Source organism: Halobacterium sp. KA-4 (assembly GCF_021028995.1).
In the GTDB taxonomy this organism is placed as follows: Archaea; Halobacteriota; Halobacteria; order Halobacteriales; family Halobacteriaceae; genus Halobacterium.
Genome location: NZ_JAJJZG010000009.1, coordinates 55,492 through 107,706, shown reverse-complemented (window position 1 = coordinate 107,706; position 52,215 = coordinate 55,492). Strand labels below are relative to the sequence as shown.

68 protein-coding genes and 3 tRNA genes (2 of these 71 cut by a window edge) are annotated in these 52,215 nt (G+C 66.5%); 29 read left to right on the top strand and 42 right to left on the bottom strand.

Translation table 11 applies throughout. The features are described 5' to 3' along the window. From LPA44_RS10805 to LPA44_RS10785, 5 genes are all read left to right on the top strand, one after another. Positions 1-316, top strand: the 3' portion of a protein-coding gene (locus tag LPA44_RS10805) for an FxsA family protein (RefSeq protein WP_230889591.1). 278 nt of this gene lie to the left of the window's left edge; the window shows 316 of its 594 coding nt (coding positions 279-594); its start codon lies off the left edge, out of view; the stop codon is at positions 314-316. A 65-nt stretch (positions 317-381) separates the two neighbouring features. Continuing rightward, positions 382-455, top strand: a tRNA-Ile gene (locus tag LPA44_RS10800). Between the two features lie 110 nt (positions 456-565). Continuing rightward, positions 566-868, top strand: a complete 303-nt coding sequence (locus LPA44_RS10795) for a hypothetical protein (protein WP_230889590.1) — start codon at positions 566-568, stop codon at positions 866-868. Positions 869-1,183: 315 nt separating this feature from the next. Beyond that, the gene (locus LPA44_RS10790; protein WP_230889589.1) at positions 1,184-1,390 is read left to right on the top strand and encodes a hypothetical protein; all 207 of its coding nucleotides are present in this window, start codon (positions 1,184-1,186) and stop codon (positions 1,388-1,390) included. A 30-nt stretch (positions 1,391-1,420) separates the two neighbouring features. Next, positions 1,421-1,687, top strand: a complete 267-nt coding sequence (locus tag LPA44_RS10785) for a hypothetical protein (protein WP_230889588.1) — start codon at positions 1,421-1,423, stop codon at positions 1,685-1,687. A 94-nt stretch (positions 1,688-1,781) separates the two neighbouring features. On the opposite strand, the gene ahbB is transcribed toward LPA44_RS10785, so the two are convergent. Further along, positions 1,782-2,813: a siroheme decarboxylase subunit beta gene (ahbB, locus tag LPA44_RS10780; protein WP_269069939.1), complete on the bottom strand. Its 1,032-nt coding sequence runs from the start codon at positions 2,811-2,813 to the stop codon at positions 1,782-1,784. Between the two features lie 115 nt (positions 2,814-2,928). On the opposite strand from ahbB, the gene LPA44_RS10775 reads away from it, so the two are divergent. The 4 genes from LPA44_RS10775 to LPA44_RS10760 all read left to right on the top strand — a co-directional run bounded on the left by LPA44_RS10775 (position 2,929) and on the right by LPA44_RS10760 (position 5,094). Then, positions 2,929-3,987, top strand: a complete 1,059-nt coding sequence (locus LPA44_RS10775) for an anthranilate phosphoribosyltransferase (RefSeq protein WP_230889586.1) — start codon at positions 2,929-2,931, stop codon at positions 3,985-3,987. Positions 3,988-4,035: 48 nt separating this feature from the next. Then, entirely contained in the window at positions 4,036-4,578 is a 543-nt protein-coding gene (locus LPA44_RS10770) for a peptidylprolyl isomerase (RefSeq protein ID WP_230889585.1), read from the top strand. A 51-nt stretch (positions 4,579-4,629) separates the two neighbouring features. Then, positions 4,630-4,971, top strand: coding sequence for a ferredoxin (locus LPA44_RS10765; RefSeq protein ID WP_230889584.1), 342 nt, complete (start codon positions 4,630-4,632; stop codon positions 4,969-4,971). Between the two features lie 40 nt (positions 4,972-5,011). Then, positions 5,012-5,094 (top strand) — tRNA-Leu (locus LPA44_RS10760). Positions 5,095-5,589: 495 nt separating this feature from the next. On the opposite strand, the gene crcB is transcribed toward LPA44_RS10760, so the two are convergent. Beyond that, entirely contained in the window at positions 5,590-5,922 is a 333-nt protein-coding gene (gene crcB, locus LPA44_RS10755; RefSeq protein ID WP_269069954.1) for a fluoride efflux transporter CrcB, read from the bottom strand. 23 nt (positions 5,923-5,945) lie between these two features. Then, positions 5,946-6,326: a CrcB family protein gene (locus LPA44_RS10750; RefSeq protein ID WP_230889582.1), complete on the bottom strand. Its 381-nt coding sequence runs from the start codon at positions 6,324-6,326 to the stop codon at positions 5,946-5,948. A 100-nt stretch (positions 6,327-6,426) separates the two neighbouring features. Here LPA44_RS10750 and LPA44_RS10745 point away from each other — a divergent pair, with 100 nt between their 5' ends. Further along, entirely contained in the window at positions 6,427-6,900 is a 474-nt protein-coding gene (locus LPA44_RS10745) for a DUF5813 family protein (protein WP_230889581.1), read from the top strand. Between the two features lie 182 nt (positions 6,901-7,082). Here the strand turns inward: LPA44_RS10745 and LPA44_RS10740 are convergent, their stop codons facing one another. After that, positions 7,083-7,952 carry a DUF106 domain-containing protein gene (locus LPA44_RS10740; RefSeq protein WP_230889580.1) on the bottom strand — a complete coding sequence of 290 codons (870 nt, stop codon included), beginning with the start codon at positions 7,950-7,952 and terminating at the stop codon, positions 7,083-7,085. Between the two features lie 93 nt (positions 7,953-8,045). Beyond that, positions 8,046-8,696 (bottom strand): adenylate kinase, encoded by a 651-nt coding sequence (locus tag LPA44_RS10735; protein ID WP_230889579.1) that lies wholly within the window; start codon positions 8,694-8,696, stop codon positions 8,046-8,048. Between the two features lie 98 nt (positions 8,697-8,794). Here LPA44_RS10735 and LPA44_RS10730 point away from each other — a divergent pair, with 98 nt between their 5' ends. From LPA44_RS10730 to LPA44_RS10720, 3 genes are all read left to right on the top strand, one after another. Further along, positions 8,795-9,205: a hypothetical protein gene (locus LPA44_RS10730; RefSeq protein WP_230889578.1), complete on the top strand. Its 411-nt coding sequence runs from the start codon at positions 8,795-8,797 to the stop codon at positions 9,203-9,205. 129 nt (positions 9,206-9,334) lie between these two features. Beyond that, positions 9,335-9,772 (top strand): universal stress protein, encoded by a 438-nt coding sequence (locus tag LPA44_RS10725; RefSeq protein WP_230889577.1) that lies wholly within the window; start codon positions 9,335-9,337, stop codon positions 9,770-9,772. After that, positions 9,765-11,999: an amino acid permease gene (locus tag LPA44_RS10720; RefSeq protein WP_230889576.1), complete on the top strand. Its 2,235-nt coding sequence runs from the start codon at positions 9,765-9,767 to the stop codon at positions 11,997-11,999. Before LPA44_RS10725 ends, LPA44_RS10720 begins: the two co-directional genes overlap by 8 nt. 71 nt (positions 12,000-12,070) lie before the next feature. On the opposite strand, the gene LPA44_RS10715 is transcribed toward LPA44_RS10720, so the two are convergent. From LPA44_RS10715 to trkA, 3 genes are all read right to left on the bottom strand, one after another. Further along, a complete protein-coding gene (locus tag LPA44_RS10715; protein WP_230889575.1) occupies positions 12,071-12,280 on the bottom strand; it encodes a hypothetical protein in 210 nt (69 codons plus the stop codon). Positions 12,281-12,366: 86 nt separating this feature from the next. Next, positions 12,367-13,935: a TrkH family potassium uptake protein gene (locus LPA44_RS10710; protein ID WP_230889574.1), complete on the bottom strand. Its 1,569-nt coding sequence runs from the start codon at positions 13,933-13,935 to the stop codon at positions 12,367-12,369. Positions 13,936-13,954: 19 nt separating this feature from the next. Next, complete coding sequence (trkA, locus tag LPA44_RS10705) at positions 13,955-15,298, bottom strand: Trk system potassium transporter TrkA (RefSeq protein ID WP_230889573.1); 1,344 nt, start codon at positions 15,296-15,298, stop codon at positions 13,955-13,957. A gap of 149 nt (positions 15,299-15,447) precedes the next feature. On the opposite strand from trkA, the gene LPA44_RS10700 reads away from it, so the two are divergent. Then, a complete protein-coding gene (locus LPA44_RS10700) occupies positions 15,448-16,374 on the top strand; it encodes a M48 family metallopeptidase (RefSeq protein WP_230889572.1) in 927 nt (308 codons plus the stop codon). Here the strand turns inward: LPA44_RS10700 and LPA44_RS10695 are convergent. Next, on the bottom strand, positions 16,358-17,554 hold the full coding sequence (locus LPA44_RS10695) for an ABC transporter substrate-binding protein (RefSeq protein WP_230889571.1): 1,197 nt from the start codon (positions 17,552-17,554) through the stop codon (positions 16,358-16,360). The genes LPA44_RS10700 and LPA44_RS10695 overlap by 17 nt on opposite strands. Before the next feature lie 163 nt (positions 17,555-17,717). Between LPA44_RS10695 and LPA44_RS10690 the strand changes: the two genes are divergently transcribed. From LPA44_RS10690 to phoU, 5 genes are read left to right on the top strand one after another with little or no spacing between them, the layout of a single operon-like run. Beyond that, positions 17,718-18,869 carry a PstS family phosphate ABC transporter substrate-binding protein gene (locus LPA44_RS10690; protein ID WP_230889600.1) on the top strand — a complete coding sequence of 384 codons (1,152 nt, stop codon included), beginning with the start codon at positions 17,718-17,720 and terminating at the stop codon, positions 18,867-18,869. A 51-nt stretch (positions 18,870-18,920) separates the two neighbouring features. Then, positions 18,921-20,054 (top strand): phosphate ABC transporter permease subunit PstC, encoded by a 1,134-nt coding sequence (gene pstC / locus LPA44_RS10685; protein ID WP_230889570.1) that lies wholly within the window; start codon positions 18,921-18,923, stop codon positions 20,052-20,054. Then, complete coding sequence (pstA, locus tag LPA44_RS10680; RefSeq protein ID WP_230889569.1) at positions 20,054-21,658, top strand: phosphate ABC transporter permease PstA; 1,605 nt, start codon at positions 20,054-20,056, stop codon at positions 21,656-21,658. Before pstC ends, pstA begins: the two co-directional genes overlap by 1 nt. Beyond that, positions 21,651-22,556 (top strand): phosphate ABC transporter ATP-binding protein PstB, encoded by a 906-nt coding sequence (pstB, locus tag LPA44_RS10675; protein ID WP_230889568.1) that lies wholly within the window; start codon positions 21,651-21,653, stop codon positions 22,554-22,556. The genes pstA and pstB overlap by 8 nt, the downstream gene beginning before the upstream one ends. A gap of 5 nt (positions 22,557-22,561) precedes the next feature. After that, positions 22,562-23,236, top strand: a complete 675-nt coding sequence (phoU, locus tag LPA44_RS10670) for a phosphate signaling complex protein PhoU (protein WP_230889567.1) — start codon at positions 22,562-22,564, stop codon at positions 23,234-23,236. Positions 23,237-23,359: 123 nt separating this feature from the next. Here the strand turns inward: phoU and secY are convergent, their stop codons facing one another. Genes secY through LPA44_RS10545 form a run of 25 tightly spaced genes read right to left on the bottom strand, consistent with a single transcriptional unit; the run spans position 23,360 to position 37,640 of the window. Further along, positions 23,360-24,835: a preprotein translocase subunit SecY gene (gene secY / locus LPA44_RS10665; RefSeq protein WP_230889566.1), complete on the bottom strand. Its 1,476-nt coding sequence runs from the start codon at positions 24,833-24,835 to the stop codon at positions 23,360-23,362. 3 nt (positions 24,836-24,838) lie between these two features. Further along, the gene (locus LPA44_RS10660) at positions 24,839-25,300 is read right to left on the bottom strand and encodes an uL15m family ribosomal protein (RefSeq protein WP_230889565.1); all 462 of its coding nucleotides are present in this window, start codon (positions 25,298-25,300) and stop codon (positions 24,839-24,841) included. A 2-nt stretch (positions 25,301-25,302) separates the two neighbouring features. Beyond that, the gene (gene rpmD, locus LPA44_RS10655; RefSeq protein WP_230889564.1) at positions 25,303-25,767 is read right to left on the bottom strand and encodes a 50S ribosomal protein L30; all 465 of its coding nucleotides are present in this window, start codon (positions 25,765-25,767) and stop codon (positions 25,303-25,305) included. Beyond that, on the bottom strand, positions 25,767-26,405 hold the full coding sequence (locus LPA44_RS10650; protein ID WP_230889563.1) for a 30S ribosomal protein S5: 639 nt from the start codon (positions 26,403-26,405) through the stop codon (positions 25,767-25,769). Before LPA44_RS10650 ends, rpmD begins: the two co-directional genes overlap by 1 nt. Then, entirely contained in the window at positions 26,402-26,959 is a 558-nt protein-coding gene (locus LPA44_RS10645; RefSeq protein WP_230889562.1) for a 50S ribosomal protein L18, read from the bottom strand. The genes LPA44_RS10650 and LPA44_RS10645 overlap by 4 nt, the downstream gene beginning before the upstream one ends. Continuing rightward, positions 26,959-27,408, bottom strand: coding sequence for a 50S ribosomal protein L19e (locus LPA44_RS10640; protein WP_230889561.1), 450 nt, complete (start codon positions 27,406-27,408; stop codon positions 26,959-26,961). The genes LPA44_RS10645 and LPA44_RS10640 overlap by 1 nt, the downstream gene beginning before the upstream one ends. Next, a complete protein-coding gene (locus LPA44_RS10635; RefSeq protein WP_230889560.1) occupies positions 27,405-28,121 on the bottom strand; it encodes a 50S ribosomal protein L32e in 717 nt (238 codons plus the stop codon). Before LPA44_RS10635 ends, LPA44_RS10640 begins: the two co-directional genes overlap by 4 nt. A 3-nt stretch (positions 28,122-28,124) precedes the next feature. After that, positions 28,125-28,661, bottom strand: coding sequence for a 50S ribosomal protein L6 (locus LPA44_RS10630; protein WP_230889559.1), 537 nt, complete (start codon positions 28,659-28,661; stop codon positions 28,125-28,127). A gap of 2 nt (positions 28,662-28,663) precedes the next feature. After that, a complete protein-coding gene (locus LPA44_RS10625) occupies positions 28,664-29,056 on the bottom strand; it encodes a 30S ribosomal protein S8 (RefSeq protein WP_230889558.1) in 393 nt (130 codons plus the stop codon). A 2-nt stretch (positions 29,057-29,058) separates the two neighbouring features. Then, the gene (locus LPA44_RS10620) at positions 29,059-29,214 is read right to left on the bottom strand and encodes a 30S ribosomal protein S14 (protein ID WP_230889557.1); all 156 of its coding nucleotides are present in this window, start codon (positions 29,212-29,214) and stop codon (positions 29,059-29,061) included. Further along, a complete protein-coding gene (locus LPA44_RS10615) occupies positions 29,211-29,735 on the bottom strand; it encodes a 50S ribosomal protein L5 (protein WP_230889556.1) in 525 nt (174 codons plus the stop codon). Before LPA44_RS10615 ends, LPA44_RS10620 begins: the two co-directional genes overlap by 4 nt. Next, positions 29,732-30,451, bottom strand: coding sequence for a 30S ribosomal protein S4e (locus LPA44_RS10610; RefSeq protein WP_230889555.1), 720 nt, complete (start codon positions 30,449-30,451; stop codon positions 29,732-29,734). The genes LPA44_RS10615 and LPA44_RS10610 overlap by 4 nt, the downstream gene beginning before the upstream one ends. Next, entirely contained in the window at positions 30,448-30,804 is a 357-nt protein-coding gene (rplX, locus tag LPA44_RS10605; RefSeq protein WP_230889554.1) for a 50S ribosomal protein L24, read from the bottom strand. The genes LPA44_RS10610 and rplX overlap by 4 nt, the downstream gene beginning before the upstream one ends. 2 nt (positions 30,805-30,806) lie before the next feature. Next, entirely contained in the window at positions 30,807-31,205 is a 399-nt protein-coding gene (locus LPA44_RS10600; RefSeq protein WP_230889553.1) for a 50S ribosomal protein L14, read from the bottom strand. Continuing rightward, on the bottom strand, positions 31,205-31,534 hold the full coding sequence (locus tag LPA44_RS10595) for a 30S ribosomal protein S17 (protein WP_230889552.1): 330 nt from the start codon (positions 31,532-31,534) through the stop codon (positions 31,205-31,207). Before LPA44_RS10595 ends, LPA44_RS10600 begins: the two co-directional genes overlap by 1 nt. Further along, entirely contained in the window at positions 31,525-31,890 is a 366-nt protein-coding gene (locus tag LPA44_RS10590) for a ribonuclease P protein component 1 (RefSeq protein ID WP_230889551.1), read from the bottom strand. The genes LPA44_RS10595 and LPA44_RS10590 overlap by 10 nt, the downstream gene beginning before the upstream one ends. 1 nt (position 31,891) lies before the next feature. Further along, positions 31,892-32,122, bottom strand: coding sequence for a 50S ribosomal protein L29 (gene rpmC / locus LPA44_RS10585; RefSeq protein WP_230889550.1), 231 nt, complete (start codon positions 32,120-32,122; stop codon positions 31,892-31,894). After that, complete coding sequence (locus tag LPA44_RS10580) at positions 32,122-33,135, bottom strand: 30S ribosomal protein S3 (RefSeq protein WP_230889549.1); 1,014 nt, start codon at positions 33,133-33,135, stop codon at positions 32,122-32,124. The genes rpmC and LPA44_RS10580 overlap by 1 nt, the downstream gene beginning before the upstream one ends. Next, positions 33,135-33,611 (bottom strand): 50S ribosomal protein L22, encoded by a 477-nt coding sequence (locus LPA44_RS10575; RefSeq protein WP_230889548.1) that lies wholly within the window; start codon positions 33,609-33,611, stop codon positions 33,135-33,137. Before LPA44_RS10575 ends, LPA44_RS10580 begins: the two co-directional genes overlap by 1 nt. A gap of 3 nt (positions 33,612-33,614) precedes the next feature. Continuing rightward, positions 33,615-34,037 carry a 30S ribosomal protein S19 gene (locus LPA44_RS10570; RefSeq protein ID WP_230889547.1) on the bottom strand — a complete coding sequence of 141 codons (423 nt, stop codon included), beginning with the start codon at positions 34,035-34,037 and terminating at the stop codon, positions 33,615-33,617. Positions 34,038-34,039: 2 nt separating this feature from the next. Beyond that, positions 34,040-34,762, bottom strand: a complete 723-nt coding sequence (locus LPA44_RS10565; RefSeq protein WP_230889546.1) for a 50S ribosomal protein L2 — start codon at positions 34,760-34,762, stop codon at positions 34,040-34,042. A gap of 2 nt (positions 34,763-34,764) precedes the next feature. Beyond that, a complete protein-coding gene (locus LPA44_RS10560; protein WP_230889545.1) occupies positions 34,765-35,019 on the bottom strand; it encodes a 50S ribosomal protein L23 in 255 nt (84 codons plus the stop codon). Then, on the bottom strand, positions 35,016-35,768 hold the full coding sequence (gene rpl4p / locus LPA44_RS10555; RefSeq protein WP_230889544.1) for a 50S ribosomal protein L4: 753 nt from the start codon (positions 35,766-35,768) through the stop codon (positions 35,016-35,018). The genes LPA44_RS10560 and rpl4p overlap by 4 nt, the downstream gene beginning before the upstream one ends. Positions 35,769-35,770: 2 nt before the next feature. Beyond that, a complete protein-coding gene (locus LPA44_RS10550) occupies positions 35,771-36,784 on the bottom strand; it encodes a 50S ribosomal protein L3 (protein WP_230889543.1) in 1,014 nt (337 codons plus the stop codon). Positions 36,785-36,788: 4 nt separating this feature from the next. Next, entirely contained in the window at positions 36,789-37,640 is an 852-nt protein-coding gene (locus LPA44_RS10545) for a putative RNA uridine N3 methyltransferase (protein ID WP_230889542.1), read from the bottom strand. 295 nt (positions 37,641-37,935) lie between these two features. On the opposite strand from LPA44_RS10545, the gene LPA44_RS10540 reads away from it, so the two are divergent. Beyond that, positions 37,936-38,006: transfer RNA gene (locus tag LPA44_RS10540), tRNA-Gly, on the top strand. Positions 38,007-38,121: 115 nt separating this feature from the next. Here the strand turns inward: LPA44_RS10540 and LPA44_RS10535 are convergent. From LPA44_RS10535 to LPA44_RS10525, 3 genes are all read right to left on the bottom strand, one after another. Then, positions 38,122-39,120, bottom strand: coding sequence for a type I restriction enzyme HsdR N-terminal domain-containing protein (locus tag LPA44_RS10535; RefSeq protein ID WP_230889541.1), 999 nt, complete (start codon positions 39,118-39,120; stop codon positions 38,122-38,124). A gap of 198 nt (positions 39,121-39,318) precedes the next feature. After that, the gene (locus LPA44_RS10530) at positions 39,319-39,489 is read right to left on the bottom strand and encodes a DUF1059 domain-containing protein (RefSeq protein ID WP_230889540.1); all 171 of its coding nucleotides are present in this window, start codon (positions 39,487-39,489) and stop codon (positions 39,319-39,321) included. 42 nt (positions 39,490-39,531) lie between these two features. Continuing rightward, on the bottom strand, positions 39,532-39,711 hold the full coding sequence (locus tag LPA44_RS10525; protein ID WP_230889539.1) for a hypothetical protein: 180 nt from the start codon (positions 39,709-39,711) through the stop codon (positions 39,532-39,534). Between the two features lie 228 nt (positions 39,712-39,939). Between LPA44_RS10525 and LPA44_RS10520 the strand changes: the two genes are divergently transcribed. The 7 genes from LPA44_RS10520 to cruF all read left to right on the top strand — a co-directional run bounded on the left by LPA44_RS10520 (position 39,940) and on the right by cruF (position 46,148). Then, positions 39,940-41,217 carry an MFS transporter gene (locus LPA44_RS10520; RefSeq protein WP_230889538.1) on the top strand — a complete coding sequence of 426 codons (1,278 nt, stop codon included), beginning with the start codon at positions 39,940-39,942 and terminating at the stop codon, positions 41,215-41,217. A gap of 43 nt (positions 41,218-41,260) precedes the next feature. Further along, the gene (locus tag LPA44_RS10515; protein ID WP_230889537.1) at positions 41,261-41,575 is read left to right on the top strand and encodes an MTH1187 family thiamine-binding protein; all 315 of its coding nucleotides are present in this window, start codon (positions 41,261-41,263) and stop codon (positions 41,573-41,575) included. Positions 41,576-41,617: 42 nt separating this feature from the next. Beyond that, the gene (locus LPA44_RS10510; RefSeq protein ID WP_230889536.1) at positions 41,618-41,866 is read left to right on the top strand and encodes a hypothetical protein; all 249 of its coding nucleotides are present in this window, start codon (positions 41,618-41,620) and stop codon (positions 41,864-41,866) included. 84 nt (positions 41,867-41,950) lie between these two features. Further along, the gene (gene mch, locus LPA44_RS10505) at positions 41,951-42,886 is read left to right on the top strand and encodes a methenyltetrahydromethanopterin cyclohydrolase (RefSeq protein WP_230889535.1); all 936 of its coding nucleotides are present in this window, start codon (positions 41,951-41,953) and stop codon (positions 42,884-42,886) included. Between the two features lie 67 nt (positions 42,887-42,953). After that, the gene (locus LPA44_RS10500) at positions 42,954-44,489 is read left to right on the top strand and encodes a phytoene desaturase family protein (protein ID WP_230889534.1); all 1,536 of its coding nucleotides are present in this window, start codon (positions 42,954-42,956) and stop codon (positions 44,487-44,489) included. Next, positions 44,489-45,316, top strand: coding sequence for a prenyltransferase (locus tag LPA44_RS10495; protein WP_230889533.1), 828 nt, complete (start codon positions 44,489-44,491; stop codon positions 45,314-45,316). The genes LPA44_RS10500 and LPA44_RS10495 overlap by 1 nt, the downstream gene beginning before the upstream one ends. After that, positions 45,309-46,148 carry a bisanhydrobacterioruberin hydratase gene (gene cruF / locus LPA44_RS10490; RefSeq protein WP_230889532.1) on the top strand — a complete coding sequence of 280 codons (840 nt, stop codon included), beginning with the start codon at positions 45,309-45,311 and terminating at the stop codon, positions 46,146-46,148. Before LPA44_RS10495 ends, cruF begins: the two co-directional genes overlap by 8 nt. Before the next feature lie 55 nt (positions 46,149-46,203). On the opposite strand, the gene LPA44_RS10485 is transcribed toward cruF, so the two are convergent. Together LPA44_RS10485 and LPA44_RS10480 are read right to left on the bottom strand one after the other, a co-directional pair. Next, complete coding sequence (locus tag LPA44_RS10485; protein WP_230889531.1) at positions 46,204-47,622, bottom strand: transposase; 1,419 nt, start codon at positions 47,620-47,622, stop codon at positions 46,204-46,206. Positions 47,623-47,753: 131 nt separating this feature from the next. Continuing rightward, positions 47,754-48,722, bottom strand: coding sequence for a phytoene/squalene synthase family protein (locus LPA44_RS10480; protein WP_230889530.1), 969 nt, complete (start codon positions 48,720-48,722; stop codon positions 47,754-47,756). A gap of 161 nt (positions 48,723-48,883) precedes the next feature. Here LPA44_RS10480 and LPA44_RS10475 point away from each other — a divergent pair, with 161 nt between their 5' ends. After that, positions 48,884-49,363, top strand: a complete 480-nt coding sequence (locus tag LPA44_RS10475) for a hypothetical protein (RefSeq protein ID WP_230889529.1) — start codon at positions 48,884-48,886, stop codon at positions 49,361-49,363. On the opposite strand, the gene LPA44_RS10470 is transcribed toward LPA44_RS10475, so the two are convergent. From LPA44_RS10470 to LPA44_RS10460, 3 genes are all read right to left on the bottom strand, one after another. Beyond that, positions 49,364-49,732 (bottom strand): hypothetical protein, encoded by a 369-nt coding sequence (locus tag LPA44_RS10470; RefSeq protein ID WP_230889528.1) that lies wholly within the window; start codon positions 49,730-49,732, stop codon positions 49,364-49,366. 36 nt (positions 49,733-49,768) lie between these two features. Beyond that, on the bottom strand, positions 49,769-51,394 hold the full coding sequence (locus LPA44_RS10465; protein WP_230889527.1) for a GTPBP1 family GTP-binding protein: 1,626 nt from the start codon (positions 51,392-51,394) through the stop codon (positions 49,769-49,771). 71 nt (positions 51,395-51,465) lie between these two features. Continuing rightward, a complete protein-coding gene (locus LPA44_RS10460; protein ID WP_230889526.1) occupies positions 51,466-51,978 on the bottom strand; it encodes a J domain-containing protein in 513 nt (170 codons plus the stop codon). Positions 51,979-52,055: 77 nt separating this feature from the next. Between LPA44_RS10460 and LPA44_RS10455 the strand changes: the two genes are divergently transcribed. Beyond that, positions 52,056-52,215, top strand: partial view of a hypothetical protein gene (locus LPA44_RS10455; RefSeq protein WP_230889525.1) — the 5' portion only. It continues 11 nt past the right edge of the window; the window shows 160 of its 171 coding nt (coding positions 1-160); it begins with the start codon at positions 52,056-52,058; the stop codon falls past the right edge of the window.

Below are 52,215 nucleotides of genomic sequence, written 5' to 3'. Positions count from 1 at the left end.
GACGGACGCGCTGGGCTTCCTGCTGGTCTTCCCGCTCACGCGCTACCCATTCCGCTACGCCGTCAAGGAGTGGGTCATCAAGCCCAAACTCGACCAGAAGACGGGCGGGTTCGCCACCGGGAACGTCTACACGTTCGGCTTCCCCGACGACGACAGCGGCGGCCCGTTCGCCGGCGCGGGCGGCGACGGTGGCCCCGGCGGTAGCGGGCCGTTCGGCCCGGGCGCAGCGGGCGGTAGCGACGACGACACTATCGACCTCGACGAGGATTCCTACGACGTGGAATTCGAGGACGGCGACGATACCGACGCCCGGTAACGCACGACGGCGCGCTGTAGAAAGGAAACCCTTAATTGTACCAGCGGCAAACGTCGGGATGCGTTGGGCCAGTAGCTCAATTAGGTAGAGCGCCACTCTGATAAGGTGGAAGCTTCCGGTTCAAATCCGGACTGGCCCACTCTGTTTCCTCCCACTTACTGACAGCGTAGCGGTGCTTCTGTGATTCGGAAATCGCTCGGAGCGCAACCCTCCCGAACCGTTTTCCTCTCTCGCCGCTACTGCCCACCCATGACTGACGACGTAACCGAGCTCGTGGACGACCTCCACGAGCGGGCGGCGGCGTTGAGCGGCGACGACGCGGCGCTCGGCGAACTGTTCACGCCGGGGTTCATGGAGCGACACACGGACGCGGCGACGTTCCGGGGGTTCCTCGACGACAGCGACTGGGAGGTGGCGACGCGGTCGGACTTCGCGGCTATCGACGAAGCGGCGTTCGACGAGTACGTCGCGGCGCGCACGTCGTTCCCGAATTGGGAGGCGATGCTCGGGCAGGCCAGCGAGGAGTGGATGGCGCGCCAACTCGTCGACTGACGGGGTTTTTGCACGCGCTGCGACTGCGCGCCGCTTTGAGTAGGGATGGGCGGGTACGGGGACGTGGGCATCGAGACCCAACCCGGTGCCCGTTGGTCCCCTCCCCCGCTGACCGTCGAGGCCGACTGCCCCCACGCCCCACTCGATTCGGCCTCGACGTCGCGGGATTCAGTGTCCCCGCTGGCGCGTCGCCACACGTCGCGGTCAGCACTTTCCTGCATCGAACGACGAACAGAGCGACGGCACCGCGAGCGCGTTCGTCGGGGCGAGCGCGGAATCGGGGCTTTGACGCGGGCGGAGCGCGAACGCTCTGGTATGGATTCACGCGTGGCGCTCGGACTCGTCATCGCCGCCGGGGTCGTGGTCCCCGGGGTCGCGAACTACTTCCTGCACCAGGCCGGCTTCTCGACGGTTGGCGCGGCGGTGTGGGCCGTCGGCTACGCGTCGATGGTGCTGGTCGTGTGGTACGGGTGGATTCGTCCCCTCGACCTCACCGGACCGGACGGCGGAACGGAACCTTAAAGGGGATTTCGCGGCGAAATCCAGCCAGCAATGGCGTTCACACCGCTGCCCCTCGTCGACGACTTCCTCGTGAATTACCACGTCGGGCACGCGCTCCTCGTTCTGTTCGCGTTGTCCATCGTCGGCAGTATCCCACTCGGCTCCCGGAAGGTCGTGGCTCTGAACGCGTCGCTGTTCGGCGTCGTCTTCTTTGTGACGCCTGCCTCACAGCTCGGCAGCGACCCGTTCACGTACCGGTTCCTCGGCGTCGCGTTGCTCGTCATCGCGCCGATTCTGTACACCACCGCGCGCGAGTAGCGAGCGAAGTCGCCGACCGCATCGGCGTCGGACGCCACTTGAATTCTCCCCTCGACCGCCTCGAAAACAGTAGCGACGCCCGACCGAACGAGAGTTACTCGCCGACCAGGTCGTCGTAGCGCGCGCCCGTCTGCTTCAGGGTCTCTTCGGAGTAGAGGCGCTCGTGGTCGAACGGCAGGTAGTCGTCGGCAAGTTCGTCGATTTTCTCGTCGACGGCGTCGCTCTCACGGCCGTGAATCATCGTGAAGAGGTTGTACGGCCAGTCCTGGTCGGGGCGGCGCGGGCGGTGATAACAGAGCGTCACGTAGGGGAGTTCGCCGACGCTGACGCCGCGCTCGTCGAGTTCGTCGTCGGGGACGTCCCAGACGACCATGCAGTTGGCGTCGAAGCCTGTGACGACGTGGTTGACGACGCAGCCCACGCGCTTGATACAGCCGTCCGCGAGCAGGCGCTCGGTGGCGTCGAGAACGTCCTCGACGGGCGCACCGATGGCGTCCGCGATGTCCCGGTACGGCGTCGCCGACAGCGGGAAGCCGTCCTGAATCGCAAGCAGGAGGTCGGCGTCCAGCGTCGAGAGGTCGCCCGCCGCGCTCTCGCTGATGCGGGTCGCGGAGACCTCGGTGCTGTCGAGACTCTCCCGCGCAAATCTGTCGCCGTTCACCACCGGGAACTCGAGATCGATGTAGTAGTCCGTGAGCATCGGGAGGTTCAGCACCTCGCAGCCCGTCCGCTCCTCGATTTCCGCGAGAATCTCGTCGCGCTTCTCGCGGCTGCCCGCGGTGACGACGAACCACTGGTTGTACTCGTGGTCCCGGCGGTAGTTGTGGTTGACCTGCTGGTAGCCGTTGATGACGTCGGCGACCTCTTCGTCGCGGTCGGCGGGCGCGCGCACGGCGGCGAGCGTCGACGACCCGATGACGGGCGGGTTGAGGACGGCGCCGAACCGCCGGAAGACGCCCTCCTCGTGGAGGCGTTCGACGCGTTCGAGCGCCTCCGATTTGGTGACGCCGAGGTCGTCGGCGACGACTTCGAACGGGCGCTCCCGAATCGGGAACCCGCTCTGGTACTCGTCGATGAGGCGTGCGTCCACGTCGTCGATGCGTTCGCGCCAGTCGGCGGCGGCCATTACCACGCGGTTGGGACTGCGTCGGCTACTGTTTACCGGTTCGTCGACGGGCCGATTTCGGGTGCGCTCGCCGAAACCGGGTGGATTTACGCCGGTGGAAATCCAATGCGTCGACATGAGTGATTCGCACGGCGAGTGGCCGCTACAGCGCCTGATGACGGAGGTCGTCGGATCCGGGCCGAAATCTGCCGAAGACATGTCCCGTGAGCAGGCGATGGAGGCGTTCGAGCGCATCCTCGACCTGACGCCCGACCAGACGACGCTGGGCGCGTTCTGGCTGGCGAACCGCTGGAAGCGCAACAACGGCGAGGAACTGGGCGCGTACGTCGACGCGATGCGCCGGGAGAGCGTCGTCGACGCCGAACCCGACGCCGACCCCGTGGACTGCGGCGCGAACTACGACGGGAAAGGCGACTCCGCGATTCTGGGCGTCGCCGCCGGCGTCGTCGCGGCTGCCGCCGGGACGCCGGTCGTCGTCCACTCCGGCGACCGCGTGCCGACACAGAAGCAGGACGCCTACAAGCACGTTCTCGACGAACTCGGCGTGCGCACTGACCTCGAACCCGAGGAGTCCGCCGAGATGGTCGACGAGCACGGCTTCGGCTTCTACTACCAGCCGAACTTCAACCCCGTCGTGGACGCGCTCTGGGACCGCCGCGACAACATGGGCGTGCGGACGTTCGTGAACACCGTCGAGACGCTCGCGAACCCCGCGAACGCCGACACCCACCTCGGCTCGTTCTACCACCTCGCGTTCGCCAAGAAAGTCGTCGAGACCGCCCGCGAGAGCGAGGACGTCGGCTTTGACCGCGTGCTCATGTTCCAGGGGATGGAGGGCTACGACGACATCCGCCCCGGCTCGACGACGGTCGCCGAGTGGTCCGAGGGCTCGGACCTGGAGGACTTCACCATCGAGACGGAGGACTACGGCATGGACATCGAGAGCGCGGACCTCGTCGTTGACGACGTTGCCGCCGACTCCGCCGAGATTACGGCGGACGTGCTCGCGGGCGACCACCGCGACCAATTCGCGGACGCCGTCAAACTCAACGCCGCGCTCCGCATGTACGCCGGCGAGGACGTCGACTCCATCGACGAGGGCATCGAAGCCGCCACGGACGTCATCGCCAGCGGGCGCGCGGAGAGCCTCCTCGCGGACCTCTGCTCGTTCTAGTCGGTCCGAGTAGGTAGCGTTATCCGAGTTCGTCGCCTCCTCTAGGGTATGACCAAGAAGGCGACCCTCCACACGAGCGAGGGCGACATTACGGTCGAGCTGTACGACGAGAAAGCACCGACGACGGTCGAGAACTTCGTCAAGCTCGCGAAGGACGACCCTGCCGCTGGTGCCGACCCCGCACCCGACACGAAGACGTGGGAAGACCCCGAGAGCGGCGAGGTTCGGGGCGACTCGCTGTACCGCGACGTCGCGTTCCACCGCGTCATCGAGGACTTCATGATTCAGGGCGGCGACCCGACCGAAACCGGTCGCGGCGGCCCCGGCTACCAATTCGAGGACGAGTTCCACGACGACCTCCGCCACGACGACGCCGGCGTGCTCTCGATGGCGAACTCCGGCCCGGACACGAACGGCAGCCAGTTCTTCATCACTCTGGACGCCCAGCCCCACCTCGACGACCGCCACGCGGTCTTCGGGAAGGTCACGGACGGCATGGACGTCGTCGAGGAAATCGGCAACGTCGACACCGACCGCAACGACCAGCCCAAGCGCGACGTCGTCCTCGAATCCGTCGAGATTCACGACTAATCGGGCTCCGGCGACCGACACTTCAAAGCCCTCCAGCACTAATTTCTGCGTATGACTGACGACGCGGACGCCGTCGACCCCAGCGACATCGGCGAGACCGACGCCCCGCCAGTCGACGAGAAACCCTACAAACTCGTCTTCGAGGCGAACAAGTGCTTCGGCGCGGGCAAGTGCGCGGAAGTCTCGGCGAATTGGGAGATGGACCTCGCCTCCGGCATGGCCAAGCCCGTCTCGTACTTCTTCGACGAGGACGACCTCGACCACAACGTCGCCGCCGCCGACGCCTGCCCCGCGAAGAAAGGCGACGGCGTCATCCACGTCGTCGACCGCCGCACGAACGAGGAAATCGCGCCCGACCCCCACGGCGACGGCACGCTCTCCGTCGACTGGTAGGACCGTAACGGACTTCTCCCCGCGGCCTCCACGACGTAATGCGAGGATGGCCGAGCGGCCAAAGGCGGCGGGCTTAAGACCCGCTCCCGTAGGGGTTCGTGGGTTCGAATCCCACTCCTCGCATGCGACCTTTTGCGCTGCGGGCTGGCTCCGGGAGACCAGAGGTCTCCCGTGCCCTCGTTCACGAGGACTCCGCCAGCCCTCGGCAAAACCTCGACCAAAAGCACTCCTCCCTCACTTCGCTTCGCTCCGTTCGGTCGTCGGCCTCGCGGCTCCGCCGCGAGTGAATCGCGACGCTCGGGCTTTTCAAAAGAAAACCAAGGCGGATTCCCCGGCGTACCGTGGGCGGAGAGGAAGCCGACACTCACTGCATCATACCAGTCCTTTAGTGAATGGCACCCCACTAGTCTGGTAGTGGTCGGCGGCCAACAGTTGTCGCCGGTCACGGGCCGCGGTCAACCGGCCCCGAAGTCAGGGATGCCGACCCGTGAACGCCCGAAAACCCTTCGGGTATGACGCGGTGAGTCCACTGACAAGCCACGGGCCACCGTGCCCGTGGCAGTTGACACCGCTCGCGTCGCGAATGCTGGCAATAATTCTGACCTCAGTCGCTACGAGCTACCCCACCAGCAGCCACGCCAATCCAATCGCCACACCAGCGCCGACCAGATTCCCGAGCGCGTGGAACGCGGCCGCGCCGAATCGCTCGTTCTCCACGAGGCCGACGACGTCCACGCTGAACGAGGAGAACGTCGTGAACGCGCCGCAGGCTCCCGTGCCGAGCAGCAGCATCGCGTCGTCGCTCGCGCCGGCGAACGTGAGTGCGGCGAGCACGAACGTCCCCAGAACGTTCACGACGAGGGTGCCCGTTGGGTAGCCCTCAGTCCGGACGGCCTCGCCGACCGCGTACCTGAGGACAGCGCCGAGCGCGCCACCGACGCCGACGAGCATCGGGGGCGGTAGCAGGAGGTCTATCACGCGCCACCTCCGTAGCGAACGACGAGTGCGCGCCCGGCGACCACGCCGAGGAAGCCGAGCAAGTAGTTCGCGGCGACGTTCGCGACCATCAGTTTCGGCGAGACGCCCGCAGTCTGAACAGCGAACGTGCTGTACGTCGTCAGCGAGGAGAGGAAGCCAGTGCCGAGGAGTCGCTGCGCGCGCTCCCCGAGTACGTCGCTGTCGGCGGCTACGTAGACGAGTACGCCGAGAGCGAGGCTGCCGGCGGCGTTCACGACGAGCGTACCGGGCAGGCCGGGCGCGAGCAGCGAGACCGCGTAGCGGAGGTTCGCGCCGGCGAACCCGCCGACCGCGACGAGCGCGACCACGGTCAGCGCGCGGCGGTAGTTCAGTTCCATGCCACGAGCGAATCGCCGAAACGTGCGCGACAGTCCCACTTACGGGCGTCGAAGTCCCGGAGCGCAACACCCAACTGCGAGCGTCACCTCCTAGCTCGTAATGACTCACATCGAGCAGGAACTCGCCGACCACGGGCGCTTCACCCGTGACGATGGCGAGTTTGTCCCGACGACGAACGACTGGGACGCCACGGTCACAGTCGGCGACGACACGGTCGAAATCACGGTCGTCGTGCCGACACTGGACGCCGCGACGAACGACAACGTGGCGGACGTCGTCGAGGACGGCTGGTACGACACGTTCGAGCGCCGCGTCGTCGACGCCGACAGCGTCACGCTCGCGAACGACGTCGAGGTCGAATCCGTCTCCCGCGAGGACGGCGACATCACCGTCGAAATCACGTTCTCCCCGCGCACGGGGAAAGCGGCCGACGACGCGCTCGCGCTCGTGAATTACGTCGAAGGAACGTGGTTCCAGGGCGTCATCCCCGGCTACGACTACGTCGAGAAGGTCGACCAGATGCGCCAGCAGGCCGCGCAGAACGCCCAGAGCACGGAAGGCACGCCGCTCTAGTCGCGGCTTCGGGTTTCGTTCTTTCAGCGACTACTCTGTCGACGCGAGGCGCTACGCGCCTCGAAATGCGCGAACGGCGTCGCCGTGAGCGCGAAGCGGACCGAAGGAGGAGTGTCTTTTTCGCGGCTTTTGCCGAGTGAGGCGTGCGAAGCGCGCCCCACGCAGCGCAAAAAGTGGCGGCGCTAGGTCGGCGTCGTCTGGATGTTCAGCGCCTTCCGGATGACGTTCGAGAAGCTGAACGAGCAGACCATGTACCAGATGATCCAGACGGGGAACACGAACGCGCGGCCCGTGTTGAAGTTGACCTCGCCCATCAGCGGGAGGACCATCTGGACTTCCTCGCCGGTGACTTGCCCGGTGCCGAGCTTCCAGTACATCCAGAGGAACGCCGGGATGGTCAGGAGCATAATCCACGCCATCGGGCGGAACTGCTCTTTGAGCATGCCGGCCTGGTCGCCGAACGCCTCCATCTGCTCCTCGCGGAGGCGCTCTATTTCGGCTTCGTCGCCGCGCTCTTTGGCGTCGGACATCTTGTCCTGGAGCTTCTGGGCGCGCTCCTGGTACTTCGACATCTTGCTCATGTCCGTGAGGTTCGCCTGCAGGAGCGTGGAGTACAGGCCCGTGAGGACGGCCAGGGCCATCACGACGACGTAGAACGGGAGCATCGCGTCCAGCGGCCCGAGCACGACCTCGACGGCCCCGCCGATGGTGTTCTGAATCGGCTGGAAGTTGTAGCCGAGAATCGCGGCGAACGATCCGACTGCCGCGAGCTTGTCCCACTTCGACCACGACGAGGATTCCGGGCTCTCGTCGAGTTCCTCCTCGGGTTCGAGTCCCTCGCGGACGCCGTCTGGGTCCGCGAATTCGAAGCCCTCGCCCGACTCCACGAGAACGTCTTTCTCCAGTAGGCGTCCCCACTGGCCGCTGGAGACGTCGCCCTTGACGTCCCGCCAGCGAATCTCACCCTCGTGGTCGAGGAGGTCTTCGAGTACGTCGGCCAGTTCGGGGTCCTCGCGGACCAGCGAGCGGACTTTCTCCGCGGTTCGAGACATCTTCTTGGCTGTTCTTTGCGGTGGCCGCTTGAACCTCTTACGGAACTACCGACGAGTCGTTCGGCGAGAAAACGCTTTCCGGCGGTCCGTCCGTCAGTTCGCGCGCGCTTCGACGGTGGCCTTGACGTCTTCCCAGACCTCGTCGGGGGTCTGTTCGCCGTCGATTTCTTCGAGCACACCCTGGTCGCGGAAGTACTCGACGACGGGCGCGGTGTTCTCCTCGTACACTTCGATGCGCTCGCGGGCGGTCTCCTCGGTGTCGTCCTCGCGCTGGTAGAGGTCGCCGCCGCACTCGTCGCAGACGCCCGCTTCCTCGGGCGGGTTGAAGTCGACGTGGTAGGTGGCGCCGCAGTCCTCGCAGACGCGGCGGCCGGTCAGCCGGCGCACGAGTTCGTCCTCGTCGACATCGAGGTAGAGCACGACGTCGAGGTCCGTGATGGAGTCGAGATACTCCGTCTGGCTCTCGTTGCGCGGGTAGCCGTCGAGGACGAAGCCGTTGGCCTCCTCTAGGGCGGTCTTGACGATTTCGTTGACGACCTCGTCCGGGACGAGTTCGCCGGCGTCCATGTATTCGCCGGGCGTGTCGTACTCCAGGTCGAGGTGGCTGATGTCCATTCCCTTGTTCTCGCGGAGCGCGTCCCCCGTCGTGATGTGCTCGATGCCGAATTCCTCGGCGAGACGGCGGCTCTGCGTGCCCTTGCCAGCGCCCGGCGCGCCCAGAATCAGGATTCGCGGGTTACTCATACCGTCTCGTTTCCGGGCCTCGATTAAGGAGGTGTTGTTTCCGGCCGAACTAACTCGCACATCCGACCTGCTTTGTGGGCGGGCCGCCAACCTCACCTATGACCAGATTCGACGCCGACACGGACGCCGGCCGCATCGAGCTCGTCGCGGACGCCATCGCCGCCCACCGCGAGCGCGACAGCGCGTTCTGCACGCTGGAAGCCGACGAGGACCCCAGCGGCGACCCCGAGTTCCTGCCGCCGTGGGTGCAGTTCGCCGACGGCACGCTCAACCTCGACTGCACCGACGAGGAGCTCGACCGGCTGGCGACGGTCGTCTCCCGCTTCGGTGCCTTCACCATCGAAGAACGCGAGACTATCCCCGCCGAGTCAGCCGAGGAGGACGCCGGGACGAACGTCCGCATCGAGGCGCGCGCCGACGACGACCGCGTCGGCCAGTTCGTCGACGCCCTCTTCCAGAACGTCTACGACCTCCCCGCGGACTTCAAACTGTGGGCAGTCGAACTCTGAGAATCCCGGTGAGGCCGTCGGAGAGTCGAAAGTATAAGGGTACGCGGTACACATCCGCGAATATGAGATTCTCACGCCCAACACCCGTAGGAGCGGGTGTCCGCGAGCCGTTCGAAACAGGTGGTTGCAGTGGGTAACCTCCTCGAATTGGTCGTCGTTCCGGTCGCCAGCGAGGCCGACGCGGAGACGACGATGGACGCAGTCCTGCCTCGCGTCCGAGAAGCCGGCGGCTCCGTCGTCGCGGTCCACGTCGTCGAGAAGGGCGGCGGCACGATGGACAAGGCCAGCGTCGAACAGCGCGAGCTGTTCGCCGAGGACGTCTTCGCGGTCGTTGAGGACGCCTGCGCGGACGCCGGCGTCGCCTGCGAGACGGACCTCCGCTTCGCCGAGGAGGTCGTCAACGGCATCTTCACCGCCGCCAACGACCACGGCGCGAGCGCGGTCGCGTTCACGCCCCGCGAGAGCAACCGCTGGCTCGACCTGCTGGCCGGCGACCACGCCCGCGACCTCGTGAAGCGAGCAGAGCTCCCGGTCGTCGTGTTCCCGGCGGAGGACGCCGATGAGTGACCAGGAACTCGCGAAAGACCTCGGGCCGCTGGCCGCGCTGACCATCGGCGTCGGGACGATGATCGGCGCCGGCATCTTCGTGCTGCCGGGCGCCGCCGTCGAGACCTCCGGCCCGCTGTCCGCGCTCGCGTTCCTCGTCGGTGGCGGCATCGCGCTACTGACCGCGCTGGCCGCCTCCGAACTCGGTACCGCGATGCCGAAAGCCGGCGGCGCGTACTACTACATCAACCACTCGATGGGCCCGATGTTCGGCTCCATCGCCGGGTGGGCGAACTGGATGGGGCTGGCGTTCGCCTCGGCGTTCTACATGTTCGGCCTCGGCCAGTACGTCATCACGTTCCTCGCCGTTCCTGCCGTCGACCTCTGGGTGCTCTCGCTGCCGCCCGCGAAGGTCGTCGCACTCGCCGGCGCGGCGTTCTTCGTCGGCGTGAACTACGTCGGCGCGAAGGAGACCGGCGGCCTCCAGAACGTCATCGTCGTCACGCTCGTCGCCATCCTCGCGGTGTTCACCGCCGTCGGCGCGTGGAATGCGGACCTGAACTCGCTGCTCCCGCTCGTCCGCGAGGGGAAGGGCTTCTCGACGGTGCTGCCCGTCACCGGGCTCGTCTTCGTCTCCTACCTCGGATTCGTCCAGATTACGAGCGTCGCCGAGGAGGTCAAAGACCCCGGGAAGAACCTCCCGCGGGCCATCATCGGCAGCGTCGTCCTCGTCACGCTCATTTACGCACTCGTCCTGCTGGTCGTACTCGCCGCGGTGCCGAACGAACTCGTCGCCGGTAACGACACCGCGGTCGTGGACGTCGCCCGCCGACTGCTCGGGCCGGCGGGGGCCGTCGCGTTGCTGTTCGGTGGCCTGCTCGCGACCGCCTCCTCCGCGAACGCCTCCATCCTCGCGTCCTCGCGCATCAACTTCGCGATGGGCCGGGACAAACTCGTCTCCGACAGCCTGAACACGATTCACGACCGGTTCGCGACACCGTATCGCGCAATCGGGCTCACCGGCGTCTTCATCCTCGTGTTCGTACTGTTCGGCAACCTCGAAACCCTCTCGACGATGGGGAGCACGCTCCACCTCGTCATCTACGGGCTGTTGAACGTCGCGCTCGTCGTGATGCGGACCGTCGACCCGCCCGAGTACCAGCCCGACTTCCGCGTCCCGTTCTACCCGGTGACGCCGATTCTCGGCGCAATCACGTCGTTCGCGCTCATCGCGTTCATCAACCCGACCATCGTCGCGGCGACCGCGGCGTTCGTCGTCTTCGCCGTCGCCTGGTACCTCGTCTACGCGCGCTCGCGGGCGACCAAGACCGGCATCCTATCGCAGTACCTCCAGGCGAACCCCGACACCGCGCCCGACGCCGCCGTCTCCGCCGCGGAGTCGATTGCACCGGACGGATCGGACTATCGCGTGCTCGTGCCGCTGGCGAACCCCGAACACGAGACCGACCTCATCACGCTGGGCGCGGCCGCGGCGAAGGCAAACGCCGGCCGCGTCGTCGCCGTGCACGTCGTGCAGGTGCCCGACCAGACCAGCCTCGCGTACGCCGACGAACACCTCGACGAATTCACGGACGCCGCCGAGAGCGAGCGACTGCTCGAGAACGCGCGCGCCGACGCCGAGGACTTCGGCGTCCCCGTCGAGACTCACACTATCCTCTCGCACCGCTCCTTCGAGGAACTGTTCGACGCCGCCGAGACCCATGACGCCGACCTGCTCGTCATGGGCTGGGGGCCGGACAGCCACGGGTCGCCGGGCCGCGCGGAGTCCGCCGTCGACGAACTCGCCGGCGACCTGCCGTGTGACGTGCTCGTGTTCAAGGACCGCGGGTTCGACCCCTCGCGCGTCGTCGTCCCGACCGCGGGCGGCCCGGACAGCGAGCTCAGCGCCGCCATCGCGCGCTACCTCCGCGAGCAGTTCGGCAGCGAGGTCACGCTGTTGCATGTCGCCGACGACACCGAGGCCGGCCGCGACTTCCTCGAAGCGTGGGCCGACGAACAGGGCCTCTCGGACGCCGAGTTGCGCATCGAGTCCGGTGACGTCGAGACCGCCATCGCGGCCGCCGCCGAAGACGCGTCGATGCTCGTCGTCGGCGCGACCGAGCGCGGCCTCCTCGGGCGTCTCGTCACGGGGTCGCTCGTGCTCGACGTTATCGACGAAGTGGACTGCTCCGTCGTGCTCGCGGAGAAACAGCGCAGCCGGTCGCTGCTCGAACGGTTGCTCGGCTGACCAACTTCGAGTAGCACACGACGTCGCGAGTTAGACACCTTCCAGACCGCTGCATCGCCGAGTCTGGGTGCTCAGTTACCGCGTTCCTCCTCGATTTCTTCCGCACGTTCGCTCATCTCGGCGAGTTCCCGGACTCGCTGGCTGTCCGACCCACCGTGGCCGATTCGGACGGACAGGTCCAGTGGGGACGGGACGAAGCGGCTCTCGGCTTCCTCCTCCTCCTCGGAGTCCTCGCCACCCCCGAATAGAGTGAGGAACACCTCCCAAACACTGAGGGCCATACGGTGCCCTACGCGTCGTCGGAAGGTAAGTGTGTCACCCGTACTGAAGGTGGGTTCGGTCCGGGAATTCGTGGCTGGAACTGTCGCTAGGACTTCCAGTACGCTCGTGTCAGCAACACGAGCACGGGCAGCACTTCCAGCCGGCCAATCCACATCAGCACGACCATCGCGAGTTTCGTCGTCTCGGGGAGGAACTCGTAGAACCCCATCGGGCCGACGAGCCCGAACCCGGGACCAACGTTCCCGAGGGTCGCGGCGACCGAACTCATCACTTCCAGCGCGGTCAGCGACTGTTCGATGCGCGTGACGTCGATAGCGACGAAGATAGTGCCGGCGACGAACAGCGCGAAGTAGACGGCGGTGAACGCGTAGATGCCCCGGACCGCCTTCTCGTCGAGCGCGCGGCCGCCCAGCCGGACGGGCTTGACGGCTTCGGGATGGATGGTCACGAACAGTTCACGCTTGAGGCTTTTGAGGATGACTAGCCAGCGCACCATCTTCACCGCGCCACCCGTGCTGCCCGCGCTCCCGCCGAGGAAGATTGCGATGAACAGCACGTACTGGCTGGCGTTGCCCCACTCCGCGAAGTCCATGCTCGCGTACCCGGTGGTGGTGACGATGGACGCGGCCTGGAAGGCGGCGTGGCGCAGCGACGCTTCGAGGTTGCCGGCGACGGGGCCGACCGCGTCCCGGATGCCGAGCACCGGCCCCGTGAACAAGAGGCCGGCCAGCAGCGCGGTGACGGTGCCGACGACGCCGAGGTAGAAGCGAAACTCCGAGTCGCCGAACAGCGCCTCCGTGTCGCCGGTCAACGCCTGCCAGATGAGCGCGAAGTTCGTCCCCGCCGCGAACATGAACGGCACGATGACCCACTGGACAATGCCGGAGAACGCCTCGATGGAGCGCGCCTCCGGGCTGAACCCGCCGGTCGCCATCGTCGTGAGGCCGTGTGCGACGGCGTTGTACAGCCCCATGTTGGGCGCGTAGCCGGTGCGGTGGAGGCCGTACAGCAACAGGATTTCGAGGAGGGTGATGCCCGCGTACGCCAGCCACAACGCCCGCGCGGTCTCCGCGATGCGGGGCGTGAGCTTCTCGATGCTCGGGCCGGGCGCTTCGGCTTCCATCAGTTGCGTGCCACCCACGGAGAGTTCGGGGAGGATGGCGACCGCGAGCACGACGATACCCATGCCGCCGAGCCACTGGGTGAGCTGGCGCCACAGCAACACCGCGTGGGAGTGTGTGTCGAAGGAGATGTCCCCCATCACTGTCGCCCCGGTGGTGGTGAACCCGCTCATCGTCTCGAACAGCGCGTTCACGGGGTTGCCGAGCGCGGAGCCGGGCGCGGACGCGGCCACGACACCGGGGATGCCGTGAGCCGCGAACAGGTACGGCAGCGCGCCGACGATGCTCGCCGCGAGCCACGTCAACGCGACCATCAGGAACCCCTCGCGTGCGCCGAGGTCCGTCGGGTCGCCGACGGTCTCCAGCGCCGACCCCGCGGCGAACGCGACGATAATGGTCGCGACGAACGCCGCCAGCCCGCCGTCGCCGTAGTAGAGCGCGACCGCCACCGGCGCGAGCAGCGGCACGGTCAGCCACTTCACGACCGTGCCGACGAGCGCGAGGCTGTCCCGCCAGTCGACGCGAATGGTCATAGACTCGGCTGACTCGCGGTCATAGTTTCGACGTCACCTCTTCGAGGGCGTCGGCCTGCACGAACGCGACGACGTGGTCGCCGGCTTTGACGACCGTACTCCCGCGTGGGGTCACGTACTCCCCGCCGCGCGTGATGGCGCCCAGGACGACGCCGCCGGGCAGGTCGCTCATCCCCTCTTCGATGGTGCGGTCGGCGAGCACGCTGTCCTCGTCGACTTCGACCTCAACGACCTCCGCGCCGCCGGGTTCGATGATGGCGACGTTCTCCGCGCGGCGCTCCCGCGTGAACCGCGTGATCTCTTCGGCGGTCACCCGGCGGGGGTTGACCGCGACGTCCACGCCGACGGTCTCGAAGAGGTCGACGTAGCGCGCCTGCTCGACGACGGCGATGGTGCGCTCGGCTCCCTCGCGTTTCGCGAGCAGCGCCGCCAGGAGGCTGCGCTCGTCGCTGCCGACCGTCGCGATGACCACGTCCGCGTCCTTGATGTGCTCCCGGGAGAGGAACTCGGGGTCGGTGGCGTCGTGGGAGTACACCGTCACGGACGGCAGCAACTCCGCGAGTTCGCGGGCGCGGTCCTCGTCGAATTCGATGATGCGCACCGAGATGCCGCGCTCGACGAGCGACTCGGCGGTGAGCTGGCCGGTCGTCGACCCGCCGACGATGACGACGTCCTCGACCTCGCTGGCCGCGCTGGCCGGGTCGATGGCGCGCGCGAACTCGCGGACGCTGGCCGGTCGCCCGACGACGACCACGCGGGAGTTCCCCTCAATGACGGTGTCCCCGCGCGGGACGCTGGCGTGGTCGGCGCCCTCCGGGATGACGGCGACGAATGTCAGTTCGTCGAAGCGGTCGGCTTCCGCGACCGTCTCCCCGGCTATCGGGCTGTCCTCGGGCACCTCGAACTCCGCCATCTGAATCGACCCGCCCGCGAACGGGTCGACGTCGCGCGCGGTCGGCAGGCCGACGACGCGGACGATGGCTTCCGCCGCCAGCAGGTCCGTGCACACCATGAAGTCCACGCCGAACGCGCCGTGGTGTTCGCGCCACGTGTCGAGGTAGTTCGTGTGCTCCACGCGCGCAATGGTGAACGCGTCGCTGACGGTGTCCACGGTCGCGCACGTCGCGAGGTTCGTCTCGTCGTCGTCCGTGCTCGCGATGACGACGTCGGCCTTCTCGACTTCGGCTTCCCTGAGGACGTCGAGGTCGGTGCCGTCCCCGGTGACCGCGAGCACGTCCTCCGAGTAGGTCAGCGATTCGACGCGCTCCGGGTCGACGTCCACGACCACGACTTCGTGGGCGTCGGAGAGGCTGCTGGCGATACTCGACCCAACCTCGCCAGCGCCGACGACGAGAATGCGCATCAGTTCGCCACCCCTTCGTACATGCCCGGTAGGTGAATCCCCTCCGTGAATAGCGCTTCGGAACGGCCAGCGTCGTCGTACGCGCGTCGTCGGGGTTCGACGTACCGTCCGCCGACAGCCGTTTGTGGGCTCCGAAACTACCCCCGAGCATGGGTCTGGGCCGCCGCCTCCTGATGGTGCTCGTCGGCGTCGCCGCCCTCGTCTGGCACGTCGTCGCCGCGGCGGTCGTGCTCTGGGCGCTGGTCGTCGTCTTCTCCGCGGACGTCTCCCCGGTGACCGCGCTCGGCGTCGTCGCCACGGTCACCGTCGTGTTCGGCTACTTCAGCTACCGCGTCGGCACCGCGCGCGTGCTCGCACAACTGCACGCCGTCCCACTGGAACCCCGGAACGCGCCCCGCGCCTACCGCGTGCTCGAGTCGCTGGCGGACCGCATGGGCGTCGAGGCGCCGACGCTGTACGTCGCCCGGATGCCCGTCCCGAACGCCATCAGCCTCGGCGGGCCCGGCGGCGCGGTCGTCTTCGACGAGTCGCTGTTCCGCATTCTCGATGCTGCCGAGTTCGAGGCCGTGCTCGCGCACGAACTCGCGCACATCGAGCGCCGGGACAGCCTCGTGCAGTCGCTGGCGTTCGCCGTCGGCCGCACGCTCGTGGGCTTCCTCGCGGTGCTCGTGTTGCCGGTCGCGTTGCTCGCGCGCGGCTGCAACCGACTGCTCGCGTGGGCACGCGGCCGACCGGGCGCGGACTCGGGGCTGGCGTTCCACGAGCGCATCGGCCGGCTGGTGCTCGTCGCGTTCGTCGCGCTCACGCTGGTCGTCCGCGCGCGTTCCCGGAAGCGCGAATTCGAAGCCGACGACCGCGCGGTCGACGTCACCGGCGCGCCGCTCGTGCTGGCGTCCGCGCTCCGGAAGATTCAGCGCGCCAGTGAGCCGCGCGGCCTGTTCGCGCCGCTGTCCCGGCGTCGCAACGAAGAAGACGGCGTCGAGCGGTGGTTCTCCACGCACCCCGCGATGGACGACCGCATCGAGCAATTCTGCGAGCAAGCAGAGACGGAGCGCGGCGTTACGCGCCGTCGGTGACGATGTTAGCGACGCGCTCGCGGTCGAACAGCTGTTCGTCGGCCGGAATCTCGGGGTAGTGGTCGCCGTTCTGGTAGTCGGGCCACTCGCCGAACGTCTCCGGGTAGAGCTGCTTGGCGGTCATCTCCAGCTGGAAGAGGTTCATCAGCGGGCCCTGGTAGCGCATCCCGGAGGCGTAGACGCGGTCGTTCTCCAGCGCGGAGAGCCGGCCGCCCGCGTCGCTGTTCCGGAGTTGTTCGCGCACCGACGCCATGTCGTAGTTCGGCGTCGCGCCCCAGAGGTGGAGGATGACGTCGGGGTCGGCGTCGAGCATCGTCTCGTAGCCCACGGTCCCCCAGAGGCTCGACCAGTCCTCGTCGGCGAACGCGTCGTGGGCGCCCAGCGGGCGGGTGTCGGCCAGCCAGTAGCCAGGCTTGTTGAGGTGGTACGTGTAGAAGTTGCCGTCGCTGTACGTCACGCGGACCGCCGTCGGGCGGTCCTCCTCGGGCGGGAGGTCGGCTTCGATGGTCGCGAGGAGGTCGTCGTGGACCTCGCGGAGCGCCTCGGCGCGCTCGCGCTCCCCGAAGACGTCGGCGACGTGGCCGAACACCTCCCAGAGCGTGTAGTACTCGTAGGCGTCGCGGTACTGCTCGGGCGGCTGGGAGTGGGTGCCGCTGTAGAAGTTCCCGAAGAACGGCGCGACGTTCGTCGTGATGTCCTCGATGTCGCCAACCGACCAGTTGTCCTGCGTGACGAGGTACGCGGGGTCGAGGAAGTGCACGTCGCTGTCGAGGTTGTACAGCTGTTCTTTGCTGAGGCCGTCGCCGAACGGGTCCGGCAGACCCTCCCACTCGAAGGAGACGCCGTCGAGGCGCTCGTAGTAGTGGTTCATCGTCGTGCCGGACATCTCCGGGACGTAGAGGGAGTTGACGGTGTCGCCGCATCCGAGCGCGACGGCCATGTCGGCGTACTGCGGGAACAGCACGAACGCGCTCTCCGGCGGCTCGTCGAACGTGACGTCGCCGACGGGCGCTAGGGTCGCCATCTGCGAGGTGTCGACCGGCGTGTTCGTGTTCGCGTTCGTGGCGTCGGCGTCACCGCTGTCGGGGCTGGCGCAGCCCGCGAGAAGGCCGGCGGCAGCCGCCGTACTCGCTCCCTTGAGATATTGTCGACGCGTGAACGGCTCGCGTTTCCCGCCCATGGAGTTTAGGCCGCCCTAAACAAGTATAGGGGTTTGGATTCCGTCCGGACGGCTATATAGCGCTCAGTGGGTGACCTTCACAAACAAACAGTTACGCCGACCTCACAGCCGTATATATCACTCATATTATAGTTCATATAGTGGAATGTCTTCCGTTCACGTGATGGCGCAGGATTCGACGCGTCTGTCCGACCTCGTATCGCGGCGGAAATTCATCGCGACTGCCGGCGCAGCAGGCGTCGCCACGGTCGCAGGCTGTTCGAGTGGGGGCGACAGCGACGACGGCGGCGACACCAGCGAGCCGACCACCGCGGACACCGGCAGCGACCAGGAGACGACTGCCGGCGGGCAGTCCAACGAGATGGACACCAGCGTCCTGACCGCAGACGGCTCCTCGACGGTATTCCCCATTACGAACACCGGCGGGAGCTACTGGAACTCCAACCCCGAGGCCGGCGACGGCGACTACTGGCCGACCGAGTGGGCCGAGGAGTACGGCACCGACATGCGGCTCGCCGACTACTTCGCCAGCCAGTACGGCTACGAACCCACGGGCGAGCGCTCGAACCCGCCGTTCCGTGCGAGCATAGCGCTCAGCCACTCCGGCACCGGTATCGAGGGCGTCATGGAGGGTCGCGTCGACATCGGGGACGCCAGTGCGTCCGCGGCCGCCGAACTCCCGGACGCCGACGACAGCACCCTCGACGACTTCGTCGACCACGTCGTCGGTGTCGACGGCCAGCCCATCGTCACGAGCAGCGAAATCGCCGACGCCGGCGTCGAGAGCATCACCATCGAGGAGCTCCGGCAGATATACCGCCAGGAGATTACGAACTGGTCGGAGCTCGGGGGCCCGGACCGCGACATCCTCGCCCTCGGCCGTGCCGAGGGCTCCGGTACTGACACCTCGTTCCGCGCGAACGTCTTCGGCGACCCCGAAGCCCCCATCAGCCCGGACCAGCGCTTCGGACAGAACCAGCAGCTCCAGCAGGCAATCGGGCAAGCGGACAACGCCATCGCGTACATCGCGCTGGCGTTCGTCGAACCCGACGGCGCCACCCCGCCGCTCGACCTCGTCATCGACGGCACCACGTACTCTTACGGCGACAACCTCGGCGCCGCCGAGTATCCGCTCTCCCGTGACCTGCACGCGTACACCTGGCAGGACACCTCCCGGAAGGAGGCCGCGTTCATCAACTTCCTGCTGAGCGACTTCGGGCAGGAGATCTTCGTCCAGGGCAACGACTACTTCGCGCTGCCCGACGACCGCCTCCAGACCCAGCGCGAGAAGGTCGCCGCGTCGAACTACGAGTAAACACCGGCTGCCGCGAACGGCGCGGCCCTCTCGACACACGATTTATTTCACATGACTCAGTTACTCGGACAAACGCGGGAGTTGCCCACGCGGCTCCGCGCGTCCGTGACTCAGCGCGTCGAAGCGACCAGACAGTGGGCGCACAACTACCGGTCCCGGACGCAGGACGGCGCCATCGCGATGCACGGTGCCATCTTCGCGTCCGTGTTCGTGACGTTCGTGCTGTTCCTCGTCGCCTCGGCGTGGACAGTCCTCCCCGTCCTCGCCTTTCTCGTCGTGATGGGGTTCGGATGGTATCGCTACCAGGCCGAGGCCGCGAAGGCACTGACGTTCCTGACGACCGTCGCGACAGTGTCGATACTCTCGCTCATCATCGCGTTCCTGCTGATTCGGTCCGAACCCATCGTCGCCCACATGGGCCTCGACGTCCTCACGCGAATCGAACAACCGCTGTGGACGTCCAACCAGGGCGGCGTCTACTCACTGACGCCGATGATGGTCGGGACCGCCGTGACGACCGTCATCGCGACGCTCGTCGCGGCGCCGATTGGCATCGCGGGTGCCGTGTTCGTCAGCGAAATCGCGCCGCGGCGCGTCCGCGAAGTGGTCAAACCCGGCATCGAGCTGATGGCCGGCATCCCCTCGATTACGTACGGGTTCATCGGCCTCACTATCCTCAACCAGTACTTCTACGAGGAGTTTCGGACGCCGACGCTTGGGACGTACTTCGCGGCCGGCCTGATGATCGGCATCATGGCGCTCCCGACGGTCGTCACCGTCGCCGAGGACGCGCTGAACGCCGTCCCCGAGTCCATCAAGAGCGGCGCGCTCGCGATGGGGTCGACACCGTGGCAGACCACCAAGAGCGTCACCATCCCCGCGGGCCTGTCCGGGGTCTCGGCGGGCGTTCTGCTCGGCGTCGGCCGTGCGATGGGTGAGACGATGGCCGCGACCGTGATGCTCACGCACACGAAGGGGTTTCCGTCGCCGGTGTTTGACGTGTTCTCGAACTACGGCGAGACGCTCACGACGGTCATCGCCTTCGAAGGGGGGAACGCCAGCGGCCTACACATGAGCGCGCTGTTCGCGGGCGGCGTCGTGCTGTTCGCGATGGTGATGATGTTGAGCGTTGGCTCACAGTACGTCGAGTGGCGGATGCACCAGAAGCTCGGGGGTGAGCGCTGATGAGCAGCGTCACGCGCAACCGCCTCGTCGCCGGCGACTCGACGACCAGCGTCCTCGTCGCCCGCGGCGTGCTCGCCGCGTCCGCGCTGGCGTTCTTCGCGTCGTGGCTCGTGCTCTTCCAGTGGGTCGACGAGACCGCACTCGTCGCCGGCGTCCACGTGCTGAAGCTCCTCGGTGTTGCGCTCGTCGCAGCCGGCGTCGGCCTCACCGTCGTCGGCGTCGGCTCCCGGCTCGAATACTTCGAGAGCACGCCGTCGTCGAGCGCTGGCCTCCCGGTCGGCTTCGTCTTCGGCCTGCTCTGGGCGGTCCTCGGCGGCCTCGTCGCCACGCGACTACTCGGGAACGCGCTCGCGATGTGGCTCCCCGTCGCCGCCGGGTTCGGTATCGTCGGCCTCCTCGTGTCGGTGCTCCCGCGCGAGGACGTCGGGTCGACGCTCCCCGTCGCCGCGATTCTCGTACTGCTCGGCGGCTACGTCGTCGTCGGCGGTATCAACGCCGGCTGGACGTGGTCGCCGTCGTGGTCGTCGGCGGTGTTCCCCGGGAGCGAACTCGTGCCGCTGCTCGTGGTCTTCGGCGCGCTGTTGAGCGCGTGGAGCGCCGCGAAAGCCAGGGAGGGCTTCGGCGCAGAGGGCCGTCAGTCTGGCGCGTACTACCTCGTCGGCTCGGTCGTCTTCGCCATGCTCGGCGTGCTCGCGCTCCTCGTCGCGTTCATCGTCAAGAACGGGCTCGAAACCATGCTCACGCGCACGAGCCTGACGGGCGGCCACCTCACGCTCCCGTTCGTCGGCAGCGTGCCGTGGGCGGAGTTCCCGTTCCTGATGAACCAGACCGGCGGCCTCTTCGTGGAGGTGCCCGGCGTCCTCCCTGCCGTGATGGGGACGCTGTGGCTCGTGTTCGGCGCAGTCCTGTTTGCCGTTCCGCTCGGCATCGGGGCTGCCGTCTTCCTCACCGAGTACGCCGAACGCGGCCGGTTCACGCAGGTCGTCGAGGTCGCGACCAACGGCCTCTGGAGCACCCCGAGCATCGTGTTCGGGCTGTTCGGCCTGGCGTTCCTCGTTCCGCGCATCAGCGGCGGGAACTCCATCTTCGTCGGCCAGCTCGTGCTCGGCTTCATGCTGTTGCCGCTCGTGCTCATCACGAGCCGCGAAGCCATCCTCGCGGTCCCCGACGAGCACCGCGACGCCAGCGCCGCGCTCGGCGTGACGAAGTGGGAGACAATCCGTAGCGTCGTGCTCCCGGCTGCGATGCCCGGCACCATCACCGGCGTCATCCTCGGCGTCGGTCGCATCGCCGGCGAGACTGCGCCCCTGCTGTTGGTGTTCGGCGGGTCGCCGTACCCCAGCAGCTACCCGAACGTCCTCGGGAGCTTCCAGTTCAGCACTCAGCCGCCGTTCGTCACCAACGACGCGCTGCTGTCGCCCGCGAGCGCGCTCCCCTACCAGCTCTACTCGACGATAACTGCGGGCGTGTTCCCCAAGGAGATTTTCACCAACACCGAGTTCGGCTGGGGGACCGCGCTCGTCCTACTGTGCGTCGTCCTCGGTCTCTACGCAATCGGCGTCGGCAGCCGCCTCTACTTCCGGAGGAAGCTACACCATGAGTAACACCGAAGCAGTCCACGAACCCAGCGAGCCCGCACAGCAACTGACCACTACTGGCGAGAGCGACGAGCGCGTCCGCGAGGAGTGGACCGAGTACGACTTCGCCGGCGACGCCAAACTCGCCGTCGAGGACCTCGACGTCTACTACGGGGACGAGCAAGCGCTCCAGAGCATCTCCCTGGACGTCCCCGAGGAGAGCGTCACTGCACTGATCGGTCCCTCCGGCTGCGGGAAGTCGACGTTCCTGCGGTGTCTGAACCGCATGAACGACCGCGTGAAGAGCGCCCGAATCGACGGGTCGGTGCAGCTCGACGACGAGGAGATTTACACCGACGGCGTGAACCTCGTGGAACTCCGCAAGCGCATCGGCATGGTATTCCAGGAGCCCAACCCGTTCCCGAAGTCCATCCGGGACAACATCTCCTACGGCCCCCGCAAGCACGGCGACCTCGACACCGGTCTGCTCGCGCGCGTGCTCGGCCGGGACGACCGCGAGCAGGAAGCCGACCTCGTCGAGCGCGCACTCAGGCGCGCGGCGCTGTGGGACGAGGTCGAAGACCGTCTCGACGACAACGCGCTCGGGCTCTCGGGCGGCCAGCAACAGCGGCTCTGTATCGCCCGCGCGCTCGCCGTCGACCCGGACGTCATCCTGATGGACGAACCCGCGTCGGCCCTCGACCCGATTGCGACCGCGAAAATCGAGGACCTCATCGAGGAGCTCGCCGAGGACTACACCGTCGTCGTCGTCACCCACAACATGCAGCAGGCCGCCCGCATCAGCGACCAGACCGCGGTCTTCCTCACGGGCGGCGAGCTCGTGGAGTACGGCGACACCGACCAGATATTCGAGAACCCCGAGAGCCAGCGCGTCGAGGACTACATTACCGGCAAGTTCGGGTGATTACGTTGCCACGCGAGGAGTTCCAGCAGTCCCTCGACGACCTCCGTGCTAGCGTCTCCGAGATGGGCGACCTCGTGTTGGGTCGCCTCGACGACGGCCTCGACGCGCTCGAACACGGCGACGACGACCTTGCGCGAGCTGTCATCCGCGGCGACGACGAGGTCAACGAGCGCTACCTCGCCCTGGAGAGCGAGTGCATCGACCTGTTCGCGCTCCAGCAGCCCGTCGCCGGCGACCTCCGGTTCGTCGCCGCGTCGTTCAAAATTCTCACCGACCTCGAGCGCGTCGGCGACCTCGCGACGAACTTCGGCCGGTACGCGCTCGCCACCGACGATGCCCGCCGCGTAGACGTGGACGTCGTCGACGTCGGCCGGGACGCCGGCGACCTCGTCGCGGACGCTCTCGACGCGTACGCCGACAGCGACACCGACGCCTGCTACGATATCTCCGAGCGCGACGACGACATCGACGCGCTCTGTCAGGCCGCCAGCGAGCGCGTCGTCCGTGACCTCATCGAACGCGAAGCCGGCGACGACCCCTGGCAGACCGAAGCGCTGATGGACGACGTCTCCCGGCTGTTGTTGACGATTCGGGACGTCGAACGCGTCGCCGACCACGCCGTCAACGTCGCGGCGCGCACGCTGTACGCCGTCGAGAGCGACCCGGAACTCGTCTACTGACGCTGCAGGCTCTTCTCGATTCGTCGCTGTCGCTGTCCAGCGTAGCACGCGAAGAAAGTGTGGTTGTTGCGTCGCGGTCGATGCGAGAGCCGGTGGGCCGTCCACCCAGCGTTCGGCGCGAGGTTAGTCGCCGCCGCCGAACATGTCCCGCATCATCGGGTGCATCTCCATCATCTGCTCTTCGGCGATCTCTTCGTAGAGCTTGTACGTGATGGATATCGTCAGTAGCAGGCCCGTCCCGGTGACGTTCCCGATGGTGCCGAGCATGTTCGCCATGACGGCGAGCAGCCCGACGAGCGCGCCGCCGAGCACGGTCACCTGCGGGATGTACCGTTCGAGGACCTTCTCGATGACCCCGAGGTTCTTCCGGAACCCGGGAATCTGCATCCCCGAGTTCTGAATCTGTTTCGCGGTGGCCTTCGGGCCCATGTCCGTCGTCTCCACCCAGAAGATGGCGAAGATGGCGCCGCCGACGATCATGAACGTCAGGTCGACCCCGATGCGAACCATGATCTGCCAGGGCTCGATGGTCGCGGGCGTGCCGCCCAGCCACCACATCCAGCTCTCGCGGTTGTACACCGGCGAGAGGTAGTAGAACAGCCCGCCGATGGCGGTGCCGTCCGAGTAGACACCCAGCCAGGATGGGAGGTTCGTCGTTGAGTTCAGAATCTGCCCGATGAATTGGATGTTCGCCTGCAGCGCACGAACGAGGATCATCGGCAGGACGCTCGCGTAGATGAGCTTCACGGGGAACCGACCGCGCGCGCCCTTCACGCGTGCGTGGCTCAACGGAATCTCGACGCGAACGCTCTCGGCGTACACGACGGTGACGTAGATGAGCAGCGTCGTGAACAACCCGAGGATGCCGCCCTGGATGAGCAGGAACGACAGCCCGTCGACCGAGAGCATCGGTGGGATGTTCGAGACGTTGCCCAGTGCCAGGTCGACCCAATTCGGGAGCAGCCCCTGGTTCGGGAACTGCCCCTCCCAGAAGATGAACCCGCCGACGAGGCTCTGGCTCACGCCTGCCACGATGAACAGGCCGATACCGGAGCCGACGCCCCACTTCGAGATGACCTCGTCCATGAACAACAGGAGAATGCCACCGGCGGCAATCTGGGCGAACAACAGCACCTGCACGCCCAGCGAGCCGATGCCGAGGCTCTGCGCGACCGCTGCGCTAGGCTGCAGGAAGTTCCCGAAGAACACCATCGGGATGCCCGTCAGGAACACCATCACGATGACCAGCAGCTTCTGGAGGCCCTGGTAGAGTGCCTGGTCACGGGGGTCGTTCGTGTCCAGTCCCAGCAGGTTCGCCCCGCCGAGCAGTTGGAGCACGATGCTCCCCGTGACGATGGGGCCGATGCCGAGTTGGAGCACTGTACCCTGGCCACCGGCGAGCAGGCTTCGGAACTGTGCGAAGAGGTCCTGACTCGCGCCGGTGTCGAGCCCCCAGAGCGTGACGTTCGTCAGGAAGAAGTACAGGACGAGCACGCCGGCCGTCCAGTACATCTTGCGGCGGAACGGCACGTGTCCTTCCGGACGCTGGACTGCGGGCATCCGCGTGAGGACCGGTGCGGCAGTCTCCTTCCATCCCATGGGTTACTCCTCGCTGTCCTCGGTACCGCGCTCGGAGACGACGGCGTCGCCGCCCTCGCTCTCGATGAGTTCGACGGCGCCTGCGGAGAACGCGTCCGCCGTCACTTCGAGCTGTTCGTGGACCTGTCCGCCACCGAGCACTTTCACGACGTCGGCTTCCCAGCCGTCCTCGGCGACGTCGCGGGCGTCGACGCGATAGCCGAACTCCGTCTCCTCGGCGACCTCGTCTGCGGCGAGCAGCGCGATGTCCTCGTCCAGCTTCTGGACGGAGACCTCGCGGACGTCACGGTCGGTCTTCTCCGGGCGCTTGAAGCCGGACTTGCCGACGTCCTCGTAGTTGTGTTGCTCGTGTTTCTTACGACCTGCCCGACCGCGGCCACCACGATTACCGGCACCGCGCCGGTTCTTGTGTGTGCCGCCGCCGTGCGTACGGGAGCCGCGCTGTCGTCGTTTCTTGCTCGTCATAGTTAGTGCATGTCGGTGAGGAGGTCGTCGATCTCCTCGGTGGTGTGTTTGCCGAGCTGGCCGCCGTCACTGACCGGCTTCTTGATGCCGTCGTGGCCGCCACGCGGCGGGTGCAGACGGAGCGCGGGTGCCAGACCGGCGTTGCGGAGCGTCGTCTCCTCGTCGAGGAGCGCGCCCGCGAGGTCGGCGACGTCATCGTACTCGGTGTTCTCGGCGACCCACTCGTCGTCGATGTCCGCGGAGCCCGTCTCGGGCTCGCCGCGGGCTTCGATGAGGTCGACGAGCACGGCCTCGCTCGGTTCGCCGAACGCGACGAAGTCGTTGACCTTCGCGACCATCCCCTCGTACGCGTCCGTCTCGGGGACGAGCGCGCAGTGGTTGACGCTGTGGATGTTCAGCATCTCGAACGTGTCGACGACGTCTTCGCTGATGTTGACCTCGCCGCGCAGTTGGACGACTGCCTGCATCACTCGATCACCTCACGCTGCTCGTGAGCATGCTGGGGGACGCGGGCTTCCGCGGTCTTCCGGAGCGCGTTGAACGTCGCTTTCGCGAAATTCACGGTCGTCCGGGTCTTCCCCGAGGAGCGCGTCCACACGTCCTCGATACCTGCGAGGTCGAGGACGTGGCGCACAGTCTCGCCGCCCGCGAGGCCGAGGCCACGCGGCGCGGGAATCAGTTCGACCTCGACGCTCCCGGCCTGCCCAGTCGTCTTGAGTGCGACAGTGTGGGGGCGCCCACAGCCACACTCCCAGGACCCACAGCCGCGGGAGACGTCGATGATGTTCAGTTTCGCGACCTCGATCGCCTTCTGGATGGCGCCGCCAACCTGGTCGTCGCGGCCTTCCGCGTAGCCGACGTAGCCGTCGCGGTTGCCGACGACGACAACGCAGCGGAACTTCACGCGTCGACCGGAGTCGGTCATGCGCTGGACCATGTTGATGTCCAGCACTTCGTCGTCGAGTCCCGGCAGCAGGTTGTCGACGATCTCCGGCTCCTTGAGCGGGAGTCCGCTGTCGAGGGCGTCGGACATCGAATCGATGTCGCCGTCCTTGACGAGGCGACCCAGGCGTGTCTTCGGTTCCCAGGTGTCGTTGTAGCTCATTCGTTGTCCTCCAAGATGGCCTCCCGCACTTCGTCGAAGTGCTCGGGAAGCTCCGTTGCGTCGAACTCGCCGCTGTACAGCGGCTCGTCGAGAGACTCAGCGTACTCCGCGATGTGTTCGCCGCGCGTCCGCGACCAGTCCGCGAAGACTGTGTCGTTGTGCGGAACGTCCAGGCCGGCGTCGATTGCGCCCTCCTGAATTGCGAACACCTTCGAACCCGGGGTCGCGGTATTGAGGCCGATGTCGAGCACGCCCTCGTCCGCGTCCGTGTCCTGTGCGTGCACTCCGGCGAGCAGCCCCGTCAGGTACGCTGCAGGCAGGTTCCCCGTGGGAGCCTCCCAGCCGTACTCTTCGAGGTCGCTGGAGTGTGCACTCGCGATCGTTTCGTCGCCGTCGGGGCCGGTCGCGACCAGCTGCGCCGTGACGTGCTTGTTGCTCTTCCGAGCAACGAGCCGAGGTTTCCCTGACTTCAGGAGGCGCAACCTCTGATGGTAGTCGGTCCGGACCTCGCGGCGGCGCCGCATCGGTACCTTATATCGTGGTCCTGTCGCCATTAGCTATCACCGTAGTGTTCTTCGACGTATTTCTCGAGGCGTCGGACGCTGTCGAACTCGCCACCGTTGGCCATGTTGTACAGCTTCCGGTACTGACTCTGGGTAATCGTCCCTTCGTCGCGGAGTTCCCGGAGCGTCCGCCGCTGCGCGCGAATCCGGCCCATGTACGACTGCTTCTCGTTCTCACGAGCGCCCGACTTCCCTTTGCGGGAACCGGGACCCTTCTGGTGTCCGTAGGCCTTCTTCTCGTCGCGCTCGCGTGCGCGACCGCGCGAATTTCCGTGCTTTTCCTCTGCCGCAATCGTCCCTTCGTCGACGAGCTCGCGGATGTCCTCTCGGGTAATCGCGTCCGCGATTTCGGCCTGCGCCTCGGGGTCGAACCAGACGCGGTTCTTCCCGACGTCGAGGACGTCGGCCGCGAGTCGCTTCTGTGCGCTCAGGTCGCTCATTGGTCAACCTCCACTTCGACGTAGGTCGGATTCAGGACGCGGATGCCCGCTTCTTCGGCCTGCTCCTCGATGCGTTCGCGCTTGCGTGCGCCAACCTTCGAGGCGATGCGGGCTGCTTCCGTGTCCGGGTCGATGCCGTCGAGGTCGTCCGTGTTGTGCACGCGGACTTCCTCGAAACCACTGGGGTGCTTGCCGCGAATCGCTTCCGGCGTCCGGAAGCCAGCTTCGACGGTGTCGCCTTTCCCCTTGATGCCGCGGCGCTGCTTGGACAGCGTGCCCTTCGGGCGACGCCACGACTTCGGCGTCCGCTTCTTCTTGTGGTAGTCCTGCCGGTTGAACTGCGGCTTGCCCTCGCGACGGCGCTTGTTCAACAAGCGCTCCTCGTCGTCGCTGAGCTCCGGCGTCTTCTCGGTGAGGCCGCGGGGACGGAGCTCCGTCTCCACTTCCTCTTCGGCTGCTTCTTCCTCTTCGGGTGCGGCTTCCTCGACTTCGGCTTCGGTCTCCTCTTCGACTTCGAGACCGCCGACGTCGGCTTTGATACGCGCGGCGAGCGCGTTGCCGATGCCGGAGACGTCCGCGAGTTCGCTCTGGCTCGCTGCCCGCATGTCCTCAACGGTGTCGTAGCCGGCCTCGCGGAGCGCTTCCGCCTTCGAGGGGCCGACGCCCGAGATGTCTTCCAGCGTCTGTGGCGTGTCGTTGTTCTCTTCTGCCATCTATCAGGCACCTCCCTTCGTGGGTTTATCGACGATGTACACGCCGTCCTGGAACACGCGCGTGTCCTTGTCGGTGACGCGCGTGAGCTGTTCGATGTCGGCCGCCGTCTGGCCGACGTCCTCGATACTCGGGCCGTTGAGCGTCACTTCCTCGCCATCGACAGAGACCTCGGTGTCACCGCGAACGGGCGTCCGTCGCGGAGCCTTCTCGCCGAGGAAGTTCTGGATGACGACTTCGCCGCCCTCGACTTCCACCTGCATCGGGAAGTGAGAGTAGTGCACTTCGAGCTGGTACTCCCAGCCCTCGGTGACGCCGTGGAACATGTTCTCCACGTGGCTCTCGAAGGTACCGACCGTCGAGAGCGTCTTCGCGTCGTCGACGTCGCTGGTCACGACGACGGCGTCGTCCTCGACGGAGACGCTGACGTCCGGATACCAGAGGCGGCGCGACACGGACCCTTCGGGGCCTTCGACGGTGAGGTCGAGGTGGTCGACCTCCGCCGTCACGTCGTCCGGAATTTCGATTTCGACTCGTGCCATGATTAGTATACGTACGCGATCACTTGGCCACCGATGCCCTTCTCGCGGGCCTCGTAGTGACTCATGATGCCGTGGCTCGTCGTGACGACGAGCGCGCCGTAGTCACGGGCGGGGAGATAGCGCTTCTCCCACTTCTCGTAACCGTCGGCTGCCACGGAGTACCGTGGGTTCACGGGGCCACACTCGTTGATGGCACCTTTCAGTTCGACCTCGAACCTGCCGGCCTTCCCGTCGTCGACGAACTCGAAGCCGTCGATGTACCCGCGGTCGTAGAAGACCTCGAGGACGGAGCCGACCATGTTGGAGGCGGGCTCTACTGTGTGCGTGAGGTGCCCGACGCTCTCGGCGTTGTCGATGCCGGAGACTGCGTCGGACAGGGGATCGTTTGCCGTCATTGTTAGCTGTACTTCTTGAAGCCCATCGAACGGGCAATCTCCCGGAAGCACTGTCGACAGAGCCAGATGTCGTACTTGCCGACAAGGCCCTGTTCGCGGCCACAGCGCCGACACTCGTGTGTCTGGCCCGTCTCTTCTGCTTGTTCGCTCTCGCTCATTCGTTGACCTCCACGTCGAAGTTCGATTCGAGGAACGCGACTGCGTCCTCGGGGTTGAGTCGGTGGTTCGACGGAATCTGTCGGCTGACCTGGTCGCGCTTCGCGACCCGGTAACCCGGGCGCACGAGGTTCACGGTCACGTCGAGGCCGTAGATACCGATGTCGGGGTCGTACTCCTGACTCGGGAAGTCGGTGTGCTCTTCGATGCCGAAGCTCACGTTCCCCGTGTCGTCGAACTGGCGTTCAGCCAGGTCGACGTTCGGGAGCGCGCGGTCGAGGAAGTCGTACGCGTCCTCGCCGCGGAGCGTGACCTTCGCGCCGATCGGGTCGCCCTCGCGGATACCGAACTCGGGCTCGGTGCGCTTGGCGGTGGTCCGGACCGTCTGCTGGCCCGTAATCTCCTCGAGGATGCCTTCGGCGTTCTGGAGGTCGACACCACCCTGGCCGACGCCCATGTGGGCGACGACCTTCTCGATGCGCGGCTCGCGCATCTCGTGGAAGTCGGCTTCAGTCTCGCTCATTCGTCATCACCCGGGAGGTCGGCGTCGTCCTCGACGAACTGTTCGTCGATGACGACGACGTACTGTTCGACCGTCTCGAAGCTACCGTCGGCGGTCTCCACGTAGACGGTGTTGTCGGCGCTGCCCGGCTGCACCGAAATCTCGTCGATGCGGCCGATGTCGCCGGCGTGCTGGCCCGCGACTGCGGTGACTAGCGCGCCCTCGCCGTACTCGAAGTGGGCGACCACGTCGTTGGACTCGTTGTCCACGACGATGGAGTCGTCCCCGCTGTAGACGTCCTCCTCGACGATGAGGTTCGTGCCGTCGTGGAGGTTCAGCTGGGTTCGCCCGCCGGAGACGGTGGTCTTGTCCTCGACCTTGCTGAGCTTGCTGTCCGCCGCGTCCGCGTCGATGGGCGTGAGACCGAGTCGGCCCCCTTCGTCGGGGAAGACCCGGTAGTGTTCGTCACGCTCGGGGAACGCCAGGATGTCGAACATCCCGATGGGGCGGTTGACGTCGCCGACCGAGCCACCGTTGACGAGCACGCCGTCAGTGTTGATGGCGTACTGCGCTTCGCTGGTGTCGTCGACGTAGCCCAAGACGTCCCGGAGCACGACGACGAGCGGTACGCCCGACTCGCCGTGCGGACCGGCCCCGGCCTTCGCGGTGAACGTCTCCGTCTTCCGCTCGACCGGCCAGGATTTCGGTACCGAGAGTCGCTTCTGGTGGTTCGTCATTCGTTGTCACCTTCGAGCCGCGCGGCGCGCACGTCGTCTTCGAGGTCGAGTTCGGTGACGCGGAGGTTGCTGGCGTCGAGGGGCTTGGGCAGCTCCTCGCCGTCGGCCTTCTCCACGGTTACGTCCTCGACCCTGACGGTCTCGTCGCGCAGGTCGACGTCGACGACCTCGCCGGTCTCGCCGGCGTCGTCGCCGCGCATCACTTCGACGGTGTCGCCGACGTTGACGCGAACGCGTCGCTGGTCGTACTCCTCGCGGAGGTCGTCGGACAGCGTCGCGTGGACCTGCTTCTGTCGCTCGTGAAGCGGCGCGCGCTCCGTGCGGTTTCGCTGTTTGTGTGGTTGTTTGCTCATGTCTATACAATCATCGTGGCGGTACTCGCGATGGTACCGTACCGTTCCGCCACTTCGCGCGAAATCGGACCCTTGATTTCGGTCCCGCGAGGCTCACCGAGGTCGTCGATGATGACCGCGGCGTTGTCCTCGAACTTCACGCGAGTGCCGTCCGGCCGTCGAATGGGCTTGCGCTGGCGCACGATGACCGCTTCGAGGACCTGGCGACGCATCTCCGGCGTCCCCTTGGTCACCGAAACGGTGATGGTGTCGCCCAGCCCGGCCTTCGGATGGCGGTTCTTGGTTCCTTGATAACCCTTCACACTCGTGATTTTGAGCTCGCGTGCGCCAGTGTTGTCTGCGCAGTTGATGAGCGAGCCCTTCTCCAGACCCTGCGTGACGTCTGCCTTGATGGCTTCCATCAGGCGTCACCTCCGTCGGTGACTTCGACGACCACGTGGGATTTGGTCTTCGAGAGCGGTCGGGTTTCTGCGATACTGACCGTGTCGCCAACCTCAACGTCGAGGCAGTCCGGCTGGTGTGCCGGGACGCGCGACCGCCGCTTCATGTAGCGGTCGTACTTCGGCACGAATACGTCGTATTCGCGCTCGACGACGATGGTCTTGTCCATGTCGGTGGAAGCCACTTCACCCTCGATGACCTGACCGCGCACGGAAAGATTTCCGTGGAACGGGCAGTCCTCGTGGGAGCACGTGCCTTCCGGTTCTGTTACGTTCAGTCCTATCGCCATTTCGAATCAACTCCGGTTTCGGAGCGTGTAGCGGGTCGTGAGAGCAAATCGACCCCATCCACCGTAACGTAGGCCACGCCCTCGCCAGTGGTTTGGCTCTCGCCACCTGCAGGTTGAGACGCGGTCCCGGTCTCCTTCGCGGAGACCGCAGCTTCATCTGTGAGTCGGAACTCGAATTTCGCCCCCCGCTTGGGGACCTGTTTGACGCCCGAGTCCGTATCAAGGACGAGTGTCCGCATCGTCTCGCGGACGACCTCGCCCTCGATGCCGACCCGCGACGGGTCCGTCGACTCGACGACCCGCGCGTGCAGGCCGACGAGTTCGTGCCGTGGCAGGGTCTCGGGCGTCACTGTCATCTTATTCGCTCTCTGTTTCCGCTGCTGCTTCGAGGTCGCCTTCCTCGCGCTGAATCGTCTTGATTCGCGCGACGGTACGACGGAGTTCACCGATGCGGCCCGGGTTGTCCGGGGCGCCGCCAGCGGCCTTGACGGCCTTGGCGTTCAGCAGCTCCGTCTCGATGTCTTCGAGCTCTGCTTCGCGTTCCGCGGGGGTCATGTCCCGAATCTCTTCGGTGTGGAGAATCGCCATTATTCCTCACCCTCCTCGGACTCTTCTTCGGTCTCCATCTCTTCGAGGAGTTCTTCGGCGGTCTCCTCCGCGTCGGACTCCAGCTCGTCGAAGTCCTCGGTGTCGACGTCCTCGGCCTCGGCTTCCACATCGGCGGCGAGTTCGTCGAGGTCCTCCTCGACGTCCGCGTCCGTGGAGTCCGGCGGCGAGGTCGACGACTTGCCTTCCTCGTCGTGGCGCTCGGGGCGCGCACCGCCCTCGGGCTCCTCCTCGACGATTTCTTCCTGCGCGAGGTCGTCGGCGGCTTCCGTGGTGGCTTCCTCGCCGGGCGCTTCGCCCTCGGGGCCACCGGCCTCGATTTCCTCGCCTTCGCCTTCGAGCAGCTCTTCGAGCTCCTCGCTGGCTTCCTCTTCCTCGACGATGAGGTCCTCGATGTCGGCGTCCTCGTGGATCTCGAAGTCGTCGGGGAGCTTCGCTTCCGGCGGAATGATTTTGACACTCACGCCGATGGTGCCGAGCTTCATCACGGCGACGCCTTTGCCGTGGTCGACGATTTCCTCGGCGGGCTCGCCGTTGTGCTTGATGTAGCCGCGGTTGAACTTCTCGACGCGGCCACGGTTGCCGGTGACCTTCCCGCTCAGGACGATTTCGGCGCCGAGTGCGCCGGCTTCCATGATGCGGTCGATGGTCGTGTGTCCGGCCTTGCGGAAGTACCAGCCACGCTCGAGCGCGTTCGCGAGGCGGTCCGCGACAATCTGTGCGTTCAGGTCGGGTTCGTCGACCTCCTGAACGTCGATCTGCGGGTCCTCCAGGTCGAATCGCTCCTCGAGCTGGGTGGTGATCTTCCGGATGTTCTTCCCGCCCTTGCCGATGACCATTCCGGGCTTCTCGGCCTTGAGGACGATCTGCATGCCCATCGGGGTCGGGGCGAGTTCCATGCCGCCGTAGCCGGCGCGCGCCAGCTCTTCGGCGAAGAACTCGTCGATTTGGGAGCGCTGGAGGCCCTGCTCGATGAACTCCATCTCGTCGGCCATTACGCGCTCACCTCCTCGGCGTCGGGTTCGACGACCACGAGTTCGACATCACAGAGGGTCGTGTTCCACGGGTCCGCCTTCCCCATCGCACGGGGTTTGCGGCCGCGGCTCTCGTCGACCTTGTGCGGGGCGACGTGTTCGATGACCATCTGGTCCGCGTCGAAGCCCTGCTGGTCGGCGTTGTTTGCCACGTTCTCGAGGAGCTTCAGGAAGTCCTTCGAGGCCTTCTCCGGGTACCGTCCCGCGTCCCAGCCTTCGATGTCGTTCCGGTGACCGACGCCGCTGTTGTGCTGCTTGAACGGCACGGACTGCTCCTCGTTGATGACGGCGTCGAGGTACTCGCGTGCCTCGGCGACCGTCTTGCCCTTGACTTCGCGGGCGATGGCTTTGCTGTGCTTCAGGCTGATGGGCCGCTCCCGGAGCATCGCTTTCGCGGTGGCGTCCGGGTCGGTGTCCACGCTGTAGCTGATTCCCATAGTTTACTTGAGCGGCACGAACTTCGAGGAGCGGGTCGCGCCGATGCCCGCCTGCCCGTGTTCGACCGAGTTTCGTGTGAGCTGGAACTCGCCGAGGTAGTGCCCGATCATCTCGGGCTGAATCTCGACGCGTTCGAACTCCTGTCCGGTGTACACCGCGAACGTCAGCCCGACGAAATCCGGCAGCACCGGCATGTCGCGCAGGTGCGTCCGGATGGGGTCGTTTGCCGTCTCCTCGGGCGTCGATTCGCGGGCTTCCTCGAGCACCTTCTGGTGGTCGTCGGACAGCCCACGGGTGATGGTTCGCCGCTGGCGTGCGGGGAGCAGTTCCGCGACTTCGTCCAGGCTCATCTCCTGGAGTTCGTCGAGGTCGTAGCCGCGGTAGGTGAACTCACCCTCGCGGCCGGTTCGGTATTCCGTACTCATGGTTACTTGTTGCCTCCGCGGCCAGTCCGCTTGGAGGCGATGTCGCCGACTTTCCGGCCCGGCGGCGCGTTACGGGAGACGCTCTTCGGTCGGCCGGGGTGCTGGCGGCCGCCGCCACCGAACGGGTGGTCGACGGCGTTCATCGCAACACCACGGACGATGGGCCACTTGCCGCCGCGGGTCTTCATCTTGTGGTGTTTGTTGCCTGCCTTCACGAACGGCTTGTCCGTGCGACCGCCACCGGCGACGACGCCGATGGTGGCGCGGCAGTCCGGCGAGAGTCGCTTGACTTCGCCGCTGGGCAGCTGCACGACCGCGGCGTCGCGCTCGTGCGTGACGAGGTCGGCGTTGACCCCGCTCGCGCGAGCGAACTTGCCGCCGTCGCCCGGCTGACTCTCGACGTTACAGATGGGCACGCCCTCGGGAATCTCCCCGAGCGGCAGCGTGTTGCCCTCCTCGATGGACGCCGAGATGCCGACTTCGAGGGTGTCGCCGACGGCGACGCCCTCGCTGGCGAGCACGAGGCGCTGGTCGCCGTCCTCGAATTGGACGTTCGCGACCGGCGCGCTGCGGGCGGGGTCGTGTTCGATGTCGACGACCTCGCCGGCCAGCACGTCAGTCTCCTCGGTCTTGCGGTGCGAGAGCTCTGCTTTGTACCGGTGGGACGGCGCGCGGAACGTCGACGTACCGCGGCCGCGCCGTTGGCCTTGAATTCTTCGTCCCATGTTCAGAACACCCCGATGCGGGAGGCGACGTCCTGTGCGTCGTCCTCGTCGGACAGCGTGACGGTCGCCTTCTTGTTCGCTTCCGGCGTGATCTGCGTGTTCACGTTCGTGACCGTCACATCGTACTGCTCTTCGACGGCGTCGCGAATCTCGGGTTTGGCGGCGTCGATGTCGACGACGAACTGGAGCTTGTTCTGGAAGTCCATCTCGTCCATCGCCTTCTCCGTCACGATGGGGTAGTCGATGATGCCGCTCATCGGTCGGCCACCTCCTCGACGGCGCTCTCCGTCCAGACGGTCAGTCGGCCGGGCTCGGCGCCCGGCGCGAGGTCCTCTGCGTTGACTTCGCGGCCCGTCGCGACGTCGACGCCCGCGAGGTTCCGTGCCGCCTTCGACGGCCCGGTCTCGCTGGAGGTCACGACCAGCAGCGACGAGGGCTCCTGGTACTTCCGGCCGCGGAGCGTCCCCTGGCCGGCGCGGACGTTGCGTCCGTCGTCGGCGCGCTCGACGTCCGAGTGGACGCCGACCGATTCCAGGAACTCCACGACGTCCTGGGTCTTCACGAGGTCCTCGAAGTCGTCGCTGACGACCAGCGGGAGCTCGGTGTCGTCGTCGAACGCGTGACCGCGCTCGGCGACGACGTCGGCGTCCGTGGTCGCCGCGATGGCGCTCCGGACGGCCGCTTTCCGCTCCTTGTCGTTGACGTCGAGACCCGGGTCTTTCTCGGCTTTCGGCGGGTGCGCTTTGCGACCGCCGACGGTCTGCGGGACGCGCGCGCCACGGCCTTCCGTCTTCGGGACGTGAGCCATGCCGCGTCCGCTACCGTGGGACTCGGCGGAAGTGCGCAGGCCCGCGTACTCGTCGGAGCCGTGCTTCTGGGTTCGGTTGGCCTGAGCGGCGAGGACGGCACGCTTGACGAGGTCTGGTCGGACGGGTTCCGAGAACACGTCCGGCAGGTCGAGCGTCCCGGCGTCGTCGCCGTTCAGGTCGCGTACAGTTGCCTGCATAGTTATCCTTGGTTAGATTCGGTGCTCACGTAGCGCACCTCGGGGTCGAGGCGCGGCGACTCGCTCGGCCGGACGGCCGGGCGGAATCGCACGAGGCGCTGCTCCGGACCGGGCACCGAGCCCTTGACGAGCGTGTAGTTGCCGTCGACTTCGCCGTAATTCGGGAAGCCGCCGGCCGCACTCACGGCCTCGTCGTCGCCGTCACCGATGTCGATGACGCGCTTGTTGAGTTCGGTGCGCTGGTGGTAGCCTGTCTGCCCGAGCTGGGGGACCGTCGAGCGAACCCGGGAGGGGTTCCACGGTCCGAGGTTCCCGATGCGGCGCCGCCAGCCCTGGCGGGCGTGCTTGCCTTTCCGCTTCTGCACGCCCCAGCGCTTGACGGGCCCCTGGGTCCCTTTGCCCTTCGTGACGCCGGCGACGTCGGTGAATTCGCCGGCACGGAAGACGTCGCCGAATTCGTGTGCGCCGCCGTCCTCGAGGAGGTCCGCGGCGAAGTCGACGCGCTCCTGGAGGGAGCCGCCGCCGACGCGCGTCTCCATGATGTCGGGCTGCTTCTTCGGCACGCTCGAAAGCTCGCCGGGCACCGTGTGGGTAACCACACGGACGTCGGCGATGTCTTCGGATTCGAGCGCTTCGGTCAATTCGTCTGTCTCTCCGCCCGTTTCCGGGACGGAGAGCGCGCGGTCGAGAGACTCGTGGGTGTCGTCGGCCCAGACTTCCGTTAGCGGCTTCTTGCCGTACGGCGTGTCCTCGTAGAGGCGGACGGCCGCCGCCCGCATGGGCGGCGTTTCGACGACGGTGACGGGCACGGTCGTCTCCATGCCCTCCGTCGGCGCGTTCGCCTTGTCGTCGACGAGGACGACGTGGGTCATGCCGGCTTTGTAGCCAGCGAAGCCCTGAAGGCCAACTTGGCCGTCGTCTTCGGGCCACGAGTTGAAGCGCGGTACTTCACTCTCCGCGCGCTTGCGGGGACTGAACCCCATCGAGCCTTTGCGTGGTCGGTTTGGCTGTGGCATCGTATCACTCCGTGAGCGTCAGACAGCCGAGGGAGGCGAACATCGCTTCTTCAGTTCGCACAACCTCGCTGCCCTGCGACGGGATGGTGTTGAGCCAGGCGTCGAATCGCGCGGGTGCGTCGGTAGATGGGTCGGCGACCGCCTCGCTGACCTCGTCTCCGGTGAGCCCGAGCATGGGCGGAAGCCCGCGCTTGGGTGCACCGAAGGCGACGGTCAGTCCGTCCCGGGCGGCACGTTCGACGTACCCCTCGAGGGAGGCCGCGGCAAGCGGCGTCCCGTGGCGAGAGGTGGCGATGCGAACGCCCGCGTCGGGTCGGTCGAGAGCGTCACCGAGGCCCGTGCGTTCGACCGAGAACCCCGGGAGGGGTTCGTCGACCAGCTTCGCACGGACCGGTCGTCGCGAAGAGACCCTGATGGTCACGCGCTCCCCCTCCTCGACCTCCATACCGGGAGGCGTCTGGAGCGAGATTGGGTGTTGCATGCCGCAATTGACCCGAACGCGCCCTTCAGATCCGACCTGGGTCACGATTCCCTGTCGTAACGACCCAGACCCGCTCGAGTCTGAGCCGGTCCATGACGAGAGACGGAGCGGCGGCAGGACACCGGCGTACTCCAGTTCGTCGCGCGTGTCGAAGGCCTCCTTTCGGAGGTACGGTGGCGTTGCGGCGTACCGCAACACCGTTTCGACGAACCCGCCGCCCCAGTGCCGTTCGCCGTCTTCGTCCGGGAAGACGACGAGCCGGTCCATCCGGAAGACCGCCGCCGCGCGGGCGACGTAACCGAGCTTGCGAGTTGCCTCGCGTTTGTCCTCGGCTTCCCGGACGATGGACGACGGCACGAGTACGCTGCGTGTCATGCCGTGTCGCGTCCGTGTCTCGTCACGAGACTGTAGCGTAGATACCGACCCCTCCTGTAAAAGGGTGGCGTTTCCCCCTCCACCCTGTGTGACCGTTTGACGCCCGTCTACCGCCCGAATCGCGTGCGAGACGTTCCCACTCTCGGCCGTATCGGTGACTTACTATATTTCACTACGCGCACGCGACCCGCGAACCCCACGCGGGCGGCAGCCTGTCGGTGCCTCTCACGGTCGGTCGCAAAGAACGGATTTATATGTGACCCCGCCGTTCGTTCGAATGCGAACGAAGGCACGCGCGCTGGTAGTGTAGTGGTATCACGTGACCTTGCCATGGTCACAACCTGGGTTCAAATCCCAGCCAGCGCACTTCTACTGTAACTACGCCCACCAGAGACTTCTGCGTCTCCCATAGTGACATTCCATCACTGAAGACTGTCGCTATCCGATTTTCGGATAGACACGATTGGAGTTTCGTGCTAAGTCACCAGCCGCCAGAGAACTCACACTCCAGCCCGACCTTGTTTGGTAGTTCCGAGATGTACCGCTTCTTCTCATCTGAACCGAGGTGTGTGAACAGATAGTAGCCCCCAGATACCCGTTGTTTTCTCTTCATTTTCTCCCCGTCTAGATGTTCAGGTTTGTCGTTGAGGAGCGCACGACTGCCTCGACCAGTCCCAGGGACGTATGGAATCTCGATCTCGTCTAGTAGATCTTCCTCCCCAATTAGATAGTTGACTAGTGCAGCCATCGCCTCAGACTGTACGTCCGCGACGACTCGATGGACCTCTCCGCCGTTCCGAGTGAGCCGAACCACGTACTCTTCGTCCCCGGCTTCCTCGCTACCACCGGAACGCTTACGAGTTACCTCCGTCCGGTGTGCTTGCTCCTCTAACGTCGCAATCAGGTCGTCTACGAAACTCTTCGCTTCGTCTTCGACTTGCTGTGACACTGCGTTCCCGGCGACCTCCGAAACGACACCCGTCACATCCTCGGCGAGTTCTTCCTTGTTCTCTCGGAGCGATTTGACTGCGTTCTGTACCGCCTCGATTTTCTCCGCAATCTGCCGGGATTCGCCAGAGTCGATAGACTCACGTGAGAGGGCTTTGAGCGGATGTTCATTGGCCGGCACGTCCTCAATATCGAACTCCGAGAGTGAAACCAGGTTGACTCTGTTGCTCGAAACGTGATGACGGAATATCTTGAACTCCCGCCCGTTCGAGAGGAGTCCCCAATCGACTCCGACCTGCCGCATGTAACTCTTGAGTTGCTCCTCGTGACCCTGTTCGAGCGGCGTATCGCACCCTTTCGCCTCGACGAAGACGACTGGCGTCCCATCTATCTTGAGCGCGTAATCCACCCGTTTCGTCGTCGACCCCATCTGGACGGAATACTCCAGTTCGACAGCCGAGGAGAGGATGTCCCATCCGAGAAGGTCGATTAGCGGCTCGATGAGTTTCCGCTTGGTGTTCTCCTCGTCCATCTGGGGCGAATCCTCGATCAGACCCGAGGAGCGTTCCGCATACTCAGATAACCCCTCACGAAGCGTCATTTCGTGCACCTCATCCTGGCAACCGGATAAAGATACTGAGAATTAGAACGGTCTGAAGTCGTCTTTGAGAGTGACGGAGCCGACGGTCGCAGTCGTCTTCCTCGCTGTCGGCCTTACACTCGTCGCCGCCTATCCCTGGACTTCGGTGACGTGGTCTTCGACATCCGCGCGGGAGAGTTCGCGGTCGTGTTTCCGTTCGGCGTGGTCCTGGACGTGGTGGACGAGCTCGTCGATGTCGCCCGATTCGAGGAAGAAGGCGCAGTCGTGGCCGGTGTCTCGGCAGCTGAACTGGTGTACCATGCGTGGGTCGTCGGCCGTGTCCGGAAAGAAGATTGTGGCAGATTACAGGTTGTCGCGGACGGTGGCGGCGACCGCAAACGCGACGGCGACAAGTGCGACGGCGAACGCGATGGAATCAGTGGTGCCGTCGCCGAACCGCCAGCCGAAGACGAAGTAGCCGACAATACCGAGGACGCACGCGAGCGCGGCGACGAGCGGGAAGCGGCTGTCACGACCGGGCATACGTAGACCGACTCGTGGGAGCCACTTCAACGCTGGTTCTGCGTTGCACGCCGTTCGGGCGAACGTATCACCGACTGGACTGTAACTCGCTTCACGAAGTCGTCGGTTCGGGAACGGTGGAAGTGCTGGTTCCCGGGTTGGTGGCCCGTCTCCCTGAGTCGGTTCGAGATTGATAACCACAGTCTCGGTGGTTATATGTCTGATTAGGATGACAGTCGGCTGTCCCCCATGAGCCGCCTGTCGAAGGCCGCGGTCGTCCGCCGGTACTACCTCTACCGGGCGACCGCGCGGCCGAACTTCCACTACCCCGTCTACACTCTGTTCCTCCTGTTCAACGGGCTCTCGCTCCCGCAAATTGGACTTATCGCGACCATCCAGTCCATCGTCGTCGTCGCCGGCGAGATTCCCACGGGCTACGTCGGCGACCGCATCGGCCGGCGGAACAGCCTCGCTGTCGGTGGGTTCCTGATGCTCGTCTCGAACGCGTCCTACCTCGTGGCGACCGACTTCGTCGGGTTCACGTTCACGTTCGTGATGCTGTCGTTCGGCGGGACGTTCCTCTCCGGCAGCGGGAGCGCGTGGCTCTACGACACGCTCAAAGAGCACGACGTCGAGGACAAGTACACGCACGTCTCCGGGCGCTCGCGCGCGCTCTCGCGATGGGTGCAGGTCGTCACCATCCCCGTCGGCGGCGTGCTCTACTCCATCGACCGGTTCTACCCGTTCTACGCGGGCATCGCCGCCGCGGCGCTCAGCCTCGTCTTCGTGCTCCGCCTCCCGAAGAACCGGATGTACGCCGACGGCGTCGACGAAGGCGACCTGGACGACGACGAGGACGACGAACTCACCATCGTGGATGCGCTCCCGGTCATCCGCGACCAGTTGCGCGCGCCCGACCTCCGGTGGTTCGTCGTCTACCTCGCGCTGTTCGCAGGTGCCATCCTCACGATGGACATGTGGATTCAGCCCATCGCCCAGGAGTCGTTGCGCGCGTCGTTCGGCCCGACACTGGAGTCGTGGGGGCTCACCGAGGGCGTCATCCTCGGACTGCTATACTCGGCGTTCACACTCGTCTCTGCAGTCGTCAGCGACTACGCTAGCGACGTCGAGGAACTCCTCGGTGTCCGTAAGGCGATGATGCTGATTCCCGCGTTCATCGCCGTCTCATACGTGTTCGCCGGAATGTGGGCGATACTCGCGTTCCCGATGTTCTTCGTCATGAAGGGCGGCGGCGCGCTGATGGGCCCCATCCAGAATCGCTACATCAACGACCAGGTGCAGTCCGTCAGCCGCGCCACGCTGCTGTCGTCGGTGAACATGCTCCGGCAGGTCGCGGGCATCCCGTTCCGCGTCGGCAGCGGCATCCTCGCGGGAATGTTCACGACTATCACCTCGGTTGCCATCCTCGGCGCCATCTTCCTCGTCGCGTCGTTCGTCCTCTGGTCGGTCGTCCCGCCCGTGAGCGCGGACTACGAGTCACCCAATACGACCGACGCCGAGGACTGACCGCGCCGCTGCCGCTAAGTACGGGCCCGACGCAGTACCGTCCGTGACAGTCATCGCACTCCTCAGCGTCGCACCGGTCACCGAAGAGAGCATGGCGAGCGACGTCGCGGACGCCGTCGCCGCGCTCGACGACTTCGACGTCACCTACGAGACGAACCCGATGGGCACGGTCATCGAAGCCGAGGACGTCGACACGCTGCTGGACGCGGTCGGCGCCGCCCACAAGGCCGTCAAGGGCGACCGCGTGAGCACGTTCCTGAAAATCGACGACAAGCGCACGAGCGACCAGACCGCCCGCGAGAAGGTCGACGCCGTCGAGCGCGAACTCGGCCACGAGGCGCGCTCCGACCGCGACTGAGTCACCCGAAGGCACTTACCGAATTCTGGCGTCGACTCGGACATGCACGCCGGGACACTCGCGCTCCTCGTGCTCGCTCTTCTGGGACTCGCGGCAATTGGTGGCGGCCTCGTTCTAGGTGACAACCCACCCACGTGCGACGAGACGCCGCCCGCTGGCGACGTCGAATCGACCGCCGAGAGCGGATGCACGGCACCGAACACGGTCCCCGCCGTCGCGCTCCTTCTCGGCGGCGGCGCGCTGCTCGTGTTCGCGGGATTCGGCGCTGTGCTGCGGGCGGTCGTGAACTGAGGCGCGTGCAGACCGTGGGCCGAGACGCCGCTGACCGCGGGTGGACTGAGAAACCTCTTGTGTCGGGGCGCCGAATCCGGCGGCATGGACAGTCTCAACCGGATGGCGCTGGAGCTCGCCGACGAAGCCCTCGAATTCACCGAGGAGCTGGACATCGGCGCGTTCGAGTTGGACAACGGCGCGACCGTCATCGACTTCGGCGTGGAGCACCGCGGCGGCCTCGAAGCCGGCCTGCTACTGGCTGAACTCCAGACCGCGGGCTTGGCGACCGTACAGACGCGCGTCGACGACGTCGCGGGCGCGACGTTCCCGCACGTCGAACTCGCCTGCGACCGCCCCGCCGTCGCCCTGCTGGGCGCGCAGAAGGCGGGCTGGGAGCTCACCGTCGACGACTACGAGGGCCTCGGCAGCGGACCCGCCCGTGCGCTGGTCGCCCGCGAGGGCGAGTACGAGGCCATCGACTACGTCGACGCCTTCGAATTCGCGGTGCTCGCGCTGGAGAGCGACGCGTTCCCCACCGAGGCCGCCGCCGAGCAGGTCGCGGAACTCGCGGACGTGAACGCGGAGAGCGTATACCTGCCCGCGTACCGCACCGCGAGCGTCGCCGGCAGCGTCACAGCCGCGTCACGGGCCGCCGAACTCGCGCTGTTCCGGCTGTTCGAACTCGGCTACGACCCGACGAACGTCCTCACCGCTTCCGGCAGCGCACCGGTCGCGCCCGTCGCGGGCGACGAGGAAGCGGCCATCGGCCGCACGAACGACGCGCTCGCGTACGGCGGCCGCGTCCACCTCACCGTCACCGAGGACTTCGACGAGTTCGAGGCGGTGCCGTCCTCGGCGGCCGACCGCTACGGGAAGCCATTCGCGGACATCTTCGCGGACGCCGACTGGGACGCCAGTGCCGTCGACGAGGGCGTCTTCGGCCCCGCGCAGGTCACCATCGACGTCACAGGCGGCCCGACGTACGCGCTCGGCGACGTCCACGAGGACCTGCTCGCCGAGGGCTTCGACGTCGCGTAACTGGCTCGTTGCAGCCGTAGCCGCCGGAGGGCGTCGTTTTATCTTCCACGCGACTAACGTTGCGTGCATGAACGCCCTGTCGGGTCAGTCGGTCGCCGTAATCGGCGCGGGCTTCGGCGGCCTCTCGACGGCCTGTTACCTCGCGGACGCGGGCGCGGACGTCACCGTCGTGGAGAAGAACGAACAGGTCGGCGGGCGCGCGAGCGCGCTCGAACGCGACGGCTTCACCTTCGACATGGGGCCGTCGTGGTACCTGATGCCCGACGTCTTCGAGCGGTTCTTCGCTGACTTCGACAGGGAACCTTCTGAGTACTACTCGCTGGAACGCCTCGACCCCCACTACCGCATCTTCTTCAAGGACAACGCCGGCCGCCGCCCGGGTCGCGACGCGCCCGGCCTCGACGTGAACGCTGACGGCGACGTGGTCGACGTGACGCCGGACCGCGAGCAGGTCAAGGAGGTGTTCGACGCCTACGAGCCCGGCGCGGGCGACCGCCTCGACGACTACCTCGCGCAAGCGAAGGAGAACTACGAGGTGGGGATGGAGCACTTCGTCTATGAGGACCGCCCCCGAGTCCGGGACTGGCTCGACCCCGACCTCGCGGAGTACGCCCGCGGCCTCACTCTACTCGGGTCAATGCAGGACCACGTCGAGAACTACTTCGACCACCCGAAACTCCAGCAGATAATGCAGTACACGCTGGTGTTCCTCGGCGGCGCACCGAACACGACCCCGGCGCTCTACAACCTGATGAGTCACGTGGACTTCAACCTCGGCGTCTACTACCCGGAGGGCGGCATGTCCGGGGTCGCCGACGGCATCGCCGAACTCGCCGAAGAACTCGGCGTGGAGTTCCGCACGGACCACCCGGTCACGAAGATTCACGGCTACCGCGGCGGCTTCAAGGTCGAGACGAGCGGCGAGACGGACGTGCTCGCGGACGTCGTGGTCTCGGACGCCGACTACGCCCACACCGAGCAGGAACTCCTCCCGGCCGAGAAGCGCCAATACGACGCCGACTACTGGAAGTCCCGGACGTACGCACCGTCGGCGTTCCTGCTCTATCTCGGCGTGGAGGGCGACGTCGACCCGCTCGCGCACCACACGCTCGTGCTCCCCTCGGACTGGGAGGAGCACTTCGGCCAGATTTTCGACGACCCCACGTGGCCCGACGACCCCGCGTACTACCTCTGCGTCCCCTCGAAGACAGACGACGCGGTCGCGCCCGACGGCCACAGCAACCTGTTCGCGCTCGTCCCCGTCGCGCCAGGCCTCGACGACACCCCCGAGGTCCGCGACGAGTACCGCGACCTCGTGCTCGACGACATCGCACAGAACACGGGCGTCGACCTCCGGGACCGCATCGTCGTCGAGGAGCGCTTCTCCGTCTCCGAGTTCGCGGAGCGCTACAACAGTTATCAGGGTACTGCGCTCGGCCTCGCGCACACGCTCCGGCAGACGTCGCTGTTCCGGCCTCCCCACCGCTCGACGGCCCTCGACGGCCTCTACTTCACGGGCGCGTTCACGACTCCAGGCATCGGCGTGCCGATGTGTCTCATCAGCGGCGAAATCACCGCCGACTACGTCCTCGAAGACGCGTAATGCTGCGCTACCTCCTCGTCCTCTCCCGGCCGCGGTTCTGGTTCTACCTCGCCGGCCCCGTCGTCGTCGGCGTCGCGTACGCCGCCGACACCGTCCCCGACCTGTTCTCGCTGCCCGCGGTCGCGCTGTTCGCGTACTTCCTCGTGCCCGCGAACGTCTTCCTCTACGGCGTCAACGACGCCTTCGACCGCGACGTCGACGAAGTGAACCCGAAGAAGGCGGACAAGGAAGCGCGGTTCAGGGGCGGCCGCGCCGTCTCGGCGGTCGTCGTCGCCTCCGGGCTGCTACTCGTTCCGATTGCAGCCTTTCTGCCGGCGGTTGCGTACCCGTGGCTCGTCGCGTGGGCGCTCCTCTCCGTGGAGTACAGCGCGCCGCCGTTCCGCTTCAAGACGACGCCGCTGCTGGACTCTCTCTCGAACGGCCTCTACGTGCTCCCGGGCGCTGCCGCGTACGCCGCCGTCGCGGGCCAGCAGCCCCCACTACTGGCAGTCGCTGGCGGCTGGCTGTGGGCGATGGGGATGCACACGTTCTCCGCGATTCCGGACATCGAGCCCGACCGCGAAGCCAACATCACGACTACCGCTACGGCACTCGGCGAGCGCCGCACGTACGCCTACTGCGCGGCGTGCTGGCTCGCGTCTGCCGCCGTCTTCGCCGTCGTGGACTGGCGCCTCGGCACAATCCTGCTCACGTACCCCGTCCTCGTCGCCGGCATCGTCGCCGGCGACGTCGCGGTCGACCGCGCGTACTGGTGGTTCCCAATCGTGAACACGGTCGTCGGCGCCGCGCTCACCATCGGCGCGCTCTGGAGGCTCACAAATGTCTGAAGCCTCAGCGCGCGCTCGCGTCGAACGCCGCCTCGACGAACTCGTCGCCGGCCACCGCTTCGAAATCGCCGTCGTGTTCCCCATCGTCGGGGCCGTCCTCCTGCTCGCCTCCGCGTGGGGGTGGCTCCCCGAGCCGCTGGCGTTCAACCCCTACCTCGTGCTCGCGGGCGTCGCCGTGATGCGCCTCCCCCTGATTGCGGGCCTGCTCCCGCTGACGGACCGCAAGGCCGCGGTAGCGGTGCTCGCGCTCGTCGCGTACGCCTTCGCCATCGAATTCGTCGGCGTCGCCACCGGCTGGCCGTACGGCCACTTCGAGTACCTCGTCGAACTCGGGCCGATGCTCGCCGGCAGCGTCCCGCTCGGCCTCCCGGTGTTCTTCCTGCCGCTGGTCGTCAACAGCTACCTCCTCGTCCTGCTGCTGTTCGGCCGCCACACCCGCCGCGCGGTCGTCCGCCTGCCCGCGGTCGCGGCGGTCGTCGTCTGGATGGACGTCGTCCTCGACCCCGGCGCGGTCGCGCTCGGCTTCTGGGCGTACGACGCCGCCGGCGCGTACTACGGCGTCCCGCTGTCGAACTACCTCGGCTGGGTGCTCTCCGCGACCGTCTCCGTCGCCGTCCTCGACTGGGGGTTCGACCGCGCCGCGCTCCGCGACCGCCTCACGCAGTGTCCCTTTTTCCTCGACGACCTCGTGAGCTTCGTGCTGCTGTGGGGTGCGGTGAACCTCGCGTTCGGCCAACTCGTCCCCGCGCTGGCGGCGGGGCTGCTCGGCGTCGCGCTCGTCGAGACCGACCGCTTCGACTTCAGCGTGCTCCGGCGGAATCCCGCGCGTTGACTTCCTCCCACCGCTAAAGCGGTGGGATTCCTCCGTGGGTAATCCAACCAGTTGATTACCCCGGCTGTGAACTTACGGGTTCGCTGACGCTGGTTTGGTTACGTGGACGCGACTGTTCCCGGAAACTGGCGGGTGTCCAGTTGTGTCCGTTCCACTCCCAGTACGCCCCGTCAAGCTCCCCAGCGGGGGAGTTGTTGGGTGTGTCCCTCGGGCGTTCAGCCGCGAGGGCAGCAGGCCGAGCCATCGACCCAACCACAGACTGCAACAGATTCCACGCCCCAGCCACGTCCGCATGCGCGTCCAACCCGCACTCGTGGCACCTGAAGTCGTCACCGCTTCGACTCACATCCTTCGAGCCGCATTCGGGACAGAGACTGCTTGAATCCTCCTCGCTCACCGATTCAACTGTAATGCCGACATCCCCGAACGTGAGCTCGATGCGGTCGAGGAGTTGCCCGTGACTCCAGAACGCGTGTGTCTTCTCGTTGACTGACGCACTCCAGTGCACGTCAAGCACGTCGGTGAGATCCCCGACGTACACCGTGGTGATGTTCCGTTCCAGCAGCCATTCGGCGGCGTGCTTGACGGCAGCATCCCGAGCGTGGTCGCGTTTCCGCCCACGTTCGTCGTATCGGCGTTGAATCCGCCAGCTCGTATACTGACCGTCCGGGAGATTGGACTGCAATTTGGCGATCTGCTTGGAGTGCCGGTGGAACTTTTCGAATAGCGGACGAGCGTGATAGACGGCGGTGTCACCTTGGGAGGTAACGATGGTGAGAGTGTTGTTTGCGCCGACGTCGATGGCTGCTGAGTGCGTCGTGTTCTCCGCTTGGAGTGTATGAGTATATGCGTCCAGTCGCTGGTCTCGTACTCGGTCTGGCTGTATGCGAACTGGATGCGTGACACGAAGCGTATCGGCAGCCTCGTCGTAGACGAGTTCCAACCGCGAATCGTCACCATCCCACTGTGGATTCCCGTGGACTTCGAGCGTGAGGCGTTCCTGATAGTCGAAGTCGTAGCGGTCCTCAAGGACGTCGCCGACGCCGAACTCCAGCGTACTCCGATCCTCGTCCCAGTCGAGGGTGTAGAGGTCGTTGCGAACGAGGCCGTGCAGTTCGTAGCCATCGTCGCGATTCCCCCAGTATCCGGGCGGACTGGGTTTCTCGGTGACGGCCGGGTCGTCGCTGTGGTAGGTGTCGAGCAGTCCGAAAAACGACCGCCACGCTTCGGAGTTTTTCCGGGTGAGTTGCTGGCAGGCGGCTTTGCCGAGGATGGGTGCGTACTCATCGTAGAGGTCGTCGTAGTCGACATTCCAGACGTCTTCGTTTTCGGTGAAGTAGGCGTGGCGGCGTCGATACGTGAGTTGATTCCACAACGGCGCGTGCGCAGACAACCAATCGAACAAGCACTGCCGATACCGGTCGCTGACCGGCTCTGCGGTGTACTCGTTGGTGCGTTGTGGTCGCCCGCTCACATCGACACTAGTGATGGGTGAATTGTGTAAGCGTTTGGATTACGGGATGGCGTTGTCTGGTGGTTTGCGTAGTGTTGTGTCGGCTTCCTCCCACGGCTGAAGCCATGGGCTTTCGCCTCGAAATCCTGTAACTACGGCGCGGGGTGGGGGTCGCCGTGGCCGCGCCGGTGGTCGCTCGACGACGCGATGCAGCTCACGCGGTAGAACACGTACTCGGGGTCCTCGTAGAACGCCCACAGCGTCCGCGTCTTCGCCAGCAGCCAGAGCTTCCGCGTCGTCGAGAGGCTCGGCGTCTCCGTGAGCACGTCGTAGTTCCGGCGCCGAATCTCGCGGTGGTGGTCGGCGTACAGCACCGCCGACAGCAACACCGCGAATTGGCAGTCCTCGGGTAGGTACTTGATGCCCGCGACTCCCTCCCGGTACTTCGTCTCCGTGCGCGCCAACTCCGCGCGCATCGCGTCCCGGAACCCCGTCGTCACTTCGGCGCGGCGCAACTGTTCGACGGTGACGCCGTGCTCGCGCCGCGTCTCTCCGGGGAGGTAGACGCGGTCGTAGTCGTCGACGTCCTCCTTGACGTCCCGCAGGAAGTTGCTCAACTGGAACGCCTCCGCGAGCGCCGCCGCGTGCGGAGCCGCCACCTCCGGGTCCTCGACCTCCATGATGGCGACCATCATGTTCCCGACCGCGACCGCCGAGCCTCGCATGTACGCCTCTAGGTCCTCATGAGTGTCATATCGCGTCTGTTCGAGGTCGGTCAGCATCGCGTCCACGAACGTGTCCACGTCCTCGTCGGGGACGTCGTAGCGCTCGGCGAGTTCGGCGAACGCCGCTAGCACCTCCGCCGTCTCTTCGTCGAGGCGCGACCCGTCTACGTCCTCGCCGAGTGCCGCCGCGCGAATCGCCTCCAGTTCCGCGCGCTGGGCGGCTGGGTCGCGGTCCGCGGTCGTGTCCACGACGTCGTCGGCGACGCGGAAGAACGCGTACAGGACGTACGTCGCGTGGCGCACGCGCTCGGGGAGGAGCCGCGTCGCCAGGTGGAACGTCTTGCCCGTCCGCTGCTGTATCGCCTTGCTCGTCGATATCTGGGTGCTGTCGACCATTTGTTGGGGGCCAGATGCGGCACTCCGGCGCGTGCAGCTCCCGGCTGTGCTATCCCTATGTTAGGTGTGAACAATCAAAAAACACGGTGGCAGGAGCGACCTCCGCCGCCTCTTGACGCGACGTCGCCGAACTCAAGGCCGTCCGCGCCCGAGCCACCGGTATGCAGCGCAAACCCGTCCCGCCCGCGCCGGCGTCGCTGACCCGCGTCCGCGAGGTTCGCGACGCGGTGCCGCTGGTCCCCGAGCCCGAGGACGACTGCTGTCGGCGGCTCGTCGAGCGCGCGGACGTCCACGACCGCGGGGAGGCGTCGGCGTGGCTCGTCTTCCTGAGCGCGCTCGGTGCCGTCGAGGAGGCCGACCTCGGGTATGCGCGGGTGCGTGACGACCTCGACCGCGACGCGCTCGCCGGCAACTTCCGCGAGAACGTCTTCCTCGCGCCCGAAGTGCTGGACGCGCTCGGCGACGACTTCCAGTCCGCGGCCGCAATCTTCGAAGCCGTCCGCGAGCGCGTGCCACGCTGGGAGCGCACGAAACGACAGGACTGGGAGGGGTTCTGGACCGAGCGCGTCGAGCGCCGCCTCGACTGGGCCGTCCTGCTTGGTCTCGCCGAGCGTACTGACGGAGAATACCGCGCGGACTGATTACTCGGTGAAGTCGCGGCTGCGCGCGTAGAACGCGACCTGTCCGGCGAGCACACCTAGCGCCGCGACGGCCGCGGCCGCTATCGGGCCGTCGTAGCCGTTCGAGAGCGCGAGGTACGCCGCGACGAGGCCGACGACGAGCGTCGACCCGGCGGCGATTGTGCCATCCACGACCTGCTCGGTGCTGGACTTCGCGGCGTCGTAGGCGTCGCGGTCGAGGCGCGCGCTCGTCCGGACCAGCGACGGCGTCCCCGCCGCCAGCCCGACCGCGAGCGCGTACGGCGTCGCCACGTACAACGAGAGGCCACCAGTGACGGTGGCGGCTGCGACGACGCCGACGAGAAATTCGAGGGTACGGCGACTGACCATGAACGGACTTCGAAATCCGGCACCGAGAACGTTCCGTTAGTCGGAGACGCTGGTCACCGTGCCGACGCCCTTGCTCGCGCCCTCGCGGAAGACGAACCGCTGCCCCTCCTCGACGAGGTACGGCCGGAACTTGAACCGGACACTCGTCTCCCCCGTGTCGCCCGGAAGCAACTGGCCGTTCGTCGGCTCGAAGCGCGCAGCCTCCCCGATAGTCTCGAGGTGGACGACGGGCTCGTAGCCCGCGTCGATTCGCGTGGGGTGGTTCAACACCATCACCTCGGCCTCGAACTCCTTGACGGGACTGGGCTTGGCGTCCGCCGGCAGCAGCACCATCCCACGCTCGACGGCCGCCTCGCTAACGCCCTTCAGGGCAATGCCAACGATGCGACCGGCCTGCGCCTGGTCCACGCGGTGGTAGTGCATCTCGATGGACCGCACCTCCACCTCGCGGAAGTCGCCGTTCGGGAACGGCCCCAGTAGGAGTTCGTCGCCCGCCTCCACGGTGCCGGACTTCACGGTGCCAGAGGCGACTGCACCGACGCCCGTAACCTCGTACGAACGGTCGATGTACATCCGGAACGGCCCGCTCGCGGCGGTCGTCTTCGGGAGCCGCCCGAAGCACTCGTCGAGGACGTCCAGGCCCTCCATCGTCACCGCGCTCGTGCGCACGATGGGGACGACGTTGTCCCCGATTTCGTCGATGGCGGCGTCAACCCCGTGGCGGTCCACCGGGAGCGGGGTGCGGCCCGCGTTCCGGAGCAGGCGCTCGACCTCGCGCTCGACCTCGGCGACGCGGTCGTCGTCCACGAGGTCGGTCTTCGTGACGGCGACGATGGTCGGCAGGTCCGTCGCCAGCAGTACGCCGATGTGCTCGCGGGTCGTCTTCGTCGGCCCGTCGTCGGCGGCGACTGTCAACAGCCCGTAGTCGAGTTTCTGCCCGACCAAGCCCCGAATCGTCGTCGAGAGCCACGGCTCGTGGCCGACGGTGTCCACGAACGACACCACGCGGTCGGCGTTCTCCACGACGGCCGCGCGCTCGTCCTTCCGGTGGGGGTTGCGCACGCGCATCGGCCCGTCCTCGTCGAAGCCGTAGACACCGTAAGAGAGGTCCGCCGAGAGTCCGCGCTCGACCTCGTGTGGCTGCACGTCGAGGAAGCCGCGAGTGTCACCGTCGCCGTCGTCGGAGTCCCCCGTGACGAGGCTGCCGACGAGCGTCGACTTCCCGTGGTCGACGTGGCCCGCCGTCCCAACGATGATGTGGTCGTCGTCGGGTGCCAGCGACGCGCCGTCCCGGACGACCGCGACGCCGACGATACCCTCTTCGGCGTCGCCGTCCCCGTCGCGGACGCTGTCGACACTCCACGTCTGGACGTCCGCGATGTGCGCGCCGGCCTCCTCGGCGAGCAGGCTCAGCACGTCCATCGTCTCGGAGAACGTCTCCGGGGGCACCCCCGCGAGGCCGCCGTCGTCGGTGACGCCGAGGACGTACTCCGCCTCGCCGTCGCCGGAGAGCACGCGGTGCCGCAGCTGCGCGGCGAGACTCTCCATGCGGCCGTCGGCGAGGTGCACGTCGCGGCTGAACCGTTCCTTGAATTCGACGCTGCCGCCCTCCTCTTCGCCGCGGTCGAGCGCGCGAACGAGGCGGGCACGGTCACGGCCCATGCCAGCGGGTTAGGGGGAAGCGAATAAAAGCCTTCCCCGGGTATCGGTCCGGAGACGTACGGAGACGCCGATTAGTCGTCTTTCAGTCGCTCGTAGGCCTCGTTGACGCGCGCGAACTCGGCCTCGTCGCCGCCCCGGTCGGGGTGGAGTTCCCGCGCCTTCTCGCGGTACGCCGCCCGCACCGCCTCGGCGCTCGCGCCGGGTTCGACGCCGAGCACGCGGTAGTCCTCGCGGCGCGGCCCGCTCGCCGCTGCTCCGCCCGCGGTCTGTCGCTGGCTCGTCCGCCCGGCCCCCGCACGTCCTCGGTTACGTTCGCGGCTCCGCCCACTCGCCCGGCCCTGGTGTTGGCGGGCTTGTTGGCGTTGCTCGCGTTCGTACTGCTCGCGGGAGACGCGGCGCTTGCGGAACGCCAACTCCGCGAGTCGGCCCGACGCGTGCAGGTAGAACACGCCGCCGGCGAGCGCGAACGGCACTGCGACGCCGAGCGCGACCGGGCTGTACACGACGCCCAGAATCCCGAACACGACGCCGAGCATGCCGAACGTGCCCGCCAGCCCCCAGACGATGCTCGTGTCGGTCCTCACGGTTACGCGCCAGTTCGTCGCGCGGACGTAAAGGCTGTTGGCCCACACTCTTGGGGTTCGGCGCCGAACGCGACGACATGAGCGTTACCGGCCTCTGCCAGATTTGCGAGAGCGAGCAAGCACAGTTCACCTGCGACCGGTGTGGCGCGCTCGTCTGCCAGGCCCACTACGACCCCCCGACAGGCTACTGCACAGAGTGCGCCGCCGAGGTTCGTGGCGGCCCCGGCTCCGGCCCGG

Excerpts from the sequence above, each read along its gene's own strand:
- LPA44_RS10615 (WP_230889556.1), bottom strand. The coding sequence starts at position 29,735 with ATGAGCGAGACTGAAGCCGACTTCCACGAGATGCGCGAGCCGCGCATC.
- LPA44_RS10640 (WP_230889561.1), bottom strand. The coding sequence starts at position 27,408 with ATGAGCGACCTGAGCGCACAGAAGCGACTCGCGGCCGACGTCCTCGAC.
- trkA (WP_230889573.1), bottom strand. The coding sequence starts at position 15,298 with ATGCGCATTCTCGTCGTCGGCGCTGGCGAGGTTGGGTCGAGTATCGCC.
- LPA44_RS10660 (WP_230889565.1), bottom strand. The coding sequence starts at position 25,300 with ATGACGAGCAAGAAACGACGACAGCGCGGCTCCCGTACGCACGGCGGC.
- secY (WP_230889566.1), bottom strand. The coding sequence starts at position 24,835 with ATGGGATGGAAGGAGACTGCCGCACCGGTCCTCACGCGGATGCCCGCA.
- LPA44_RS10495 (WP_230889533.1), top strand. The coding sequence starts at position 44,489 with ATGCTGCGCTACCTCCTCGTCCTCTCCCGGCCGCGGTTCTGGTTCTAC.
- LPA44_RS10465 (WP_230889527.1), bottom strand. The coding sequence starts at position 51,394 with ATGGGCCGTGACCGTGCCCGCCTCGTTCGCGCGCTCGACCGCGGCGAA.
- LPA44_RS10500 (WP_230889534.1), top strand. The coding sequence starts at position 42,954 with ATGAACGCCCTGTCGGGTCAGTCGGTCGCCGTAATCGGCGCGGGCTTC.
- rplX (WP_230889554.1), bottom strand. The coding sequence starts at position 30,804 with ATGAGCAAACAACCACACAAACAGCGAAACCGCACGGAGCGCGCGCCG.
- LPA44_RS10695 (WP_230889571.1), bottom strand. The coding sequence starts at position 17,554 with ATGGGCGGGAAACGCGAGCCGTTCACGCGTCGACAATATCTCAAGGGA.
- LPA44_RS10715 (WP_230889575.1), bottom strand. The coding sequence starts at position 12,280 with ATGGCCCTCAGTGTTTGGGAGGTGTTCCTCACTCTATTCGGGGGTGGC.
- LPA44_RS10730 (WP_230889578.1), top strand. The coding sequence starts at position 8,795 with ATGACCAGATTCGACGCCGACACGGACGCCGGCCGCATCGAGCTCGTC.
- pstA (WP_230889569.1), top strand. The coding sequence starts at position 20,054 with ATGAGCAGCGTCACGCGCAACCGCCTCGTCGCCGGCGACTCGACGACC.
- LPA44_RS10475 (WP_230889529.1), top strand. The coding sequence starts at position 48,884 with ATGCAGCGCAAACCCGTCCCGCCCGCGCCGGCGTCGCTGACCCGCGTC.
- LPA44_RS10535 (WP_230889541.1), bottom strand. The coding sequence starts at position 39,120 with ATGGACGAGGAGAACACCAAGCGGAAACTCATCGAGCCGCTAATCGAC.
- cruF (WP_230889532.1), top strand. The coding sequence starts at position 45,309 with ATGTCTGAAGCCTCAGCGCGCGCTCGCGTCGAACGCCGCCTCGACGAA.
- LPA44_RS10600 (WP_230889553.1), bottom strand. The coding sequence starts at position 31,205 with ATGGAAGCCATCAAGGCAGACGTCACGCAGGGTCTGGAGAAGGGCTCG.
- LPA44_RS10550 (WP_230889543.1), bottom strand. The coding sequence starts at position 36,784 with ATGCCACAGCCAAACCGACCACGCAAAGGCTCGATGGGGTTCAGTCCC.
- LPA44_RS10580 (WP_230889549.1), bottom strand. The coding sequence starts at position 33,135 with ATGGCCGACGAGATGGAGTTCATCGAGCAGGGCCTCCAGCGCTCCCAA.
- LPA44_RS10570 (WP_230889547.1), bottom strand. The coding sequence starts at position 34,037 with ATGAGTACGGAATACCGAACCGGCCGCGAGGGTGAGTTCACCTACCGC.
- LPA44_RS10635 (WP_230889560.1), bottom strand. The coding sequence starts at position 28,121 with ATGGCAGAAGAGAACAACGACACGCCACAGACGCTGGAAGACATCTCG.
- LPA44_RS10795 (WP_230889590.1), top strand. The coding sequence starts at position 566 with ATGACTGACGACGTAACCGAGCTCGTGGACGACCTCCACGAGCGGGCG.
- LPA44_RS10625 (WP_230889558.1), bottom strand. The coding sequence starts at position 29,056 with ATGACGGCAAACGATCCCCTGTCCGACGCAGTCTCCGGCATCGACAAC.
- rpmD (WP_230889564.1), bottom strand. The coding sequence starts at position 25,767 with ATGCAGGCAGTCGTCCAACTGCGCGGCGAGGTCAACATCAGCGAAGAC.
- pstC (WP_230889570.1), top strand. The coding sequence starts at position 18,921 with ATGACTCAGTTACTCGGACAAACGCGGGAGTTGCCCACGCGGCTCCGC.
- LPA44_RS10765 (WP_230889584.1), top strand. The coding sequence starts at position 4,630 with ATGACTGACGACGCGGACGCCGTCGACCCCAGCGACATCGGCGAGACC.
- LPA44_RS10645 (WP_230889562.1), bottom strand. The coding sequence starts at position 26,959 with ATGGCGACAGGACCACGATATAAGGTACCGATGCGGCGCCGCCGCGAG.
- LPA44_RS10735 (WP_230889579.1), bottom strand. The coding sequence starts at position 8,696 with ATGAGTAACCCGCGAATCCTGATTCTGGGCGCGCCGGGCGCTGGCAAG.
- LPA44_RS10480 (WP_230889530.1), bottom strand. The coding sequence starts at position 48,722 with ATGGTCGACAGCACCCAGATATCGACGAGCAAGGCGATACAGCAGCGG.
- LPA44_RS10770 (WP_230889585.1), top strand. The coding sequence starts at position 4,036 with ATGACCAAGAAGGCGACCCTCCACACGAGCGAGGGCGACATTACGGTC.
- LPA44_RS10700 (WP_230889572.1), top strand. The coding sequence starts at position 15,448 with ATGGGTCTGGGCCGCCGCCTCCTGATGGTGCTCGTCGGCGTCGCCGCC.
- LPA44_RS10750 (WP_230889582.1), bottom strand. The coding sequence starts at position 6,326 with ATGGAACTGAACTACCGCCGCGCGCTGACCGTGGTCGCGCTCGTCGCG.
- LPA44_RS10775 (WP_230889586.1), top strand. The coding sequence starts at position 2,929 with ATGAGTGATTCGCACGGCGAGTGGCCGCTACAGCGCCTGATGACGGAG.
- LPA44_RS10590 (WP_230889551.1), bottom strand. The coding sequence starts at position 31,890 with ATGACAGTGACGCCCGAGACCCTGCCACGGCACGAACTCGTCGGCCTG.
- LPA44_RS10520 (WP_230889538.1), top strand. The coding sequence starts at position 39,940 with ATGAGCCGCCTGTCGAAGGCCGCGGTCGTCCGCCGGTACTACCTCTAC.
- rpl4p (WP_230889544.1), bottom strand. The coding sequence starts at position 35,768 with ATGCAGGCAACTGTACGCGACCTGAACGGCGACGACGCCGGGACGCTC.
- LPA44_RS10610 (WP_230889555.1), bottom strand. The coding sequence starts at position 30,451 with ATGACGAACCACCAGAAGCGACTCTCGGTACCGAAATCCTGGCCGGTC.
- LPA44_RS10470 (WP_230889528.1), bottom strand. The coding sequence starts at position 49,732 with ATGGTCAGTCGCCGTACCCTCGAATTTCTCGTCGGCGTCGTCGCAGCC.
- LPA44_RS10745 (WP_230889581.1), top strand. The coding sequence starts at position 6,427 with ATGACTCACATCGAGCAGGAACTCGCCGACCACGGGCGCTTCACCCGT.
- LPA44_RS10650 (WP_230889563.1), bottom strand. The coding sequence starts at position 26,405 with ATGAGCTACAACGACACCTGGGAACCGAAGACACGCCTGGGTCGCCTC.
- LPA44_RS10690 (WP_230889600.1), top strand. The coding sequence starts at position 17,718 with ATGGCGCAGGATTCGACGCGTCTGTCCGACCTCGTATCGCGGCGGAAA.
- pstB (WP_230889568.1), top strand. The coding sequence starts at position 21,651 with ATGAGTAACACCGAAGCAGTCCACGAACCCAGCGAGCCCGCACAGCAA.
- LPA44_RS10785 (WP_230889588.1), top strand. The coding sequence starts at position 1,421 with ATGGCGTTCACACCGCTGCCCCTCGTCGACGACTTCCTCGTGAATTAC.
- LPA44_RS10575 (WP_230889548.1), bottom strand. The coding sequence starts at position 33,611 with ATGGGAATCAGCTACAGCGTGGACACCGACCCGGACGCCACCGCGAAA.
- LPA44_RS10740 (WP_230889580.1), bottom strand. The coding sequence starts at position 7,952 with ATGTCTCGAACCGCGGAGAAAGTCCGCTCGCTGGTCCGCGAGGACCCC.
- LPA44_RS10545 (WP_230889542.1), bottom strand. The coding sequence starts at position 37,640 with ATGACACGCAGCGTACTCGTGCCGTCGTCCATCGTCCGGGAAGCCGAG.
- crcB (WP_269069954.1), bottom strand. The coding sequence starts at position 5,922 with ATGCTCGTCGGCGTCGGTGGCGCGCTCGGCGCTGTCCTCAGGTACGCG.
- LPA44_RS10525 (WP_230889539.1), bottom strand. The coding sequence starts at position 39,711 with ATGCCCGGTCGTGACAGCCGCTTCCCGCTCGTCGCCGCGCTCGCGTGC.
- LPA44_RS10720 (WP_230889576.1), top strand. The coding sequence starts at position 9,765 with ATGAGTGACCAGGAACTCGCGAAAGACCTCGGGCCGCTGGCCGCGCTG.
- LPA44_RS10530 (WP_230889540.1), bottom strand. The coding sequence starts at position 39,489 with ATGGTACACCAGTTCAGCTGCCGAGACACCGGCCACGACTGCGCCTTC.
- ahbB (WP_269069939.1), bottom strand. The coding sequence starts at position 2,813 with ATGGCCGCCGCCGACTGGCGCGAACGCATCGACGACGTGGACGCACGC.
- rpmC (WP_230889550.1), bottom strand. The coding sequence starts at position 32,122 with ATGGCGATTCTCCACACCGAAGAGATTCGGGACATGACCCCCGCGGAA.
- LPA44_RS10595 (WP_230889552.1), bottom strand. The coding sequence starts at position 31,534 with ATGGCGATAGGACTGAACGTAACAGAACCGGAAGGCACGTGCTCCCAC.
- LPA44_RS10565 (WP_230889546.1), bottom strand. The coding sequence starts at position 34,762 with ATGGGACGAAGAATTCAAGGCCAACGGCGCGGCCGCGGTACGTCGACG.
- LPA44_RS10560 (WP_230889545.1), bottom strand. The coding sequence starts at position 35,019 with ATGAGCGGCATCATCGACTACCCCATCGTGACGGAGAAGGCGATGGAC.
- LPA44_RS10510 (WP_230889536.1), top strand. The coding sequence starts at position 41,618 with ATGCACGCCGGGACACTCGCGCTCCTCGTGCTCGCTCTTCTGGGACTC.
- LPA44_RS10790 (WP_230889589.1), top strand. The coding sequence starts at position 1,184 with ATGGATTCACGCGTGGCGCTCGGACTCGTCATCGCCGCCGGGGTCGTG.
- mch (WP_230889535.1), top strand. The coding sequence starts at position 41,951 with ATGGACAGTCTCAACCGGATGGCGCTGGAGCTCGCCGACGAAGCCCTC.
- LPA44_RS10710 (WP_230889574.1), bottom strand. The coding sequence starts at position 13,935 with ATGACCATTCGCGTCGACTGGCGGGACAGCCTCGCGCTCGTCGGCACG.
- LPA44_RS10620 (WP_230889557.1), bottom strand. The coding sequence starts at position 29,214 with ATGAGCGAGAGCGAACAAGCAGAAGAGACGGGCCAGACACACGAGTGT.
- LPA44_RS10630 (WP_230889559.1), bottom strand. The coding sequence starts at position 28,661 with ATGGCACGAGTCGAAATCGAAATTCCGGACGACGTGACGGCGGAGGTC.